43 protein-coding genes (2 of these 43 cut by a window edge) are annotated in these 57,671 nt (G+C 59.8%); 26 read left to right on the plus strand and 17 right to left on the minus strand.

Translation table 11 applies throughout. The features are described 5' to 3' along the window. The 4 genes from ABOK31_RS32420 to ABOK31_RS32435 all read right to left on the minus strand — a co-directional run. Positions 1-1,234, minus strand: the start of a protein-coding gene (locus ABOK31_RS32420; RefSeq protein ID WP_349961798.1) for a putative Ig domain-containing protein. 4,100 nt of this gene lie to the left of the window's left edge; 1,234 of the gene's 5,334 nt are visible here — the first part of the coding sequence; the start codon lies at positions 1,232-1,234; its stop codon lies off the left edge, out of view. A 466-nt stretch (positions 1,235-1,700) separates the two neighbouring features. Further along, complete coding sequence (locus ABOK31_RS32425) at positions 1,701-3,599, minus strand: TIM barrel protein (RefSeq protein WP_349961799.1); 1,899 nt, start codon at positions 3,597-3,599, stop codon at positions 1,701-1,703. Between the two features lie 24 nt (positions 3,600-3,623). Then, entirely contained in the window at positions 3,624-4,502 is an 879-nt protein-coding gene (locus ABOK31_RS32430) for an isocitrate lyase/PEP mutase family protein (protein ID WP_349961800.1), read from the minus strand. Between the two features lie 13 nt (positions 4,503-4,515). After that, positions 4,516-5,283: an SDR family NAD(P)-dependent oxidoreductase gene (locus ABOK31_RS32435; RefSeq protein ID WP_349961801.1), complete on the minus strand. Its 768-nt coding sequence runs from the start codon at positions 5,281-5,283 to the stop codon at positions 4,516-4,518. A gap of 175 nt (positions 5,284-5,458) precedes the next feature. Between ABOK31_RS32435 and ABOK31_RS32440 the strand changes: the two genes are divergently transcribed. Both ABOK31_RS32440 and ABOK31_RS32445 read left to right on the plus strand, forming a co-directional pair. Beyond that, a complete protein-coding gene (locus ABOK31_RS32440) occupies positions 5,459-6,766 on the plus strand; it encodes an MFS transporter (RefSeq protein ID WP_349961803.1) in 1,308 nt (435 codons plus the stop codon). A gap of 65 nt (positions 6,767-6,831) precedes the next feature. Then, positions 6,832-7,557: a GntR family transcriptional regulator gene (locus ABOK31_RS32445; RefSeq protein ID WP_349961805.1), complete on the plus strand. Its 726-nt coding sequence runs from the start codon at positions 6,832-6,834 to the stop codon at positions 7,555-7,557. A 52-nt stretch (positions 7,558-7,609) separates the two neighbouring features. On the opposite strand, the gene ABOK31_RS32450 is transcribed toward ABOK31_RS32445, so the two are convergent. Continuing rightward, a complete protein-coding gene (locus ABOK31_RS32450) occupies positions 7,610-8,509 on the minus strand; it encodes a LysR family transcriptional regulator (protein ID WP_349961806.1) in 900 nt (299 codons plus the stop codon). Positions 8,510-8,622: 113 nt separating this feature from the next. Here ABOK31_RS32450 and ABOK31_RS32455 point away from each other — a divergent pair, with 113 nt between their 5' ends. Then, entirely contained in the window at positions 8,623-9,933 is a 1,311-nt protein-coding gene (locus ABOK31_RS32455) for an MFS transporter (protein ID WP_349961808.1), read from the plus strand. A 2-nt stretch (positions 9,934-9,935) separates the two neighbouring features. Beyond that, positions 9,936-11,066, plus strand: a complete 1,131-nt coding sequence (locus ABOK31_RS32460; RefSeq protein ID WP_349961810.1) for a mandelate racemase/muconate lactonizing enzyme family protein — start codon at positions 9,936-9,938, stop codon at positions 11,064-11,066. A gap of 67 nt (positions 11,067-11,133) precedes the next feature. Here ABOK31_RS32460 and ABOK31_RS32465 read toward each other — a convergent pair whose 3' ends face one another. The 4 genes from ABOK31_RS32465 to ABOK31_RS32480 form a co-directional block, all read right to left on the minus strand. Further along, complete coding sequence (locus ABOK31_RS32465; protein WP_349961812.1) at positions 11,134-12,717, minus strand: carboxylesterase family protein; 1,584 nt, start codon at positions 12,715-12,717, stop codon at positions 11,134-11,136. Positions 12,718-12,768: 51 nt separating this feature from the next. Beyond that, positions 12,769-14,472 carry a carboxylesterase family protein gene (locus ABOK31_RS32470; protein WP_349961813.1) on the minus strand — a complete coding sequence of 568 codons (1,704 nt, stop codon included), beginning with the start codon at positions 14,470-14,472 and terminating at the stop codon, positions 12,769-12,771. 167 nt (positions 14,473-14,639) lie between these two features. Next, a complete protein-coding gene (locus ABOK31_RS32475; RefSeq protein WP_349961815.1) occupies positions 14,640-16,271 on the minus strand; it encodes a carboxylesterase family protein in 1,632 nt (543 codons plus the stop codon). 842 nt (positions 16,272-17,113) lie between these two features. Continuing rightward, positions 17,114-18,013, minus strand: a complete 900-nt coding sequence (locus ABOK31_RS32480; RefSeq protein ID WP_349961816.1) for a LysR family transcriptional regulator — start codon at positions 18,011-18,013, stop codon at positions 17,114-17,116. Between the two features lie 94 nt (positions 18,014-18,107). On the opposite strand from ABOK31_RS32480, the gene ABOK31_RS32485 reads away from it, so the two are divergent. Genes ABOK31_RS32485 through ABOK31_RS32510 form a run of 6 tightly spaced genes read left to right on the plus strand, consistent with a single transcriptional unit; the run spans position 18,108 to position 23,882 of the window. Next, positions 18,108-19,406, plus strand: coding sequence for an extracellular solute-binding protein (locus ABOK31_RS32485; protein ID WP_349961817.1), 1,299 nt, complete (start codon positions 18,108-18,110; stop codon positions 19,404-19,406). Then, the gene (locus ABOK31_RS32490) at positions 19,406-20,299 is read left to right on the plus strand and encodes a sugar ABC transporter permease (RefSeq protein ID WP_349961819.1); all 894 of its coding nucleotides are present in this window, start codon (positions 19,406-19,408) and stop codon (positions 20,297-20,299) included. The genes ABOK31_RS32485 and ABOK31_RS32490 overlap by 1 nt, the downstream gene beginning before the upstream one ends. Continuing rightward, on the plus strand, positions 20,296-21,078 hold the full coding sequence (locus tag ABOK31_RS32495; RefSeq protein ID WP_174173602.1) for a carbohydrate ABC transporter permease: 783 nt from the start codon (positions 20,296-20,298) through the stop codon (positions 21,076-21,078). Before ABOK31_RS32490 ends, ABOK31_RS32495 begins: the two co-directional genes overlap by 4 nt. Before the next feature lie 30 nt (positions 21,079-21,108). Further along, positions 21,109-21,876 carry an SDR family oxidoreductase gene (locus tag ABOK31_RS32500; protein ID WP_349961821.1) on the plus strand — a complete coding sequence of 256 codons (768 nt, stop codon included), beginning with the start codon at positions 21,109-21,111 and terminating at the stop codon, positions 21,874-21,876. Between the two features lie 42 nt (positions 21,877-21,918). Next, a complete protein-coding gene (locus ABOK31_RS32505; RefSeq protein WP_349961823.1) occupies positions 21,919-23,226 on the plus strand; it encodes an MFS transporter in 1,308 nt (435 codons plus the stop codon). Further along, positions 23,223-23,882 carry an HD domain-containing protein gene (locus ABOK31_RS32510; RefSeq protein WP_349961826.1) on the plus strand — a complete coding sequence of 220 codons (660 nt, stop codon included), beginning with the start codon at positions 23,223-23,225 and terminating at the stop codon, positions 23,880-23,882. The genes ABOK31_RS32505 and ABOK31_RS32510 overlap by 4 nt, the downstream gene beginning before the upstream one ends. Before the next feature lie 58 nt (positions 23,883-23,940). Here ABOK31_RS32510 and ABOK31_RS32515 read toward each other — a convergent pair whose 3' ends face one another. Next, positions 23,941-24,516, minus strand: a complete 576-nt coding sequence (locus ABOK31_RS32515) for a peroxidase-related enzyme (RefSeq protein WP_349961829.1) — start codon at positions 24,514-24,516, stop codon at positions 23,941-23,943. Beyond that, on the minus strand, positions 24,513-24,995 hold the full coding sequence (locus tag ABOK31_RS32520) for a hypothetical protein (RefSeq protein ID WP_349961831.1): 483 nt from the start codon (positions 24,993-24,995) through the stop codon (positions 24,513-24,515). Before ABOK31_RS32520 ends, ABOK31_RS32515 begins: the two co-directional genes overlap by 4 nt. Before the next feature lie 160 nt (positions 24,996-25,155). Between ABOK31_RS32520 and ABOK31_RS32525 the strand changes: the two genes are divergently transcribed. From ABOK31_RS32525 to ABOK31_RS32570, 10 genes are all read left to right on the plus strand, one after another. Further along, on the plus strand, positions 25,156-26,154 hold the full coding sequence (locus ABOK31_RS32525) for a LysR family transcriptional regulator (RefSeq protein WP_174173596.1): 999 nt from the start codon (positions 25,156-25,158) through the stop codon (positions 26,152-26,154). Beyond that, positions 26,151-27,626 (plus strand): NAD(P)/FAD-dependent oxidoreductase, encoded by a 1,476-nt coding sequence (locus ABOK31_RS32530; RefSeq protein WP_349961835.1) that lies wholly within the window; start codon positions 26,151-26,153, stop codon positions 27,624-27,626. The genes ABOK31_RS32525 and ABOK31_RS32530 overlap by 4 nt, the downstream gene beginning before the upstream one ends. Positions 27,627-27,634: 8 nt before the next feature. Beyond that, positions 27,635-28,375, plus strand: a complete 741-nt coding sequence (locus tag ABOK31_RS32535) for an amino acid ABC transporter ATP-binding protein (protein WP_174173594.1) — start codon at positions 27,635-27,637, stop codon at positions 28,373-28,375. Between the two features lie 14 nt (positions 28,376-28,389). Next, entirely contained in the window at positions 28,390-29,208 is an 819-nt protein-coding gene (locus ABOK31_RS32540; RefSeq protein ID WP_075854903.1) for an amino acid ABC transporter substrate-binding protein, read from the plus strand. 56 nt (positions 29,209-29,264) lie between these two features. After that, positions 29,265-29,972, plus strand: a complete 708-nt coding sequence (locus tag ABOK31_RS32545; RefSeq protein ID WP_349961838.1) for an amino acid ABC transporter permease — start codon at positions 29,265-29,267, stop codon at positions 29,970-29,972. A 16-nt stretch (positions 29,973-29,988) separates the two neighbouring features. Then, on the plus strand, positions 29,989-30,681 hold the full coding sequence (locus ABOK31_RS32550; protein ID WP_349961841.1) for an amino acid ABC transporter permease: 693 nt from the start codon (positions 29,989-29,991) through the stop codon (positions 30,679-30,681). A gap of 194 nt (positions 30,682-30,875) precedes the next feature. Beyond that, complete coding sequence (locus ABOK31_RS32555) at positions 30,876-31,889, plus strand: sugar ABC transporter substrate-binding protein (protein ID WP_349961843.1); 1,014 nt, start codon at positions 30,876-30,878, stop codon at positions 31,887-31,889. A gap of 77 nt (positions 31,890-31,966) precedes the next feature. Continuing rightward, the gene (locus tag ABOK31_RS32560) at positions 31,967-33,517 is read left to right on the plus strand and encodes a sugar ABC transporter ATP-binding protein (protein ID WP_349961846.1); all 1,551 of its coding nucleotides are present in this window, start codon (positions 31,967-31,969) and stop codon (positions 33,515-33,517) included. Beyond that, on the plus strand, positions 33,507-34,526 hold the full coding sequence (locus ABOK31_RS32565) for an ABC transporter permease (RefSeq protein ID WP_349961849.1): 1,020 nt from the start codon (positions 33,507-33,509) through the stop codon (positions 34,524-34,526). The genes ABOK31_RS32560 and ABOK31_RS32565 overlap by 11 nt, the downstream gene beginning before the upstream one ends. A gap of 2 nt (positions 34,527-34,528) precedes the next feature. Then, positions 34,529-35,530 (plus strand): ABC transporter permease, encoded by a 1,002-nt coding sequence (locus tag ABOK31_RS32570; RefSeq protein ID WP_349961851.1) that lies wholly within the window; start codon positions 34,529-34,531, stop codon positions 35,528-35,530. A gap of 207 nt (positions 35,531-35,737) precedes the next feature. Here the strand turns inward: ABOK31_RS32570 and ABOK31_RS32575 are convergent, their stop codons facing one another. The 4 genes from ABOK31_RS32575 to ABOK31_RS32590 form a co-directional block, all read right to left on the minus strand. Then, positions 35,738-37,786 (minus strand): glycosyl transferase, encoded by a 2,049-nt coding sequence (locus ABOK31_RS32575; RefSeq protein ID WP_349961853.1) that lies wholly within the window; start codon positions 37,784-37,786, stop codon positions 35,738-35,740. Positions 37,787-38,164: 378 nt separating this feature from the next. Then, on the minus strand, positions 38,165-46,057 hold the full coding sequence (locus ABOK31_RS32580) for a hypothetical protein (RefSeq protein ID WP_349961855.1): 7,893 nt from the start codon (positions 46,055-46,057) through the stop codon (positions 38,165-38,167). Between the two features lie 290 nt (positions 46,058-46,347). Next, on the minus strand, positions 46,348-47,640 hold the full coding sequence (locus ABOK31_RS32585) for a flagellar hook protein FlgE (protein ID WP_174173584.1): 1,293 nt from the start codon (positions 47,638-47,640) through the stop codon (positions 46,348-46,350). A gap of 326 nt (positions 47,641-47,966) precedes the next feature. Beyond that, a complete protein-coding gene (locus tag ABOK31_RS32590) occupies positions 47,967-48,662 on the minus strand; it encodes a GntR family transcriptional regulator (RefSeq protein ID WP_174173583.1) in 696 nt (231 codons plus the stop codon). Positions 48,663-48,786: 124 nt separating this feature from the next. Between ABOK31_RS32590 and ABOK31_RS32595 the strand changes: the two genes are divergently transcribed. The 6 genes from ABOK31_RS32595 (at position 48,787) to ABOK31_RS32620 (ending at position 56,700) form a co-directional block, all read left to right on the plus strand. Further along, a complete protein-coding gene (locus ABOK31_RS32595; RefSeq protein ID WP_349961858.1) occupies positions 48,787-49,839 on the plus strand; it encodes an amidohydrolase family protein in 1,053 nt (350 codons plus the stop codon). Between the two features lie 4 nt (positions 49,840-49,843). After that, positions 49,844-50,737 carry a VOC family protein gene (locus ABOK31_RS32600; protein ID WP_349961860.1) on the plus strand — a complete coding sequence of 298 codons (894 nt, stop codon included), beginning with the start codon at positions 49,844-49,846 and terminating at the stop codon, positions 50,735-50,737. A gap of 26 nt (positions 50,738-50,763) precedes the next feature. After that, positions 50,764-52,347, plus strand: a complete 1,584-nt coding sequence (locus ABOK31_RS32605) for a bifunctional 3-(3-hydroxy-phenyl)propionate/3-hydroxycinnamic acid hydroxylase (protein ID WP_349961862.1) — start codon at positions 50,764-50,766, stop codon at positions 52,345-52,347. A 47-nt stretch (positions 52,348-52,394) separates the two neighbouring features. Then, positions 52,395-53,705, plus strand: a complete 1,311-nt coding sequence (locus ABOK31_RS32610) for an MFS transporter (protein WP_349961863.1) — start codon at positions 52,395-52,397, stop codon at positions 53,703-53,705. Between the two features lie 43 nt (positions 53,706-53,748). Then, positions 53,749-54,597 carry a fumarylacetoacetate hydrolase family protein gene (locus ABOK31_RS32615; protein WP_349961865.1) on the plus strand — a complete coding sequence of 283 codons (849 nt, stop codon included), beginning with the start codon at positions 53,749-53,751 and terminating at the stop codon, positions 54,595-54,597. A 135-nt stretch (positions 54,598-54,732) separates the two neighbouring features. After that, the gene (locus ABOK31_RS32620; protein WP_349961867.1) at positions 54,733-56,700 is read left to right on the plus strand and encodes a glycoside hydrolase family 3 N-terminal domain-containing protein; all 1,968 of its coding nucleotides are present in this window, start codon (positions 54,733-54,735) and stop codon (positions 56,698-56,700) included. A 17-nt stretch (positions 56,701-56,717) separates the two neighbouring features. On the opposite strand, the gene ABOK31_RS32625 is transcribed toward ABOK31_RS32620, so the two are convergent. Then, positions 56,718-57,266, minus strand: coding sequence for a phosphatase PAP2 family protein (locus ABOK31_RS32625; RefSeq protein ID WP_349961869.1), 549 nt, complete (start codon positions 57,264-57,266; stop codon positions 56,718-56,720). Positions 57,267-57,353: 87 nt separating this feature from the next. Beyond that, positions 57,354-57,671, minus strand: the final stretch of a protein-coding gene (locus tag ABOK31_RS32630; protein ID WP_349961871.1) for an MFS transporter. 891 nt of this gene lie beyond the right edge of the window; the window shows 318 of its 1,209 coding nt (coding positions 892-1,209); its start codon lies beyond the right edge, outside the window — the gene reads right to left on this strand; its stop codon occupies positions 57,354-57,356.

The raw sequence follows: 57,671 nt of genomic DNA on the forward strand, positions 1-57,671 counted from the left end.
CTCCCGATGATAGCGTCAAACCGGCAGGAAGGGAGCCGCCGGTGACCGCAAAGCTATAGGAGCTGGTGCCACCCGATGCTGTGATGGTCTCGCTGTAGGCGGTTCCGACCACGCCCGCCGATAAGGAAGATGGGCTCACCGAGATCGTCGGCGCGGCAATCGTTATGCTGTAGGCATTTGAACTGGTGAATGGCCCTGTACCCGTCGAGCTGTCGGTTACGGTGATGCTAAAGTTGTATGTGCCCGCCCCTGTGGGCGTGCCGGTAATCGCGCCGGTCGACGACGACAGGCTCAAACCGCTCGGAAGAGAACCTGCGGTGATTGCGTAGGTGTAGGGGCTACTGCCGCCGGTGGCGCTGACGGCCTGGCTATAGGCGGTCGCAATAGCGCCAAATGCCAGCGTCGACGGGCTGAGCGTGATCGTGGGCGTGCCGACGGTTATCGTCACCGTGGCCGGCGTGGAAGTCCCGCCAGCATTCGTCGCGGTATAGGTGAAACTATCCGGACCGGCATAGCTTGCATTGGGCGTATAGGTGATGGAGGTGCCGCTGGCCGTCGCAGTTCCGTGGGACGCCTGGGTCCCGATGGCCACCGATGATGCCGTTCCCCCGGAGAGGTTCAGGGCAATCGAATTTGAACTGCTGCCATAGCTCACCGTTGCGCTGACCGGACCGGCAACGGGTGCCGGTACGGTAGACGCAATTGCGATATTGACGGTGAAGGAACTCGCGCCCGCATCCACCAAGGTGAAGGTGTCGCTGGTGGCTCCATCGCCGTTGTTCGTGTAGATGAACGTCCCGGCGGCGGCGTTGTAGCGGCTTATCGAGCCATGCTGCGGAGAGACTACGCCTGGATCGTTAATGGGATTAAGACCAGCGCCGTTGCACTCAGTGCCGATGGTGACGTTAAGCGACCCGCCAGATGCCATCGGACTTGTCGACGGTGTCGTATGTGAGTCGGGGAAGTTGAAGACGGTGCAAGCGGCGTAGGCCACGCTGGGAACTGCCAGCGATAAACCAACGCAAAAGAGAGCAACGAGCAGTACCACCCTGAGCAGCAGCATATAGGCGCTCGCGCCGGCAGCCACTGCCCTTGCGGTTATTTCAAAGACCTGCTCCGCCTTCGGCATGGCACCGCGCTGGCGGATTTCAATCTGGCCACTTTGCGAAATGCAGCTATCATCCCTAGACCGGGATTTTCCTCTGGAAAGTCCGAGCTGTTCGTCGCCTGTCATTTGCCCAACCCAAAGACCGAACACACTCTGCTATGAAAAGCAGGAAGTTGCTCCCATGCTTGCCCGTCTGCATTGTAACTGCAGTCCATCTACTCAATCACAGTAGTATCGGAAGCAATATGAAAGGCAATTTTCAATTGCCGAAAAACGCGATGGTTGGTTCATTTGGAATCAATTATTCAATCAAATGTTGTAGATCGGCAACATTGCTCATTCCGTCTGTTTGCTTGGCATCCAAGGCCCGCGGCAAGGGAAGCCGGTGACAAGCCATGTTCCATGGCTGTCGGTCGGAAGCGAAGACACAGTTGATCGAACGGCAGGTCGTAAAATGGTTGGCAACCGCCTTGAAGTCATCAATTGAGACAACAGCGGCGTAAGCGGGCTGACGGCGCTTTCGTGACAAACACCCGATGTTCGCGGAGACATTTCGTTTCGTCGATCCGAGAACCTCAAGACGTGTCGAAATTTACTCCTTCGGAACGCCTTCAGGTCTCAGAGTCTTCTTAAGCGCCGCAATGCGGAATATGGCGTTAGGGGCGCCATAGCCAGTATAGCCGCGCCGCTGGACGATCTCGAAGAAGAAACCTTCACCGAAAGTGTCGCTGTAGAGTTGGAAATAGTCGCCCTGATCGTCACGGTCGTAGAGGATATTGTTGGCTTTCAGCCGCTCGGTGAGTTCCGGATCAAGCCCGAAGCGGGCCTCGACGTCGCCGTAATAGTTCGGCGAGATGGAAAGCGGCCTGAAGCCATTCCTGAAAAGGCCCTCGGCCGTGGCAAAGATGTCATCGGTCTGGAAGGCCAGGTGCTGCACGCCCGACCCGAATTTTTCCGCGATGAAGTGACCGGCTAGCGTGCGGCGATTTTCGGCGCCGTTGAGCGTAATCCGCAACGCACCGTCAGCGCTCTCCACCACTTGGCTGCGCACGACACCGGCCGGATCGATGATGTCGACCATCGGTGTCTTCCGCATCTCGAAAATCGATGTGTAGAACAGGAGCCAGGTCAGCATCTCGTCATATGCCACCGTTTGGGCGACATGGTCGACACGCTTGAGGTGCACGGGTGCGGCCGGGCGGTCCCCGGCATCCTCGTCAACGGGCACAAAGTCGATTTCTGAGAAGCGGCCGAGATCGCTTTCGTTATCTATCAGATAGATCAGGCCGCCACCAACGCCACGGATTGCTGGTATTTTCACTTCGCCATCCGCGACCGGTTGCTCGAACGGCTCGGCATCAAGCGCGATCGCTCGGGCGAGTGCAGCGGCGGCGTCATCCACTGCAAGTGCCACTGCGTAAGCCGTCGTACCGTGTACTGCGAACGAGGCATTGGCGAAGCCCTTGTCCTCGGTGTTGACGATAAGCCTGATGCCGCCTTGGCTAAAAAGGCTGACTTTTTTGGTCTTGTGCCGGGCGGTCTTGCGGAAGCCTAGGGTTTTGAGGATATTCCTGAGATCGGCGGCATCCTTCTCGTCGGCGGAAAATTCCACGAAGCCGACACTCTTGACTTTCGCCCTGTCCGGCATGGCCGGAACCGACAAGGTCCTGACATTCGAGGATCGATATACCTGGTCTCCGAGGTAAATTAACGAGCGATGGCCGTCCGTGGCGATCGAGCGCGCGGAGCCGCCACGGAACTGGTCGTTGAAGATCTCCAGCGAAAAATAACCGTCATAGCCGGTCTCGGCGATCGCGGAGGTGAACGCCGTCACGGGGAGGTCGCCTTCACCCGGCATATTGCGGAAGTGGCGCGACCAATAGAGCAGGTCCATGTCGATCGACGGCGCGTCGGCGAGCTGGACGATGAAGATCTTCTCCTTCGGAATGGAGCGGATCGAGTTGATGTCGATCCTGCGCGACAGGGTGTGAAAGCTGTCGAGGATCAGGCCGATATTGGGATGGTCAGCGCGCCGCACGACTTCCCAGGCATCGCGGTGGTCATTGATGTGGCGCCCCCAGGCAAGTGCCTCATAACCAACACGCAGGCCGCGCTTCGCTGCGCGCTCGCCAAGCTCGCGAAAGTCGTCCGCCGCCCGATCGATCCCGCCCAACGACACCGGCGAGACGTTGGAACAGACGAGGACAAGATCGGTGCCGAGTTCCTGCATGACGTCGAACTTGCGTTCGGCGCGATCGAAGGTGCGACTGCGATGCGTGGCCGGCATCCCCTCGAAATCGCGAAACGGCTGGAACAGCGTGATTTCCAGCCCGACGTCCCTGACCATCCGGCCGACATCTGCCGGAGATCCATCGAATGCCAGAAAATCATTTTCGAAGATCTCCACGCCATCAAATCCGGCGCGTGCAATCGCCTCGAGCTTCTCCGGCAACTCCCCGCTGATGGATACCGTGGCGATGGACGTTTTCATGGCGTTACCCTCTAAGGATAGGTCCTATTTTTGTTCCGGCCAGCCGAAGCGATCGTCGAGCGCGTCATAAGCGGCAAGTCCAGTTACCGCGCTGAATTCCGCATAGCTGACCATCGCATCAGCACGGCTCCTTGGGGTTCCCTCGGATTTGATGATCCCGAGCGTGTCGCGCACGGCTTTAACGGCGGAAAACAGGGCTGAAAGGGCATAAAAGGCGATATTGAAGCCCATGTCCTCAAGGTCTCCTGCCGTCAGCGCCGTGGTTTCGTTGCCGTCGACGATACTGACCACTTTGGGGCCGACGACCCCTTTCGAGACTGCCTCGACCTCGGCGATCTTCTTGATGCCGTCAACGAAAACCAGATCGGCCCCGGCATCCTGGTAGAGCCTTGCCCGCCGGATCGCTTCGCCAATACCCTCGCTCTGGATCGCATCGGTTCTGGCAATCAGCATCATCGGATTGTTGCCACGCGCTTCGACAGTACAGCGCAGGCGGCGGACATTCTCGTCGGCCGGAATCACGCGTACTCCGGCGCGTTGGCCGCAGCGCTTGGGCAACTGCTGATCTTCGAGATGGATCGCAGCAACGCCAGACTGAATATATTCCTCGACGGTGCGAACAATATTGGCTGGCCCGCCATAGCCAGTATCCGCATCGGCGATGACCGGAATGTTGACGGCACGAACCATATCGCGTGCATGGGTCGTCATTTCCGTTTGGGTCAAAAGACCAATGTCGGGAAGGCCGAGGCGAGATGCCGTCGCACCGAACCCGGTCATGTAGATCGCCGGAAAGCCCGCCATCTCGACGAGCCGGGCGGTCAGCGCGTCCGGGGCTCCGGGCGCCTGGAGCAGGCGGCCGGACGAAATATCGGCACGAAGTCTTTCAGCTGCGTTCTTCATCGCTATCTCCTGATCAACGGCCGCCCGATACGTCGACGACGATTCCGGTGATATAGGAAGCCTCATGAGACATGAGCCAGACGGCGGCGTCCGCCACCTCTGACGCGGTTCCCAGGCGCTTCAATGGAATGATGCTTGCCATCGCCTCGATATTGGCGGGGTCGGCAAAGACGTCCTTCTGGATTTCCGTGTTGATGACGCCTGGTGCGAGTGCGTTGACGCGGATCTTTGGCGCAAGTTCTTTGGCGAGGGCGACGGTGAAGGATGCGATCGCCCCCTTTGTCGTCGCATAGGCTATATTGCCGACCATGCCCCCGGTGCGGGCTGCAATGGACGAGAGATTGACCACGGAACGGTCTTCGCGACCGGATGAGGCTCGGATGAAGGCGCTCGATACGTAGAATGCGCTCTTGAGATTGACCGCAAGAACCCGGTCGAGTTCCAGCTCGTTCATGTCTTCGGCGGTCATGCGCTGACCGATTATGCCGGCATTGTTCAGGAGATGGTCTACTCCGCTGAAGGATGCGACGAGTTCATCCATCGCGCCGTCGACGCTCTGTCGATCGGCAACATCGACGACCTTGGTCAGGACCCGATCGCCGTGCTGGGCGCGGCATTCGGCCAGGCGTTCGGCATTGATGTCCCACACTGCGATCCGCGCTCCGAGCCCGACAAGCTTGTCGGTGACGGCTCGGCCGATACCCGATGCTCCGCCGGTTACCAAGACAACGCGATCTTCGAAGTAGCCGGAGCTCGATCTGCCCGAATGAGACTGCTGCACGTAATCCTCCCGCCGCTGATGGCGTCATGTTGCGTTCGACGCGAAGAAAGACCGGTACGAAAGGAATGTCAACTAGGGTTCTAGTTTTTGTATCCCACTTGTGCATTCCAACCGGCTGGTCTATTGAACCGGAAAGATGTCGCGGAGGGTGGCATTGATTTTCAGGAGGAACACAATGGCGGATGCCATCCGCGCCGACGGCGCTCATCTCGACAGCAGTCTTCGTGACCGAACGATCCGCAAGCTCAATCTGCGCATCGTGTTGTTCTGCTTCGTCTGTTTCATCGTAAACTATCTCGACCGCGTGAATATCGGTTTTGCGGCGCTTCACATGAACAGCGATATCGGTCTCACGCCCTATATGTTCGGTCTCGGCGCCGGCATCTTCTTCATCGGCTACCTCGCCTTCGAAATCCCCAGCAATATGATCCTTCACAAGGTCGGGCCGCGCATCTGGATCGCGCGCATCATGGTGAGCTGGGGCTTGGTCTCCTGTGCCATGGCCTTCGTGCAGGGACCGACGTCATTCTACATTCTGCGCTTTTTGCTCGGTGTGGCCGAAGCCGGTTTTGCGCCAGGCGTGCTGCTCTATCTGACCTACTGGTTTCCCGCCAAGGAACGCGGTCGGGCAACCGCGCTCTTCATGACCGCGACTGTTCTGTCGATTGTCGTCGGCGCGCCGATCTCCGGCTGGCTGATCGATGCCGGCGAAGGCCTGTTCGGTTTGCATGGCTGGCAGGCCATGTTCATTCTCGAGGGTCTGCCGGCAATGCTCCTCGGCATCGTCACCTTTTTCTATCTGATCGATTCGCCATCCAAGGATACGAAGTGGTTGTTGCCCGACGAGCGTGCTTGGCTGCTGGCTCAGCTCGCAGACGATCAGAAGAACGTCAAGGCGGATACCCGCCACAGCCTGCGCGAGATCTTCAGCGACTTCCGCGTCTGGCTGTTGACACTGGTCTATATGTTCAACGGCATTGCGGTTTACGGCGTCATCATGTGGTTGCCGCAGATCGTCAAGACGTTCGGGTTGACCACGGTCCAGGCCGGCTTCGTCTCGGCAATCCCGTTCATCTTTGCGGCCGCCGGCCTCGTCGTGATATCGCGCAGCTCCGACCGCACCGGCGAGCGTAAAGTTCATACGGCAATCTCCGGACTCTTCGGAGGGCTGTTTCTGGCGGCAAGCGCCCTCGTTCCGAACCCCTATGCCGGTCTTGCGCTTCTCTGCCTCTGCGCTTTCTTCCTGTGGTCCTACCTCGGCGTGTTCTGGACCCTGCCGACCCAATTCCTGACGGGCGCGGCTGCGGCTGGTGGTCTTGCGGCGATCAACGGCTTTGCCCAGATCGGTGGCTTTGCTGGCCCCTATATCGTCGGCTGGGTCAAGACCTCGACCGATAGCTTCTCGCTCTCTCTACTGACGCTTGCGGTCTTTCCAATCCTCGCCTTCTTTCTCTGCATGAGCTTGAAAGCAAAGCGCGACTAGACCAAACTTCCGGCAGCGTCCGGATGGACGCTGCCGGATTCGTTTCAAGGAGTGCGTGAGCGGGTATGTCCAAGCCAACGGTGAAACCTCGCAAGAGCCTCGTCCCGACGATTGCCGACAAGATACGCGCGGCGATCGTCGATGCGGAGTTCGAGTTTGGCGAAAATCTTTCCGAGGATACGCTTGCCTCGGCTTTCGAGGTGAGCCGAACGCCGGTGCGCGAGGCGCTCAACCTGCTGCAGATGGAGGGTTTGGTCAGCATCGTTCCCAAGTCCGGCACCTATGTCTTCACACCGACACTCGAGGATATTGCCGAGCTCTGTGACTATCGCATCGGCCTGGAGCAGCAGGCCGTGGCTCTCACGCCGGCAAGCTCCATTCCCGAGACGGTTTTGGAATTGAAACGTCAGCTTTCGGTGATGGACGCCGCGGTCGCAACAGGGGACATGCAGGCTTATGGCCGCGCCGATACCGCTTTTCATCTGGCCTTCTTCCAGCATTGCGGCAATCGCTATCTGAGGACCGCATACGACCTTATTCTCGGCCGCGTCGCATCGTTACGCACACATCTTGCGATGAAGGCCGAAGGCGAACCGGATCGCTCCTATGGCGATCATCGTTATATGATTGCTCTTCTTTCGGAGGGACGTCGCGATGAGCTTACCACGGTGCTGACGGCCCATATTCTCCGCACCAAGGATAATTATCTCGACGCCTTTCAGCGGCTACCCGCCAATAACGGCGGCAGTCGCACGGCGCGACTGAGGCGTCGTCTGGCTTTGGCGGGATAGCGCCGAAAACTGGAATCTGCTTTTGACGAAACCGGCAGAAGATTGCGGATGATCAATCTGTAGAAAGATATCCGATCTCTCGCAGGACGCGTTCGGTCGTCCGTTCGAAAGCGAATATCTTGGCATCGACGATGTCTGCTCGAAACCCGATGAAGAGCCTTCCGTTCTCGATATCCGGTGTGCAGGAGAGGGATTGGACCGTTCCGGCCGCCACATAGCGCCGGGCCATGGACGCCGGCAGAATGCCGGCACCGAGGGCTGCGGCAACGAGCTCGCCAATGACCGCGACGCTGTTGCAAATGATGATGCGCTCCGGTTTCAAGCCCTCGAGTGCAAACCAATGCGTCACCTGCCGGTACATTGCGGATGGGGGCGGGTTCGAAATGATCGGCCTGTCGGCCAGAACCTTCGGTGTGATCTCGCCCGGCAGGTGCCATGCTCTCGGAGCGACCCATTGTGTCGGCTGCGGTCCGAGCGGCCGCAGATCGAGCTTCTCGTCACCCAGCGGATTCAACAGCACCGCCACATCCAGCCGGTTGTCGATCAGCATCCCCTCCAGGAGGGTGCTGGTCGTGACCGTCCACTCGGGCTCCAATGCGGGATGATCTTCGGACAATCCGGCAAGCAACGGCGCAAGGCAGGTGACGGCGAAACCTTCTGCAAGCCCCACGCGCAGCTGGCCGACAACCTTCGGATCGAACTCTCGCTCCTTGATGCCACGCATCTCGGCCATGATGGTTGCCGCGCGTGGCAACAGATCGCGCCCCTGCGCCGTGATTTCCAGTCCGCGGCTTCCCCTGTGAAACAAGTCGCTCGCGAGCGTCGTGCTCAACTCCTTGAGTCTCAGGGAAACCGTCGGTTGGGCAACGTGAAGCTGGTCCGCCGCCTTCTGGACTGAACCCAGCTGGGCTGTCCAATAGAAGGCCTCGATCTGGGCAAAGGTGATCCGCATTATTTAAAAAACCTATATTGGAAGCTCAGAAGAACAAATTTGATCAGTAAAATCAATGATCCTATAGAAATATCTCAACGGCATGTGAATGGCCGATGGGGAGGAACAAGATCATGACTGAGCGTTCGGACATCATACTCAAAGTAAGGAAGAGGATCATTCCGATCCTGTTGCTATGCTATTTTGCAGCCTTTCTCGACCGCGTGAATATCGGCTTTGCGGCGCTGACCATGAACGCCGATCTCGGCTTCAGCGCATCCGCTTTCGGTTTTGGCGCGGGAATATTCTTCCTCGGTTATGTCTTATGCGAGCTGCCGAGCAACCTCATGCTTGCAAAGGTCGGAGCGCGGCTTTGGATTGCGCGCATATTGATCACATGGGGCGTTTTTTCGGCGCTCACCGCATTCGTCTGGTCGCCCGCCAGCTTCTATGTGGTCCGGGTGCTTCTCGGTGCCGCGGAAGCAGGTTTCTTTCCGGGCATCATCTTCTACATTACGCTTTGGTTTCCAAGAGCATATCGCGGCTCGACCTTCGCCCTCTTCAATGTCGCCGTTCCCTTGGCCTCGGTGATCGGCGCGCCCCTGTCAGGATTGATTTTGCAAGAGTTCGACGGCGTGGCAGGCCTGCACGGCTGGCAGTGGATGTTCCTCATCGAGGGATTGCCCGCATTCATCATGGGCTTCGTGGTCCTTTTTGCCCTGCCGGAATCACCTGAAACGGCGCAGTTCCTCACCCGCGATGAACGGGGCTGGCTTGTCGACACCTTGCGAAGCGATCGGCAGATGCAGGAAGCGTCCGGACGTTTTTCCGCCTTGCAGGCACTCGTCGATCCCAAGGTATTGTTGATGTGTCTGATTGCCGTCGGGCTGGTCATGGGCACAACAGGCATTGCCATCTGGATGCCGCAGTTCATCAAGCAATTTGGCCTTTCCAATCTGCAGACCAGCTTTGTCGCTGCTATTCCATCTGCCTTCATGGCAGTTGCAATGATCGTGGTGGGCCGGAGTTCGGACCGCAGGCGTGAGCGCGTCTGGCATACTGCCGGCCCGTTTATCGCAAGCGCTCTCGGATTTCTGATCGCTGCCTTCTCGAGCAATCCGATTGTTTCGGTGGCGGGCTTGACTCTGGGCGCGGCTGGAATTGGCGGCGCGTCGCCGACCATCTGGACATTCCCGTCGACGCTGCTGACGGGCACGGCGGCAGCCGCCGGGATCGCCCTCATCAATTCGGTCGGCAGTACCGGCGGCTTCTTCGGGCCTTCGATTATCGGCTGGGTTCGTGACGCGACGGGTGGCTTCCAGGGAGCACTCATATTTCTGGCAATCGTCATGGCAGTGACCGCCAGTCTGATCCTCATTCTCGGTAGAAGCATGCGAGAGCTCCTTTCCCCGCTCGGTCGGGACGAGGCTCCGACAAAGGCATAATCATGAAGATCGACGAAATACGCCTTTATCATTTGGCTGCCATGTTGCCGGAGCCAATCGGCAACGCGCTGGTCTCCTTTCCGAAGCGGGAAACCTTGCTGGTGGAGGTCGTGGCCGGTGACCTGGCGGGCTGGGGGGAGGCGTGGCTCTCACCCAGAACCGCGGCTGCCGCCATCGAATTCCAGCTGGCGGCACGGATACTCGGGCAGGATCCCTCCCACATATTGTCCGTGTGGCGGAATTTACGCCAGGCTGTCGAAGGAGAAACCGCCGCACCTGCCATCGCCGCTCTGGATATGGCGTTGCACGATTTGACCGCACGCGCCTACAAGATACCGGTGTCCACGCTTATCGGCGGTGCCAGGCGTCAACAGGTGACAGCCTATGCAAGCGGGCCTTTTTTCAAGCCTGGCGGACATCCTTACCGCGACTTTGAGCGGGAGATCGATGGATATCTGGAGGCGGGCTTTCGGGCCGTCAAGCTGAGAAGCGGATACAGGGTTGAAGACGATGCCAAGACGGTCCTTGCCGTTCGACGGCAAATCGGCGCTGATCGCGATCTGATGGTCGACTTCAATCAATCCTGCTCGGTCCGGCGCGCCATGCGAACCGCCGATCTCATGAAAGATGCCGATCTGCTGTGGATCGAAGAGCCGACTAAGCCGACGGATGCCGCCGGTTATCGCGCTTTCGCTGCTCATGCCGCAACCGCACTTGCCGGCGGAGAGACATTCACCAATGCGTCGGCATTCCTCCCGTTCCTGACGGGCGGATGCCTGGATATCCTGCAACCCGATATCGCGATCTGCGGTGGGCTGACCGGGGTCTCGCAGGTAGGCGTACTCGCCGACCTTTACGATCGACCGCTCATACCGCATGTCTGGGGAAGCATCGTCAATTTTCATGCCGCCCTGCACTTCGCCTCGACACTGCCGGAACATAGAGGCGGTGGGCAAGCGCATTTTCCCTATCTGGAATTCGATGTCGGTCCCAATCCCTTACTCGAGCTGGTGCAAAGACCTGTCCTGAATGCCGATGGAACGATCAGCGTGCCGGACCTGCCAGGCCTCGGCGTGAACCTGAAGGCTGAAGACTTGCAACGCTATACCGCCGAATTCAGGAGGATCGCCTGATCGGACACTGCATGTCCGGTTTACTCTTGCGCCTGGCACTTGGACGGCCTGACCAAACTTCTTCCATCTAGTTCGTTTTGCCGCCGAATAGATCGCAATGTCGCGATGCTCTATAGTCGCGCTCGGCAACGACTTCGGTAACTCCGCCAGCCTTGAAGATGATCCGTCTGGGTTCCTGTCCCTCAAAGGCTGGCCAATCACCGGCATTGGCGAAACCGGTTGGTGCGGTCAAGCTGCTCCAATAGCCCCGCATCAGCGAAGCGAGTTTCTCCTGTGACGCAGTCAGTCCGCCCGCGACGGTATCTTCGCCCCAGACATAGGGCAGCTCTGCGCTATGCGGCACGCCTAGATCGAAGGAAGAGGGAACGCTTGCATAGGGTCTGATCGGTGCGCTCACATCGGCAAATTCATAAACATGCAGGGGTGTCCATTTCGCCAGAGCGGCGACGGCGATGCCCGTCGGGCAGATATATTTCTGTTCTGCATCCAGTTGTCCCAGGGCCAGTCCCGGATTGGTATCGGCGCCATCGCCATAGATCTTGAACGCGGCATCGGCCTTGTCGCCCATTCGCGCTCGCACCTCGGACTCATACTGCGCCTTATCGACGGGCTGATCGAGCAGATCATTCGCTTCGTAGATAAACACGCGGGTCTCGTCGCGCGTATTGCCGACGATCATCGGCACACGATTGAATTCGCCTGTTTCAAACGCCTTCAACGTTTCCAGCGGTTGTGCGTAACCGCCATAAACCGTGCTGATGGTCATTTTGGACTTCGTCTGCGCATCCAGAATCTCGGCAGGGGATTTGGCGCGCAGGCAAGCCAGCCTGTCCGCGGAGGCCGAGCAGCCGATAGCTTCGACGAATTTCTCGCCCGACTTGACGGCCTCCTCGTTGGAAATGCTCGGGCAGTCCCGACCGCTTTCGATGATGGCGCCCTGAAACAGCCCTTTGGCTTCCGGAGAGGCGACGGTGAAGCAGACGCCTCTGGCGCCGGCGGATTGTCCTGCGATCGTCACACGCCCCGGATCCCCGCCGAAGGCTGCGATATTTTCATGCACCCAGCGCAGCGCCTGGATCTTGTCGAGATCGCCGTAGTTTCCACTGCTCTTGCCGTCCTTCGACTCCTTGTTGAGTTCCGGCAATGCAAGGAATCCCGCCGCGCCCAGGCGATAGTTGATCGTGACGACGATATTGCCCTCTTTGGCAAGTTCCTTGGGGTCCCAGTCCGTCTTGGCGCCGTTCACCGACCCGCCACCGTGAAAGCCGACCATGACGGGCAGGCTCTTCCCGCCGGAGGACGGCACCGAGATATTGAGGCTGAGGCAATCCTCGTTCCAGCTCGCTGCCTTGCCCGGCCTCCAGTAAATGGCCTTCTGAACGCACTCATTGCCAGGCCGGTCTGCAGTGAAGGGCTGTTTGAATGGTTCGGCGGGACGAGGTGCAGCCCATCGCAAATCGCCAACAGGCGGCGCAGCATAGGGTATGCCTTGGAAGTGGGCGAGGCCATCGGATTGTGTGCCGATGATCTGCCCGACCGGAGCATAGACCGTCTGTGCCATCGCCGGGCTCGACAGAAAAATCAGGCTGGCGGCGCTCATGCAGGCGGCAACACGCAAATGACGGCGGCCGCAAGGCTTTCCGTTGGTCATGTTTCACTCCTCAACGTTCAGGATCTGGATAGTTTGCCGAAGATGCCGCGTTTACCGAGGCAGGTCGGAACCGGAGAGATGCTGGGCTTCCATGACGGCCCGACGGTTGAGACCGTCCCGCTCCGGATAGGGGGTCTGGTTTGCGGCATGGGCATAGCCGTCGCGGAACCACATGAAGGTTCCACCGGTATCGGCGGAGGTCTGTTGCCATTCGGGGAGACCGCTTCCGTTCGGATTGCCGGTTTTGACGAAATTCGCCAGGTAGGACGACATGATCTCTGCCATTCGATAGTCGGCTCCGGTCCATGCCCGCTGACCCGGCACGTCCCGCATCGAATTCATGAAATACCAGAGGTCCGACGAATGGAACGAGCCATAGAATTCGGAATCGCGGCCGGGCGGCGCGTGGTTGAAATAGAAATCATAGACGTGAAGGTTCCGGTTTCTCGATTTCACCAGTTCCGAGGAGACCAGATAGTTCTGCAGATTGTAGTCGGCCCGGGCGCGCAGCCACATGCGATAGGCTTCACGCGGATCGGAGGGTCGATAGACTTTTTGCCAGTCATCGTCATAGCCGATCTTCTTCATGGCATCGTCGAATTCGGACTGGGACATGGTCTTGTCGGGGCCGCCGTTCAGCGAGCTATATTCGTTCGAGGTGCCGCCGATCATGATATCGAGGCCGTCAAGCGCGCCGGGACGCAGGAGATCGATGGACTCATTGGTAAAGACGTAGCCGTCGATGGCATGCTGGGCAGGAATGTTGGTTGCCTTATGTAGCGCTTCATAAAGCTGCGTCTTGCCGTCGGCCGCCGTTTTGGAGATGAAGTCGTCCGTTGGAATTCGACGCAGATCGGCAAGCGTCATCGGCTTGCCGAACACCTGCTCGATGGCTTTCGCATTTGCTGTTTCCCGCTCGGCGAGCGGCATCATCGGCGAGGCGAAGAACCCCGTGAAGCCACTTTCGATGACTGCGCGGTGAAAGAGGCCCTTGGCCAGCGGCGAGCGCAGCAGCATGGTGGAATTGCGCGCTCCCGCGGATTGACCGCCGATAGTGACGTTGTCTGGATCGCCGCCGAAGCCGGCAATATTGTCGTGCACCCACTGCAGCGCCTTGATCTGATCCAGCATGGCATAGTTGCCGGAGACCTTCTGCGGGCTTTCCTGCGATAGTTCGGGAAGTGCCAGAAAGCCGAGTGCGCCGACACGGTATTGGATCGCAACGACGATGATTCCTTTCGCCGCGAGTTTGGATGCGTAAAACTCCATCTCGGAAGCGTAGCCATGGTGGTTTGCACCGCCATGAATCCAGACATAGACCGGCAGCTTGTCGGTGGTGCTGGCGGCCGGTGTCCAGACGTTGAGGTTGAGACCCTCTTCACTGGCCTTGGGCATGAAGGCGGGATCGAAATAGAATTCATCCCCCCAGAACTGGCCGACGGGATTTCCACGGATATCCTGAAGCGCTTGATCGCCCCAGTGGTCCGCTACTTTCACTCCATCCCACTTTTGCACCGGCTGCGGCGGCTTGAAGCGGTTTTCGCCTCCGGTCGGGCCGGCAAAGGGGACGCCTTTGAAAACCTGAACTCCCGGCACATCCGTCGCCACGCCTCGCAGGAGACCACCTTCAACCTTGACGACGTCGACGGGCGATCCTGCATTGGCCGCGCCGACAAGCGGCGTGATCGATAGAGCGATAGTTGTGGCCAAAAGCCGAACATAGTTCCCTATCGTCAACGTCAACACTGGCTGCATTGGCTGGATCCTCCTCTTGGGTCGTGGCCGAACCAACTTCAGACAGCGCCTGGCCGTGCTGCCTATTGGTTGGATGGTTTGCATTGCGGTCTTGAAAATGGCGTCCCGCCAGCTAGGCGTTTCCTTAGGGAGCGGAGCAGCCATCCTGCGACTGTTGTCGCCGGTCGTCATTCGCTCAAAAGAGCGCCTGCCGCCTGCAGCAGCTTTCGATCCGGGTCCTCGGCGACCCGCGTTTGCTTGTCAAAGATCATGGTCGCGCCGTGTCCGATCGTATAGGCAGGCCAATCCGGCAGGCCTTGTGCGCTCGGCTTGCCGTTACGGGCAAAATTGACCCACGCCTGGCTCATCTTGTCCGACAGGGCAATCGCATCCGGTCCGCCGCCGGTCGAGGTCTTGACCAGCGCGGCGTTGGCAAAGACGTAAGGAAGCTCGGAGCAATGCCAGGCCATGGCTATGCCATCCATGACGGGCGACTCATAGGCGAACATATAGGAATAGACTGGCGCTCCGCCCTGCTTGGCCTTGAGATCGAGATCACGGATGGTGCCGGGCCGAAACCGAAGATCGACGAAGAAGGCATCGCCGAGCTTCTTTTCCGGATAGGCTTCGAGGAATGCCTTTCCGACGGTATCGGCCTTGTCGCCGAAGCGCTGTGCGAGCTTTGACCGGGCCTGCTCCTCGCTCCAATCGTTCTTGTTGTCGGCGAGAAGATCGGCAGGTTTGTTGCTGATCACGGTTTCGAACTCATTGAGCGTGTTGCCGACCATCAAGGGGATGTCCCTGGCCTGATCGACCCATTTTGTTCCGACCGGATTTTCCGGAATGAAATTGCCGTCGAGGACCGGTGCCCAACGGGCGTCTTTCGCGCCTTGGGCCGCGGCATCCTTGATCGCCTTGTCCGATGCCGCCTGGAGCTGGTAGTAGTCGACATCGGCAAGCTTATCGACGTCTTGGGGCTTCAGGCCCAGATTCGCCAGGGTAAGTTCGGCAATTTTGCGCGAGGATGCCTGATCGGTGACCGAGTCAACTCGCGACCCGCTTTCCACGATTGCCTTCTGAAATAGGCCTTTTGCCGAAGGGGTGCCCATCAGCGCGCGGACCTTGTAACCGCCGCCCGACTGGCCGAAGATCGTCACGTTTGACGGGTCACCACCAAAGGTCTGGATGTTTTCGTGCACCCATTTCAACGCGGCCACCAGATCCGTCATGCTGGCATTGCCGGAAAGCTTGTATTTGTCTCCATAAGCCGAAAGATCGAGAAAGCCGAGAACATTCAGCCGGTGGTTAAGGGTTACGACGACTACGCCCCCCTTTTTACTGAGATTCTGGCCGTCATAGGCGGCAAGCTCGATTCCGGAGCCATTGGTGAAGCCGCCACCATGGATCCACACCATGACCGGCCGCTTGTTTCCGTCATTGACGCCTGGCGTCCAGATATTCAGGAATTGGCAGTTCTCGCTCATCGGCAGATAGCGATGGGGATTGAACAGTTCATCCCCGGCGACGGCTTTCATCGGCGGGATGAAGCAATTTTCGCCGTAGGTGACCGCAGGCCTTACCCCGCTCCAAGGCTTGACGTCGGCGGCGGGCATGAAACGCTCGGCTTGGGCATAGGGAACTCCGAGATAGCTATAGATCCCGTCGCTGAGAGCCCCGAGAAGGGCGCCCTGCTTGGTTCGCACCACGGTCTTGTCTTGCGAGGCGACAAACTCGTCTGCGGAAGAAGATGCCAATGTCAGGCCAAGAAAGGCTGCGCAAAGCGCTATCGCCTTGAGATTTATTCCAAATTTCCGCTGCATCGAACGTAATCCTCCCATTTTTATGCCCAGATCGGCAGTTGTTTTTCGAGCCATTGGCAAAGGAGTTGTGACCGGAAACGCAATTGTTGGCTTGTCAGCCCCGGCACCGGCCCGCTTACCTTCGCTTATCGGTCGAGTTTCCGCGCCTCACATGAAAGCCGGCTTCAGGCGAGACGAGGGGAAGCCTGGACTGCGATGGCGTCGGCTCCCCGCGGAGCGCGCCGACAATGAGCTCGTAAAGGTGCCCTAGATCCGTATGTCCGGCCGAGAGCCCATATGAATGACAGAAACGATGTAGATTCAGGAAAAGCTGGAAAGTCAGTAGCTCGTCTCAATGGAGAGGATGCTAAACTTATGCGCAATGGAGCACGGGCCATTGGAAAGCAGTCTTCGGCCGACACAGCAGCCAATGATCTCGGAAAAGTCAGAAATCCGACACGGTTATGCGTCATCATGGGTTCCTCCCGCCATGGTGCCTGAAGACGCATATTTAGGGCATCAGCCCATATGTCTAATTGGAATTATCACACAAAAACGCATAGGATTTTTCAATGAATGCCGTTCATTGGCGGGGCCGGGCATTGGGTGCACCCCAGGGGGGTGACCGAGGTGCCTCCCGGGGTGCCACTTCTGTCCGATTTGTGAGAATTTCGGAAATTCTCGCGTAGAACAAAATTCCAGACTTCGAACTCGCCGAATTTAAACATGTGAGCGAGGGGAAACGCACCGTTAGTTTTACCGAATGGAATGTGGTCGAGGTGCATCATCGACTGGAAGTTGACTTTGGGAGAATTGTCTTCGCAACCTGATCGTCTGCGCTCGGATAGAAAACCGCAAGATCGTCATTCTTCGAAGTATTTCAATGACCTTGCAGTATCCTCGATCACCGTGATCAAGGCGTTTGTCTGCATTTGATCCGAGGTAACCCTGTCGGCGACGAACACGCGTCCGTCCCGTAGGTCGGGATCGGCTTCTAGTTTGCGGAGGGCGCCCGGCAGGGGATAGGCATCGATCACCTTGGTTGGAAAGATGCCGATGCCAAGGCCAGCCGCGACGAGTTGAAGGGCAGCATTTAAGCTCGAGCAAAGGCAGACATTCTCGGGCATGACCTTTTCTTCGGAGAACCAGCCCAGCGTTCCTCGATACATTGCCGTTGGCGGCGGTGTTGTAATGACGGGCAGTTTTGCAAGATCGCGAGGGCAGGCGCCGATCTCCGGAAAGGCTGCAGCCGACGCAGCCCAACTGTTGGCTTGGCGGCCGAGTGCGAACAGGCGCACTTCGCGCAGCCCGATCGGGTCGACGAGGATAGCAAGATCAATCTCGCCATCAGCCAGCTGCTGTTCGAGGCCGGCGCTTGTCGCAATCGTCCATTCGGGTCTTAGCAGCGGGAAGTTCTTCTGGAGGGCTGCAATAAGCGTTGCCATGCAGGCAACGGCAAATCCCTCGGCCATGCCAATCCGAAGCGTGCCCGAGATTTCCGGCACCCGGGATGCCCTCTTCAGATCCTCATAGGCGTCGAGCACGATCCGGGTGCGCGACAGGAATGCGTGTCCCTGGCGCGTGAGGCGTAGCCTGCGGCCGTATTTCTCGAACAGCGGAGCCGGAACTTCCGCTTCCAGTTGTTTCAGACGAAGGGACAAGGAGGGTTGCGTCACGTTCAACCGGTCTGCAGCCTTTTGAACGCTGCCGAGCTCGGCCGTCCAACGGAATGCTTCGAGTTGGCCAATGGAGAAGTTATTCATAGCATTCACCTATGCATTAAGGTCAGTTTTTCCAATTGGACATGTCAAACATATATGTGGCTATTTCCTCTCCGGGAGCAATAGGGAGGATCACATGAAGACAATCACGCAAGGTAATAGGCCTTCGCTATCGCGGCGAACGCTTCTGAAGAGCGTTGCTGTGCTCTCTGGTGCCGCCGTCGCCGGCGAGCTTTTTCCCACTCCGGCCATTTCCGCGACCACGACGATCAATGTGCTTTCGCTCGGCGAAGGCATGTTCGGTCAGCCATTCGTCGATCTATCGCCGGAATTCACCAAGGCGACCGGGATCAAGATCAACAACATCACCATGGGCTATAACGAGGCGATCCAGAAACAGGTCGCCGCCTTTGCCGCAGGCAGCTCGTCCTACGACGTCGTCCAGGTGGATTCGATTTACCTCAAGGGCTATGCGAAGGCCGGCCATCTTCTGGCGCTGGATGATCTGATCCCGGCCGACGAGCTGAAGGACTTCTTCTCTGATATCCCGCAGACGTTCAGGGACATGTACGGCGCCGATGGCAAGACCTATGGCATGGCGACGATCGGCAACTGCCAGCGCCTGATCTACAACAAGGCGCATCTCGACGCCGTCGGCCTCGACCTGCCGCAGACCTGGGACGACCTTCTCAAGGCATCGCAGAAGGTCGTGGATCCGAAGACTTCCCGCTTCGGCTTCATTGCCGGGACCGAGCGTCTCGCCAAGGCCTTCGGTGTCTGGTTGCCGATTTATTGGGCGAATGGCGGCGTCCTGTTCGACGACAAGATGAAGCCGATCTTTGCCGATCAGAACGGCGTCGACTCCCTGGCTTTCCTGCTGGAACTCGTCAAGACCATGCCGCCGGGAGGTGCTGCCTACACGGAAGGTGACGAAGTCAAGGCAATGGCAAGCGGTCTTGGCACGCTCGATCCGGTCGCGTGGATTCCAGATGCGCAAGTCACCGCGGATGCCAAGACGAAGCCGCAGCTGCAGAGTGCGGTGCCGCCGAAGGGCAAGGTCTGCAGTGCGCCCGTCATGGGTGGTCTTGGCCTTACCGTATCGAAATACTGCCAGGATCCGAAGCCGGCTGCCCAATATGTCGCCTGGTTCAACAGCCGCGACGTCCAGTCGAACATGATCGTCCAGCATGGCGGTCAGCCGTGCCGCAATTCCGCCTGGGCCGCGAATGCGACCGCCAAGCCTTGGTTTTCGGCGGTTGCGGAGAGCCTCAAGCTGGCGAAGGTGCGACCGCAGATTCCGGAATGGAGCCAGGTCGACGGCGAGGTCGGCATCCAGCTTAGCCGCGCTTTTGCAGGAGAAATATCGCCGAAAGAGGCATTGGAGACCGCGCAGAAATCCGTCGACCAGATCATGCGCGATGCGGGTTATTATTGATGCAGATGACGTCACGACGCGTCGCCTACGCTTTCATCGCGCCCAGCCTTTTGTGCCTGCTTGGCATCATCGGCTGGCCGCTGGTGCAGGCCGTGTCGATCAGCCTCTATCGCTGGAACCTGATTTCCGGCGTCAAGCGCTGGAATGGACTTCAGAACTTCATCGATATTCTGACCTCCGCCGACACCTTGCGCGTTGTCGGTGTCACTGTCGTCTATACCGGTCTCTCCGTCCTTCTGGAACTTGTGCTGGGACTGGCGCTTGCATTGCTCGTCAGGCATGGCCTGCAGAAGAACTGGTCGGGTTTTGCGGTTTTCCGCGTCGTGCTCTGCATCCCGATCATGATAGCGCCGCTGATCTGGGCCTTCTATTTCAAGAGCATGTACAGTCCGCAGTTCGGAATGTTCAACATCGTTCTTTCGTGGCTCGGCATCTCTCCGGTTGCCTGGGTCAACAACCCGAGCATTGCCATTTACAGCCTGATCGTCGCCGATGCCTGGCAGTGGACGCCTTTCATGTTCGCAGTCCTGCTTGCCGGCCTGCTGACGCTGCCGGAAGAGGTGATAGAGGCAGCGGTCATCGACGGGGCGAGCCGCTGGCAGATCCTTCGTCTTGTCGAACTGCCGCTGCTGAAGCCGATCCTGATGGTCGCGCTGCTGCTTCGCCTGATCGACTCGCTGAAGAACATAGATCTGATCATCGTCATCACGCAGGGCGGCCCCGGCACGAGTACCGAGATCCTGAACTACTACGCCTACAGCACCAGCTTCCAGGGCTTTCAAATGGGTTCGGGCGCGGCACTTGCTCTCATCGTCTTCGTCGTCATCATGGCGCTCGTGCTTGTCTTGATGGCAGCGCTCAATCGCACTGGCACCAAGGAAGCTCGGGCATGAAGACCAAGTTTCTCTATGCTCTCGCCTTGGTCGCCTGCGCCCTTACAATCCTTCCTCCGCTCTGGGCGCTGTTTGTCTCCTTCTCCGTGCAGACGGATGCCGGCCCGGGGCTCGGTCTGGAAAACTATCGCGACGTCCTGTCCCAGGAGCAGTTCTGGGCCGCACTTTGGCATTCTTTTCTGACGGCGACCGCAAGCACGCTGGTTTCGATCGTGCTCGGGTCGATGGCAGCCTTCGGCATGACCCGTCTGGGAAGCCGGTTCGACCGCCTGGCGCTTGCCATTCTTGCAATGCGCATGATCCCGAGCATCGTGCTGGTCATTCCGTTCTACCTGTTCTTCCGCAGTACGGGGTTCCTGGACTCGCTCGTCGGTCTGACCACAACCTATCTGACCTTTTCGCTGCCTTTTGCCATTTGGATGATCCAGGGTTTCTTTGCGGCGATCCCCGAGACGATCGACGAAGCGGCGCGGCTGGACGGCGCAAATTCCTGGACGATCCTCTGGCGGATCATCCTGCCGATTGCCGCGGGGCCGATCCTGACCACCGCCGTCCTGATCTTCTGCTTTTGCTGGAACGAGTTCCTGTTCGCTTTGGTGCTGACAGATCGCAATGCGCTGACCTTTCTGCCGCTCCTGATGCGCTACGTACCGCCTCAAGGTCCGCTCTACGGTCAGATCTTTGCCGGGTCGACGATCTATTTCATCGTGCCGATCGTGGCACTGGCGCTGATCCGCAAGCAACTCGGCCGTGGCTTTGTCGCCGGCAGCGTGAAGTAGATGAGGATTGACCAGATGGGAGAGGAGTCCATGAAGCTACTTGATAACAAGGCCTGCATCATCACAGGCGGCAGCGGTAGCGTCGGCCTGGCATCGGCGCGCCTGTTTCTGCAGCACGGCGCCAAAATCCTTCTCGTTGATCTCGACACCGATGCGCTGCGGGCCGCGCGCTCGCAGCTGGGATCATCCGACGTCGAGATCTTCGCCGGCGACGTCTCGGACGCGGAAACGGTGCGGGCCTATGTCGATGCTGCAGCCGCCAAATGGGGAGCAATCGACGTCCTCTTCAGCAATGCCGGCAACCAGGGAGCAATCGGTGAGCTCGAAGATTACGACGAAGAAGCGTTCGATCGCACTTACCACATCCACGTGAAAGGCGCTTTCCTCGCATGCAAGTATGGTCCCCGCAGGATGCGCGATGGTGGCAGCATTGTCATAACCTCAAGCATGGCCGGCACGAGAGGCGGGGAGGGGGCAGGCCAGAACATCGCCTATGTCACGGCCAAGCATGCGCAAACTGGGGTCGTGCGGGCCGCTGCGCGTGCTCTTGCCCCGCGGGGCATCCGGGTCAACTCGCTCAATCCCGGACCGATCGCCAATGGTTTCCAGCAGAACATCGAAGATCGTATCGGGGCACTCAATGGCGTGAATGTCACCCAGCAGATTGACCGGGAGATTCCCCTGGGGCGTCACGCCGATCCGGTCGAGGTCGCCAGTGTGGCGCTCTATCTGGCCTCAGGGATGAGCAGCTTCGTTACGGGCCATATCCATGCGGTTGATGGCGGGCTGGCGTCGTGAACGAAGACGAATTTCGTGTGCGGGAGCAGGGAAGAGGAAGACATGCATCATAAACGGATCTGGATCGCTGCTTTGATTTTTTCAGCCGTCATCATCAACTACATCGACCGTATCGCGCTTTCGATTGCCTCGAAGCCGATAGCGGCCGAATACGGCTTCTCGCCCGTGCAGATGGGCTATCTCTTTTCCGGCTTTCTCTGGACCTATGTGATCTGCCTTATCCCGCTGGGCCTGGCTCTGGAGAAGATTGGTGTCAAGAAGATGATAGGCGGCGGCATCGCAATATGGTCGACCGCGACCGCCTTGACCTCCGCCGCCAGCGGATTCACCTCGATCCTGGTGGCACGCCTGGTCATGGGGGCGAGCGAGGCCACCTCTTATCCGGCATCGGGACGTGTGATCCGCGACTGGTTTCCCGAGCGCGAACGCGGTGTGGTAACCACGCTGTTCAACGGCGGCTCCACGGCCGGGCCTGCGCTCGGAGCGATCATCACCGCAGGTCTGGTCGAATTCGTCGGCTGGCGGGCCTGTTTCGTGCTGCTCGGCATCCTTGGGTTCGTCTGGCTCGGCGTCTGGCTGTATTGGTACAAGGCGCCCGAGGACGCGCGGTGGCTGTCAGATGTCGAGCGCGACACCATCTTGGGCGAACGCAACGGAGACGTGAGATCCAGCGCATCCGCGTCGCCGTCAACGATCCGGCACCTCTTCGCCCAGCGCAGCATCTGGGGGCTCGTCATCACGCAGGCCTGCCTGGTCTATACCGCCTATCTGTTTCTGACATGGCTGCCTACCTTCCTGCAGTCGACCCGCGAGCTGTCGACCATGAGCACAGGATACCTTACCGCCATCCCCTATTTGATTACGCTCGTCCTCAGCCTCATTATTGCTCGCACGAGCGATCGGCTTCTGTCATCCGAAGCTCTCCGCAACGGCAAGCGGCGAAATTTCATCGCCGTCATGGCGGTCCTATCCCTTCTGATCGTCCTGGCGCCTTCGGTTGGAAATCTTACCGAACTGCTTGTCGTCCTGACGCTTGTGCTGACCGGTTCGACCACGGGTGCAGGGCTGAATTTCACGCTTGCCAGCGACCTCTTGAGCGATCCCCGCGATGTCTCACGGGTCATTGCCATCACGGCGCTCGGCGGCAATCTTTTCGGACTGATCGCGCCCATCATCACCGGCTATGTGGTTGCCGCAACGGGCGGCTATGACTGGGCGTTCGGTATCGCGGCGGTGTTGCTTCTCGTTGGTGCCGCGGCGACGCTCACCATGACCAGGAAGCCTATCCTGCCGGAATTTCCCCTACCGGCGCCGATTGCGCCGCAAGCAAGCGAAACGGCCACAGCATGACCTACCATTATCCGACATTACGGCGACCCATTACCGAGGCGACGAGAGCAAGCGTAATCGAAGACTTCCCCGAAATCGCCGAGATCGGCGATGCCGAAATCCGTGCGAAGGTGGTCGAGGCATGGAGCTACTCGCTCTGCTGTTCGGATTTCAGGCGCATCACGGATATCCCGCCCGACGGCAATCCGGGGGCGCCGGTCCTGACACAGGGCACGCAGGCCGATCACGTCCGCGGTGTATTCCGCTACACGAGCGCCATCGCGCGCGAGTTCGAGGAGGTCTATCCCGAGGTCGTCATTGACTGGACCATATTGCTTGCCGGCGCGGCGTGCCACGATGTCGGCAAGCCTTACGAATTCGATCCGTCCAATAGAATGCGCTGGGCCACCCTTCCGGCGGATGCGGGGCAGCCGACGTTTCGCCACTCCGTCTTCGGAATGTACGTCTGCCTTGTAACGGGGCTTCCCGAAGAGGTCGCCCATATTGCCGTCGGCCATTCATTTGAGGGTAATCACATGGGGGTGAGTGCCGAATGCACGATCGTCCGGCAAGCAGATCATGGCTGGTGGCACGTAGCCGCCGCACTCGGTCTCGTCAGGCAAGAGACGATGGGAGGCCTTGCCAGCAACCTCCGCAGTCGCATGGGCAGAAAGTAATGACACGCGGATCATCGGGGCCGCGGATGCCGTCCGGAGCCCCCTTGATCTATCCGAGCTAATCAATCACCGGCTCGCCGAGCGTATGCATCAAGCGGTTCGCCCAGCCGAAGATGGCTGACGACAGGACGAGGTCGAGGGATTCCAATTCAGAGAAGCCGACATCGGCCAATGCCTGTGCATCGGCCTTAGTGGCTTCGGGCGGTGTTGGCGAGAGGCGTGCGGAAAAGTCGAAGATCGCCTGCAGGTGCTCGTCGAGTTCCGCATCGAGGCCGTCCGCGAAGACTGCCTCGATCACGTCGGTTCTTTTGGTCTGGCTGATGAACCGGGAGGCGTGAACCGCGGCGCAGTAGACGCAGTGGTTGACGACGGATGCGGCCGTCGCGCCCAGTTCCCGTTCGCTCGAGGCAAGCCCGTCTTTTCCGTACATGATCAGATTGAACAGGGGAGAGCGAACCGTAAGCGATTCCGGATCGTGCGCAAGTGTCAGAACATAGGGTGAGATGCCCTTGTTGGACGGCGTCACCTGCATCGCCGCGCGCTGCTCTTCGGTCGCAGTCTCCAGGTCGACCGGAACGACATAGGGCTGCCAACGGGGAACCTTGGTGGTGAAAGCGTGGACGACTTCGCTCATTGTCTTGCTCCGATCAGTGCCAATCCCGCGATGACGCGCACCTGGTAGTTCACGAAGGCGGCCAGTTCGGAGAGCCGGACGATGTCGGCGTCGGTCACGCCCGTGCTGCGCAATGCTTCTATGTGCGCTCGGGTCGCCTCCCGCGGTGCGACGGTCAGCCGGTCGGCGTGACGAGCGATCTCTGCGGTGCGTTCGTCCGCTGCGGTCATGTCGGGATCGGCGAGCGGAGCAGTCGATGGTTCTTTGGCTCGCGCGACCAAGGTGTCGTAGTGGCGCGCGAGCGCCTCGTTTTGATTTTGCCGGGCCATGCGGGCGGCAAGCGCTGCCCGAAGTCCATAGGAGAGACCGCCGGGATCACGCGGCAGCAGCACGGCATCATGGGCTGCCTCGCTCAGGCGCAGGATCTCCGCGCGCTTTTCCATGGCTTCGGCGAGCGCGGAGCCGGGCTTCACGGAGACTAGGGTTTCGATGAGTGTCAAAACAGGCTCCTCGGTGCGTCTGTGGGGTAGCATCTAGGTAGGCGCGACATGTCATTATGTCAAATAATAATGAATGAGCGATCTTGATGCGAAATAATTATCTAATTCCGATCGTCAAGTGAGAATTCCTATGCTTTACTCACATTAAGAGGAGTGTTTCATGTCATTTATGCATTCTAACTCTTTCGATATTCGGCAACTTGAAGCCTTCGCAGCCGTGATTTCCGCAGGCAGCGTGACCGGGGCAGCGCGCCTGCTGGGCCGATCTCAACCGGCGGTCACCAGGCTCATCCAGGATCTGGAAGCCGATATCGGCTATGCGCTCCTGCATCGAAGCGGTCCGCGGATCACGCCGACCTCGCGGGGGGTGCTGTTTCATTCCGAGGTCGAGCGTCATCTCGCCAGCCTCACACATATCCGCGAGCGTGCCGAGGCGATCGGTCGTGATGAGCCCCCCACGCTGACGATCGCGGCCACACCGTCGCTTGCGGCGGGCGTTCTTCCGCAGGCGCTAGCAGCCGTTGCCCCGGATCTGATCCCACGTCATCTGCATGTGCAGGCGCTTGCAGCCGAAAACGTCATTCAGGCAGTGCTCGCCCGTTCGGCGGATTTCGGGATTGCAAGCCTGCCGCTCGAACATCCCGGCCTCGAAATACACTGGATCGCGGAGGCGCCATGCGTTGTCGCGATTAGCGCGAGCGATCCGCTTGCCGACCGTGACGTGGTGCGCCTTGCCGATCTTGTCGACCGCCGCATCATCACTCTGGCAAACCCATATCGCTTGCGTCACCGGGTCGATGAGGCGCTGGAACGGGCAGGGATTTCGCCGGACCGGATCATCGACGTCAATGCTTCGCTGACAGCGCTTTCGTTGGTTCGGGCCGGGCTTGGGGTTGGCATCGTCGAGCCGGCGACCGTCGTCGGCGTGCCGCTTGACGGCGTCGTAATGCGCGTGCTCGATCACACCATCCCCTTCCTGTTCGGTGCCATATCGCCCGCCGCGCTGCCGCTCACTTCGACGATCACCGCCGTGATCGAGGCGGCGCGCGCGGTGGCTTTGGCGATGCCAGGCTGCCGTCTGTTCGATTCGAGCGGCGTAGAAGCACTGGCCGACACAGTTTACGGGCAGGCACCGCGACCTGAGGGAGTGTCGATATGAGCGACCTTTCCCTCTTGCCGAACGGTCTCGATGCTCTTGAGGTGCGGCTGCGACAGGATCTCGCCTGGCTGGAACTGCCGGCCAAATCGTGGATTCCGCAACGCGTGATCGACGGTCAGCCTGTCGTCGATGTCGTCATCATTGGTGCAGGCATGGCCGGCCTTGTTGCGTCCGGTATGCTGAAGCGTCTCGGGGTCGCCAACCATCTCGTCCTCGACAAGGCGCCTGCTGGTCAGGAAGGGCCGTGGGTCACTTTTGCCAGGATGCGTACTCTTCGTTCTCCGAAGCAACTCACCGGTCCGGCGATGGGGCTTCCGGCGCTTACCTTCCGGGCCTATTACGAAGCTCGTTATGGGCGTGAGGCATGGATCGCGCTCGACCGGGCTCCGCGCGAAATCTGGATGGAATATCTGGTCTGGTATCGGAAAGTGCTCGAGCTTCCTGTCCGCAACGGTGTGGCCGTCGATGCGATCCTGCCGCGCGAGGACGGGATGCTTGGTGTCGTCTGCAGTCAGGACGGACAGGTGGAAACGATGGTCGCTCGCCATGTGGTGCTCGCGACCGGTCGTGACGGCCTTGGCGGGCCATTCGTGCCCGCAATCGCAGCTAGCATAGACCGCAAGTTCTGGGCGCATACCGCCGACGATATCGATTTCGCAGAGCTGCGCGGCAAGCGGATAGGCGTCGTTGGTGCAGGCGCATCGGCGATGGACAATGCAGCGACCGCTCTCGAAGCTGGTGCGTTACGCCTCGATATGTTCGTGCGCCGCAAAGAACTGCCGCGGATCAACAAGTTCACTGGCATAGGCAGCCAGGGCGTCGTGCATGGATTTGCAGGCCTTCCCGATGAGTGGAAGTGGCGCTTCCTCAACTATGCCATGGGCCAGCAGACACCACCCCCGCGGCCGAGCGTCTTGCGTGTCAGTTCCTTCCCGCAAGCCCACCTCCATATTCAGAGCCCGATCAGCGGACTGGAGCAGGAAGGCGATCATGTCGTCGTTACGACGCCCAAGGGTCGATACTTGGTCGACTTTCTGATCTTCGGAACGGGCTTCAAGATCGACCTCAGCAATCGACCGGAACTTGCTGCCTTCGACCCGCATATCCGCCTGTGGCGCGATCGATTCCCGGTGCCGGCGGGAATGCCGAACGCCGAACTCGAGGGGGCTCCCGATCTTGGAGAAGCGTTCGAGTTCCTCGAAAGGGAGCCGGGCTCGTGCCCGATGCTGGCAAAGATTCACTGCTTCAATTTTCCGGCGACACTCAGTCACGGCAAGCTTACCGGCGACATCCCGGCAATCAGCGAAGGTGCCGATCGCCTGGCGCGTGGCATCGTCCGCGCCCTCTTCGTCGCCGACCGCGAAAAACATTTCGAAAACCTCCAGGCCTTCGACACGCCGGAACTCCTCGGAGACGAGTGGGCAGACGACGACACCGAAGAGCCTTCCGACCTCTCCTCCGAAAGGACCTGAGACCCGAAATGCTGGAGATCAAGAACCTAAAGCTGTCCTACGGAAGCACGCAGATCCTGAACGGCGTCGACCTGTCGGTGAAACGCGGCGACGTGGTGTCGATCATCGGCCCGAGCGGCACAGGCAAGACCACGCTTTTGAAGTGCATCAACCATCTGGCCAAGCCGTCCTCCGGCTCGATCGCGTTCGACGACATCCGCATGGATTACGGCCGCCCCGACAAGGCGGCGGTGCAGGCGATCCGTCTTCGCACGGCGATGGTCTTCCAGCAGTTCAACGTCTTCAAGAACATGACGGTCATCCAGAATGTGATGGACCCGCTTGTCGTCGTGCAGCGCAAGTCGAAGGAAGAAGCCCGCGCCATCGCCCTTAAGGAGCTTGAACGCGTCGGTCTTGCCGACAAGCTCGACAATTATCCCTCTCAGCTCTCTGGCGGTCAGCTCCAGCGGACCGGCATCGCCCGCGCCCTGGCGGTCAAGCCGGACGTGATGCTGTTCGACGAGCCGACCTCGTCGCTCGATCCTGAACTCGTGAACGAGGTTCTGAAGGTGATCAAGGATGTGACATCCTCGGGCATCACCTCGCTCCTCGTTACCCACGAGATGCAGTTCGCCAAGAACATCTCGAACCGCATCGTCTTCATGGACCGGGGCGTCGTCGCGGCCGACGGAAGCCCTGCCGAAATCTTTGACACACCCTCCAACCCGCGCCTCGCTCAGTTTCTCAATTCCGAACGCGCGATCCAGTAGAAAGGATGCCTGAAATGACTTCCATGAGTTCAATCTCGCGCCGTGGCCTCGGTCTCGCCGTAGCAGGCGTCGCAATCGCCTTCGCAACTGCCTCGTTCGCCGAGGACGTTCGCACGATCAAGATCGCCACCGCGGCGGAATCGAAGCCGCTCTCCTGGGGTGCGATCGGCGTCGAGCCGCAGGGCTACGAACCCGACGTGCTGAAGGCGATCAACGCCAAGCTGCCCCAATACAAGTTCGTCATGGAAGGTGCGGCCGACATCGCGCAGGAAACGGGCCTTGCTACCGGGAAGTACGACATCGCGACGGGCGGCTACTACCGCGCGCCTGCCCGCGAAAAGCAGTTCCTCATTCCTGACGCACCGATCGGCGCGAGCCTGATCAAGATCTACAGCCGCAAGGACAGCGGCATCAACGAGATGAAGGACCTCGTCGGCAAGAAGATCGTACCCGTCACCGCCGGCGGTGGCATCTACAAGTTCGCCACGGCATGGCAGGAGCAGAACCCGACCTACAAGATCGAAATCACTGCCTCGAGCGCCGGCGTTCCCTATCCCGACCGCCTGAAGGAAGTGCAGAACGGCAAGTACGATGCGCTCGTGCTGCCGTCCAACCTTGGCGAGCAGACCGTGATCGACCAGCAGAAGCTCGAAATCAAGACGAGCGAGCCGGTCGCAATCAATCAGACCTTCGTCCTGATCCATCGTTCCGAGGAGAACAAGGCTCTTGCCGAAGGCATCGACAAGGCTCTGAAGGAGCTCAAGGCCGACGGCACGCTCGCCAAACTCTCGCAGAAGTGGTTCGGCGAGGACATCACCACGTACATGAAGTAACGCCGCCCTCCGATCCCGGCGATCAGGCTAACGACTGAAAGAAGGAGTGTTCCGAAGTGGACCTTTCCGTAATGATCCCAGAGCTGCTCTCGGCCCTGCCGCTGACGCTTGCGATCACGTTCACGGCCATGATCGCCGGCTTCGTGCTGGCCTTGATTGCAACGACATTCCGGGTTCGCAGGATCCCGGTGGTCAGCCAACTGGCGGATCTCTACGTCTCCTATGCCCGGAGCGTTCCCGTCGTCCTTCAGTTGTTCGTCGCCTTTTATGGGCTTCCGGTGCTCGTGGGTGTGTTCGGCGTCGCGGACTTCGTGTCTCCGACGATCGCCGCGATGCTGGGCTTAAGCCTCTATCACGGAGGTTATCTGTCCGAAGTCATGCGGCCGGCCTATCTCGCCGTCGAACGTGGCCAGCACGATGCTGCGGACAGTCTTGGTTACACATTCCGCCAGAAGCTCACGCGCGTTCTAGGCCCGCAGGCGGTTCACATCGCACTTCCCGGCTACGGGAACTCGATCATCTACCTGATCCATAATGTTGCGCTCGTCATGTATATCGGGGCGGCTGATGTCATGGCGACGGCACACCTCGTCATGGAGCGCGACTATAATCAGTATCAGTTCGAAACCTACCTCGTACTGGCGGTGCTCTATTCGCTGCTTTGCCTGGTCGCCTGGTCCATCGTTCGTTTCTTCGAGCTTCGTTCTGCAAGGTTCTCTCCCGGCGCGAAACGCGGCGGAACCATGCTGATGGCAAGCGTCTGATCGAGGAAGTTGCTACATGTTCGATATCGACGTTCTTCTTCCCGATCTTTGGGACATCCTCGGCGCAGTACCCCTCACGCTTGCGATGGCACTTGCGATCTTCGTCCTCTCGACGATCATAGGCAGCCTGTTCGCCATGGTCGAATATCGGCGGATCCCTGTCCTCCGCCAGCTTGTCGTCGCTTACAAGGTCGCCTTCAAGGGCGTGCCGATGGTCGTGGTGATCTTCCTCGCCTACTATGGCCTTCCTTCGACCCTGCAATTCCTCGCGTCGCTGTTGGGCGTGGACTACAACGGCCATTCGACACCGAACTGGGTCACGCTCATCGTCGCCCTGACCGCCTGCGTCGCCGCTTTCCAGGCGGAAGTCGTCAAAGGCGCACTGAACTCCTTCGACACTGGCCAGGCCGATGCGGCCTATTCACTCGGCTACAAGAAGAGCCAGCTCTTTCGTCGGGTCATGCTTCCGCAGGTCATCGTCGCAGCGATACCGGATCTTGCCAATTCCTTCATGGTTATCATGAAGGCGCTGTCTCTGGGGTTCGCCATCGAGGTGGTCGACATCTTCGCGCAATCGCAGCTGACTGCCGCGCTGAACTTCTACTATCTCGAGGCCTTCCTGGTCGCGGTCGTGATCTACATGGTGATCGCCTATGCCGTAACCCAGATCGCAGACAGGACGGAGCGGGCACTCAGGGTGCGGACTTAAGCTCGACCCAACGCTTCCGACCCCGAAGCCAAGACGACCTCCATTGGCTGGTTGCTTTTGAAAATCGCAGCCAGGGATGAGCTGCTGTCCTGTCCACTCTTTTCCCTCGAGATCATCTTTTTGGAAATTCATTTCTCCTCATTCTCATTAGTCCACTTAATTTATAGACAAAAGTCAATTTGGAGAGAGTGGCAATGAGCATTGAAAAGTCCGAAAGCGGTCTGGGAAGACGGGATCTGCTGAAACTGTCCGCAGCAGCCGGGGTTGCCGTCGCCGGCGCCTCGCTGGTCGGGCAGAAGCCCGTCTTCGCGGCCGATGAAGAACTTTCCCTGAAAGGCAAGCGTATCGCCATCAGCGCGACCGGAACCGACCACTTCTTCGATCTGCAGGCCTACAATGCCCAGATCGAAGAGGTGAAGCGCCTCGGCGGCGAGCCGATCGCCGTCGATGCAGGGCGCAATGACGGCAAACTGGTCTCGCAATTGCAAACGCTGATTGCCCAGAAGCCGGATGCGATCGTTCAGATCCTCGGCACGCTGAGCGTCATCGACCCCTGGCTGAAGAAGGCGCGCGATGCCGGCATTCCGGTTCTGACCGTCGATGTCGGCTCGACGAATTCGATCAACAATACCACCTCCGACAACTGGGGCATCGGCAAGGACCTGGCGCTGCAGCTCGTCTCCGACATCGGCGGTGAAGGCAATATCGTCGTCTTCAACGGTTTCTACGGCGTGACGCCTTGCGCGATCCGCTACGATCAGCTGGTCAATGTCGTCAAATATTTCCCGAAGGTGAAGATCCTCCAGCCGGAATTGCGCGATGTCATCCCGAACACCGTGCAGGACGCTTTCACCCAGATCACCGCAATTCTGAACAAATATCCGGAAAAGGGGTCGATCAAGGCGATCTGGTCGGCGTGGGATATTCCACAGCTCGGTGCGACGCAGGCGCTTGCTGCCGCAGGTCGTAGCGAAATCCGCACCTACGGCGTCGATGGCAGCCCCGAAGTGCTGCAGCTCATCGCCGATCCGAAGTCGCCGGCCGGCGCCGATGTCGCTCAACAGCCGGCAGAAATCGGCCGCACCGCCATCCGCAACGTTGCCAAGCTCCTTGCCGGCCAGACGCTGCCGCGCGAAACCTACGTTCCCGCACTTCTGGCCAACAAGGCCAATGTCGGCGAGGTCACCAAGAAGCTCGGCATCGGCTGAGAATCCGCGGCTGACTACCCGCTCTGGGCGATCCTGTCACAGCCGGATCGCCCGAATCATTTTCGCCGGAGACCGACATGACGGCCATTTCCTTCAAACAGCCGGTCACGGCGAAAGACGACATCATCCGCTTCGAAGGCATCGTCAAGCGCTTCGGTGGCGCGCAGGCGCTGGCCGGTGCGTCGCTGATTGTCAGGCGAGGGACCATCCACGGTCTCGTTGGCCAGAACGGCGCCGGTAAATCGACGCTGATCAAACTGCTCGCCGGTCTTCACCAACCCGATGACGGGCGGATCGAGATCGAAGGGCAAACATTCGGCAGGCTGACACCGCATCTCGCCGAAGAGCTCGGCATTCACTTCATTCATCAGGATCGGCTGCTGGTGCCGACTTTCACCATCGGCGAAACGCTGTTCCTCGGCCGTGAGCCACGCATTCCGGTCACACCATTCCTCGACCGCCGGCTGATGCAGCGCCGTGCATCCGATATCCTCAACGACTATTTCGGTGTCAGGTTGCCAAACACCGCTCTGATTAGCGAATTGTCGACGGCCGAAAAGCAGATCGTCCAGATCACCCGCGCGCTTCTCAACCAGCCGAAGGTCCTTGTCTTCGACGAGCCGACGGCCGCGTTGGTGCGTCGGGAGGCCGATATCCTCTTCCGGTTGATCCGCCGCCTGCGCGACGAAGGCGTGACGATCATCTACATCTCGCATTACCTGAGCGAAATCGAGGAACTCTGCGACCACGTCACCGTGCTACGCAATGGGCTGGACGTTGCTTCCGTGCCGATCGGGGATACTTCGGCCGCGGCAATTGCGCGGCTGATGGTCGAGCGCGACATCAAGGAAATGTTTCCGAAGCCGGAGGTTGCTCTCGGTGAAGAAATCCTCAAGGTCGAGCAGCTTTCGGCTCCAGGAAAATATGGGGATGTCAGTTTCACGCTTCGCCGCGGCGAGGTGCTGGGCCTCACTGGCTTGCTCGGCTCCGGCGCAAAGGAGCTCATTCGTGCCCTCTTTGGCCTGGATACGCCAGCTTCCGGACGTATCGAAATCAGCGGCGAGGCTGTCCGTTTCGCCAATCCCACGCAGGCGGCAGGCCACAAGATCGCCCTGGTGCCCGAAGACAGGCGCCGCCACGGCGTCGCGCTCGACCTCAGCGTCACGGAAAATACGAGCCTTTCCAGCCTCGATCGCTTCGCGCGTTTCGGCTTTCTCGACCGCAAAGGCGAACGGCGTGAAGTCGATGCTCTGATTGCGCGGCTGCAGGTGAAGACCAGCGGGCGCGATGCCTTGCTGCGCACGCTCTCCGGTGGCAATCAGCAAAAGGTAGCGATTGCCAAATGGCTCAGTCGCCATTCCGAGGTCTACCTCCTCGACGAGCCGACTGTCGGCGTCGATATCGGCTCCAAGGTCGAGATCTATACGCTGATCGGCGAACTCACGGCGCGGGGCGCCGGCGTCATAGTCCTGTCTTCTGACCTGCCGGAGCTGATCGGCATCACCGATCGCATTCTTGTGCTCTTCCGCGGCCGCGTGGTGCGGGAATTCATATCGTCGGAGGTGACGGCGGATGCCGTGCTTGCCGAATCGACCGGATCGTCGGAAGGACAGCGCCATGTCGGCTGAAGCGGAATTTGCACCGTCGGGATTTTCGACCGCGGAGCGGCCTGACCGATCGACCGGCAATATCGCGGCCGCGGCACTGCGCTTCGGATCGCTCATCGCCTTTGCGGCCATTCTGATCGTCTTTTCACTGACCGCACCTTACTTCCTGAGCGTCGGCAACATCGGCAATGTGCTCGGCCAATCCGCCATCTCCGGCGTGCTCGCGGTCGGACTGACAATCGTCCTGATCGCCGGCGGCTCCAACGTCGTTACCGGCGGCATCGACCTGTCGCTCGCCGCCAATATGGGCCTTAGCGCCGCCGTATATGCCAGCGTGACACAACTCGGCTATGGCGACGTCACGGCGATCGCCGCATCGATCCTGACAGGGACCCTCATCGGTGCGGTCAATGCCATTGCCATCGTCTATGCCGGCATCGTGCCGCTGCTCGCCACGCTTGCCGTCATGAACATCGTCGCCGGTCTGGAACTGGTGCTGACGGGAAATACCGTCCTCCCGGCTTCCACGCCCTTTCTCTCGATGCTTTCGGCTGCGGATCCATTCGGCATGCCTGTCCTTGCCTATGTGCTTATCGGCTTCACCGCGATCGCAACGGCGATCGTGCAATATACGCCGCTTGGCCTGCGCCTCTACGCAGTTGGCGAGTTTCCGGATGCTGCACGCGCCGCCGGCCTGCCGCTTCGCCGCCTGCTCGCCGGTGCATTCGTTGCCAGCGGCTTCTCCGGTGGCATCGCCGGCATCCTCTCGGTTTCCTACCTGAGTGGCAGCACGACGGGTTCCGGCGAGATGCTGCTGCCTGTTGTGGTCACCGCTTTGCTCGGCTCGGTCTTTTCACGCCGGCTGGTTCCGACCGTCACCGGAACGCTACTTTCAGCCCTACTGGTCGGCTTCCTCACCAATGGTTTCCAGCTGCTCAACATTTCGAGCACATTGGTGAGTGGCGTTCAGGGCCTGCTCATTCTCATCGTCGTCTCCGCAACCACCTTATTGCGCCGGCAGGAGGCCTGAACATGTCGCTCCATACATCTGCACCCACCACGGCTGGCTTGCCACGCCTGATCGCCGGTGGCTTGATGCGCTACGGGCTGATCCTCGCCCTTGTTGCGGTATTTGCCGCCTTTTCCCTGATCACACCGACATTCCTGACCCTTGCCAACCTGCAGAGCATCCTGGTCAATAATTTCACGCTGCTTGCCATTGTCTCCATCGCCATGACTTTCGCCGTCGCCTCGGGCGGCATCGATCTTTCGGTGGGAACGGCGATGGATTTCGCAAGCTTTGCCTTCGTCTCGCTCGTGCTTGCCGGGCAGCCTGTTGTGATTGCAGCATTGGCCGGGCTGGCGGCCGGGGCGCTCGTCGGCGCATTCAATGCACTGTTGATATCAGGGATCGGCGTCTCCCCATTTCTTGCGACGCTCGGCACGCTGTTCATCGGCCGTAGCATCCAGCAGCTTCTGACCAATGGCGGCAATCCCGTCTATCTGCCGCCGAACGGTGTACCGGAGGCTTTCCGTTTCCTTGGCCACGGCGCGATCGCGGGTTTCCCGGTACCGCTTGCAACCGCCATCGTCATCATCGCGGCCGCTACGGTCATTTTTGCCCGTACGCGGTTCGGCCGCATCATCCTGTCAATCGGCATCCAGCCGGGCGTCGTACGCTATTCCGGCATCGCGGCTCCCACCTATATAGCGGCTACCTTCGTACTGGTCGGGTTGATCGCCGCCGTCGCCGGCCTGATTCTGACTGCTACCGTCACCGTCTATATCCCGTCTTCCGGCAATGCATTTCTGCTGAATGCCATCGGCGCAACCTTCATCGGTACGACGCTCAGTCCGCTCGGGCGGCCGAACGTCGCTGGCACCGTCCTGGGCGTGCTCCTGCTCAGTATCGTGGCCAATGGGCTGCTGCTGACCGATCTGAATTTCTATTGGCAGCAAGTCGGTACGGGAACACTGATCTTCGCCGTGCTCGCCCTGAGTTTTATCAACCGGAAAGCGGCTGGCCGCGCATAAGGCAAGGCGCTGAGAATTATGGAAGTCTGTTCTATCCGACCGCTGTATCCGCCAAATTCTTCTCGCTCGGTCCGATCCTGAAATTTACGCGCGAGCCAAGCGCCAACTACGCTCGCCGATGCACATGAGTGTGTGGTAACAACCATGTACGACCTTGGCGCTAGGCGCGTTTGGACGCTTGGCGTAAAAGAAATCCATCAGGAATGCCTAGATTGCCGTGCCATTGGGCCAGAGGCGACCGTCTCGCTGCAATGGAGAATAATCATGCCATTCGGCAAGCCGCTTTCCGTATTCGCGCCTGTAAGTGCTATCGTCACAAAAGGCGATGTTGTCTTGCACCAATCCAACGCCAATCTCGTAATAGACATCGAGGTTGCGCAAGTCTGGCTGAGGAGTGTTTCCCTGCTCCGCTTCTCGTTGCATTTGCCAGAACAGCGTCTCCAGGCGCTGAACGAGGGCCGGAATATCACGCAACACGCTTGTGTCCCGTTGTTCCTGCATGGACGTTCTTATTCTCTTCAGGCTTGTTGAATCCTTTGCAAATCCGATTGCCTTTTGAACGTAGTCTTGCGGGTCTGAGCAAATCAGCTGTGCTGCGCCGGCGGCTGCAACGATGCTATGGCAGAAGCGTGCTGCAAAGCTCTTGCCCGGAATGGTGAGAACAGGCAGGCCCATGGTCAGGGCATCGGCTGCGGTCGAGTGTGCTCCATAGGGAAATGTGTCGAGGAAAAGATCGGCAAGGCCAATCCTGGCAAGGTGTTTGGCGTTTGGTGCCTTGGGCGCAAAGATGAGACGCTCCGGCGCGACGTCGGCATTTGCTGCAAGCTGGCGCAGACGCGCGTCGACATCGTCGCTGCCGCTCAACAGCCACAACACGCTGTCGGATGTTGCCGCGAGAATTTCCATCCACTGTGCAAACGTCTCCTTGGTGATCTTCTGCATCCCGTTGAAGCACGCGAAGACGAAGGCGCCTTCCGGCAGCCCCGCTTCGAGGCGAGTCGGCTTCTCGGCGATCGCTCTCTTGCGATCAATAGGCTGGGTGCAAGGGATCCTCCGGACCTTCTCGGAGTAGAAGATCTCATTTTCCGGGGGAATGACGTGTTCGTCCGCGATGATATAGTGATGAAATGGGCTGCCCATCGTGCCCGGATAGCCGCAGAAATTGACGATGACGGGGGCCGGTCGATATGCAAAGATTTTTGTTCGGGCGTGCTTGGTATAGCCATTGACGTCGACGAGGATATCGATGTCATCATTGGCGATCTGCCGTGCCGCATCCTGATCACTGAGCGCAGCGATATCGCGCCAGCAGTCGACGACGGCTTTCATGCGCATTTGCGTGGCATCTTGTTCCACTGGTTCGCTGCAGTAATAGGCGTAGATTTCGACGCTTTGCTTGTCGTGCAGCTCCAGCACTTCCCTCAATGCGAAGCCGACCGCGTGATCTCGCAGATCCGATGATACGTAGCCGATGCGAAGCCGCTGAGCGGTTCCCGATTTTTTCCGCGGCGCCTTGCGAGGAAATCCGCTTATGTCGGGGCGGCCAACGAAGGATTTGTTGTACTGGTAGGCTCTTGCAAGTTGAAATAGAGGATCGTCGGAATAGCAGGCAAGCGTCAGCGGCGACATGGAATCGAGGAGCTGACGAGTGGACACGTGGTCGGATGTCGCAAGAATGGGCCATTTGCACTGACGCTGGCGCAGGGCGCTCCAATGTTGGCCTGCCTCGCTCTTGTCGGGTCGTAGTTCGATGGCTTGCCATAGCGCCGCTTCGGCATCATCCAAGAGCCCCGCATTTTCCATGACGCGGCCAATATGCTGAAGCGCCATGAGGCGATGCGCAAGCTTGTCTGGAGTGCTTTCCGCCGTCATCTCGACGAAGCTTCGCCATTGCACGATGGCATGCGCCGCAACGCCGCTATCTTCCAATGCTCGTCCGAGATTGATGTGGGCCGGGCCGAATTGTGGATCGAGTTTCAGACACGCGCGCAGCGCCTGGATGGAGCCGGCTATGTCGCCGAGTTGTCGCAGCGTGACCGAATAGTTGAAGTAAACGAGATGCAGGTAAGGGTGGCCGTCGTTGAATGCAATCCAGACCTTGTAGGCCTCCGCCGCCTCCAGCTTCTGCCCAGCCGCACTTTGCGTTTCGGCAAATTGGAACAGGTCGTTGAAGGAGAGGCGCTGCGAACGTGCCAGGTCCAGGATGCCGGCAAGCGGCAGGACCGGGCTGGTGACTGAAGCATCATTGGTGAGCATGGGCATTCCATAAGCTGGCGGCAGGCAACGCAACCATTTCCATAATGGCTGCCGATGCTTCGACTGTGCTTTGTTGCCGTCGGCATGTCATCAGCTCGCCGCGGGAATCGGCGATTGCGCGCCGGCAATCAACAGCTTTCAAACGCACGAAAGCGAATTGCAAACGACTGCGCGGGTCTCTGGGACCACCAGCGACTGTGATATGCCACGGGCGCTGCCCGCAATAGCGCGGATAACCTCTGAAATCGCCTGTCGCCGGGGGCTCCGTTGCGTGATTCGATCCAACAATGCTGCGGGCATATCGCGATCTCGAGGGTTCGCTTCCGGCGCCCTAGCCCTTGATCCCGCTTATCTCTGTCGCAAAACCGTTGTGCTGTTTCACGTCACATAGCTTGAGATGACCGCCGCGATTTGATCCGAATTCAGATATGCCATCTGCGAACGCATCAATGCGAGCAACTGCGTGCTGGAAAGGCTTGCAATATCCTGCGTGGATAGGCCCGCTATGCCGTTCGAGTTAAAAGCTGCGATATCCTTGGTCGAGAAGGTCGAGAGCTCCTGAGTCGTCAGGGCCGCAACCTGCGCCGAGGTCAGCCCGCTGACCTGGGATGGTGCGAGAGCCTCGGCCTGCGCCGTCGTCAGCGCCGCGATGACCCGTGTGGTCAATCCGGCGACTGCCCCCGAGCTCAAGGCGGCAATGTCATCGGTCGTGAAGACGGAAATATCGTCCGTATCCAGTGCCGCGACCTGAAGGGCGTTCAACGCGCCGATCTGTGACGTTGAAAGAGCGGCGATTTGAGTCGTGCTCATTGCCGCGATCTGGCCATAGCTCAATGAGGCGATCTGAGAGGTCGTCAGGACGGCGATCTGGTCGCTGGTAAGGGCTGCGACGACAGTGGTGGGCAGTCCCTGGATCGCGTCCGAATTGATCACGGATAGCTCGGCAGTGGAAAGGGTCGTCAGATCCGCCGTGGTCAGTCCCGCCAGGCCGGCTGAACTCAACGCTGCGATCTGGGTGGTCGTAAGTGCTTCGAACTGCTCAATGCTGAGCACCCCGATCTGTGTACTGCTCAGGCCGGCAATGCTGCCCGTCCCGAGTGCTGCGATCTGGGCGGTGGAGAGGGAGGCAATGAAGTCGGTCGACAGGCCCTGGACCGAGCTGGAACTGATCGCTGCGATATCGGAAGTGGAGAAAGTTGCCAGATCGGCCGAGCTGAGGCCCGCAATGCCGGCGGAACTCAAGGCCGCGATCTGGGCCGTCGAAAATGCTGCGATCTGATCGACGCTCATTGCGGCGACCTGGGTGCTGCTCAAACCTGCCACGCCCGCCGTGCTCAACGCCGCGACCTGGCTTGTCGACAAGGCGGCGATATCGCCGGTGCTAAGGACTGCAATCTGCTTTGAGCCAAGAGCTCCGACTTGCGCCGCCGTCAAAGCCTCGACTTGATCAATGCTGAGAACGGCGATCTGTGCCGTCGTCAATCCGGCAATGCCGCCCGTGCCCAGGGACGTAATCTGGGCCGTCGACAACGCCGCGACAATGGCAGTCGTCAGGCCCGACATGGCGCTCGAGCTGATCGCCGCGATATCCGCGCTTGAGAAGGTCTGAAGATCGTCGGTTCCGAGAGCGGCAATCTGCGCCGAGCTGAGCGCTCCGACCTGGGTAGGCGTTAGAGCCTCGGCCTGATCCGTGCTGAGCGCCGCCATCTGGCTGGTGGTGAGGCCTGTTATGCCGGCTATGCTCAACGCGGCAATCTGCGCCGTCGACAAGGCTGCGATTGCGGCGGTTGACAGGGCTGACATCGCAAGCGAGCCGATGGCCGCCATATCCGCAGTCGAGAAGGTCGCGAGATCGTCTGTCCCGAAAGTGGCGATCTGCTTCGAGGTCAAGGTCCCGATCTGGGTCGGCGTCAAGGCCTCGGCCTGGTCGGTGCTGAGTGCCGCAATCTGATCTGTCGTCAGTCCGGCAATCCCGCTTGTGCTCAGCGCTGCGATCTGGTTGGTGGAGAGGGCTTCGATGCCGCTCGTGCCGAGTACCGTGATCTGCTTGGAAGTGAGCGCTGCAACCTGAGCAGTGGTCAAGGCCTCCAATTGCCCGGTATTCAGGGTTGCTATCTGCGATGTTGTCAGGCCTGCAATGCCGGCTGCGCTGAGCGCTGCGATCTGATCGGTCGAGAATCCCGCGATCGTCGCCGTCGATAGGCCCGATATGGCACTCGAACTGATGGCGGCGATATCGGCGGTGGAAAAGGCGTCCAGATCATCAGTGCTGAGCGCTGCGATCTGGGTCGAGCTCAACACACCGATCTGCGCCGTTGTCAGAGCTTCGGCCTGGTCGACGTTGAGAGCCGCCAGCTGTGCCGTTGTCAGGCCGGCGATCCCGCCGGTGCTGAGCGCGGCGATTTGTGCGGTCGACAGGGCCGCAATATCGGCTGTCGTGAGTGCCGAAATCTGCTTGGAGCCAAGTGTGCTGATCTGGGCTGTCGTAAGTGCCGCGACCTGGTTGGTGCCGAGAGCCGAAATCTGCAGGGTGGTGAGACCCGCAATGCCGGCGGTGCCGATTGCCGCGATCTGGTCCCCAGAAAAGGCAGCGATGGTCGCCGTCGACAGGCCGGCGATGGCGCTCGAACTGATGGCTGCGATATCGGAAGTCGAGAATGTCTGCAGATTGGCAGGGTTCAGCGTCGCAATCTGGCTCGAACTGAGAGCAGCGACTTGAGCCGAGGTCAGGGCCTCGGCCTGGGCAGTATTCAAGACCGCGATCTGGGCACTCGTCAGACCCGCAATGCCAAGACCGCTCAAAGCAGCAATCTGCGCCGTCGACATTGCGTTTATGTCGGCGGTCGTCAGCGCGGTTACCTGCTTGGAGCCAAGGACGCTGATCTGTGTCGTCGTCAGGGCTTGCACCTGGCCCGTGCTCAAGGCTGCAATCTGCAGGCTCGTCAGTCCGACAGTGCCGGATGAGCTGAGGGCGGCGATCTGCGCCGTCGAAAGCGAGGCTATGTCCGTTGTGCTCAAGGCGGAAACCTGCGCCGAGCTTAGCGCAGCAACCTGCTTGCTGCTCAAGGCATGGACCTGAGCGGTATTCAAGACTGCGATCTGTTTGGTCGACAGACCGCTGATCCCAAGCGTGCTGAGGGCTGCGATCTGATTTGTCGTCAATGCCGCTATCGCGCCCGTGGACAGGCCCGATATGGCGCTCGAGCCGATGGCGGCTATGTCCTGCGTGGAAAATACGGCTATGTCGTCTGTCGTCAGCGCAGAAAGCTGGGTCGAGTTCAGGGCCGCGACCTGTGCTGTCGTCAACGCCTCGGCCTGGCTGGTGCTGAGCGCAGCGATCTGCTTCGTGGTAAGGCCAGCAATGCCCGAGGTACTGAGGGCCGCCACCTGGCTCGTCGACAAAGCGGCGATTGCTGTCGTGGGCACGCCCGATATGGCGGCGGAGGTGAGCGCCGCAATGCTCTTGGTCGACAGGGCAGCTACATCATTTGTCGTCAATACGGAGAGCTGCGCGGAACTCAGTGCCGCGACCTGTGCTGTCGTCAGTGCCTGGAGCTGACCGGTGCTCAAGGCGGCAATCTGCTGGGTGGTCAGCCCGGTAATGCCCGATGTGCTGAGGGCTGCGATCTGGGCCGTCGACAAGGCCGCAATGGCATCCGTCGACAAGCCGGAGATGGCGGCGGCGCCGATCGCGGAAATATCTTTGGTCGAGAAGGTAGCGATGTCGGCGGCACCCAGGCTGCCGATCTGCTTGGAACTCAGAGCCGCGACCTGAGCCGATGTCAGGGCTTCCGTCTGGTTAGTGTTGAGAGCCGAGATCTGCGCGGTCGTCAGGCCTGCAATGGCCGAGCTGCCGAGGGCCGCAATCTGCGCCGTCGAAAGGGTCGCGACGATGGTCGGGTCCAAAACCGCGATCTGCGCCGAGCTCAGGGTTGCGATCTGCTTGGTCGACAACACATCTATCTGGCCGCTGTTGAGGGCACTGATCTGATCGGTGGTTATGCCAAGGATGCCGGTCGGGCTAAGTGCGGCGATCTGCGCGGTCGAGAAGGCCGCCAAGGCTGCCGTGGACAGACCGGAAATGGCACTCGAACCGATGGCGGCAATATCCGCGGTCGAGAGGGCAGCGACGTCGCCCGAGCTAAGGACGCTAAGCTGAGCTGAACTCAATGCTGCGATCTGCGTCGTTGTCAAAGCGGCAAGTTGCGCACTGCTCAGAACGTTGACTTGATCGGTGCTCAGTCCGGAGATTCCGGCGGTGCTGAGCGCAGCCATCTGGGCGGTCGTAAGCGAAGCGATGCTTCCTGTGCCGAGCGCTGCCACTTGCGATGAGCTCAGCGCGGCAATTCGGGTCGTGGTCAAGACGGCCACCTGTGCCGTGCTCAAAGCAGCGACCTGATCGGTCGTCAGGCCCGCGACGGTGGTCGTGCCGAGCGCTGCGATCTGATCCGTGGACAATGAACTAATGACGGATGTGCTGAGACCCGATACCGCCTTGTTTGAAATCGCTGCGATGTCGGCGGTCGAGAAGGTTGCTATGTCATCGGCACTCAGCGCGCCGAGCTGGGCTGAGCTGAGGGCCTTGACCTGCGCGGTGGTCAGTGCTTCGGCCTGTGCCGTGCTCAGTGCGGCCATCTGCCCCGTTGTCAAGCCGGCCACTCCAGAGGTGCTGAACGCGGCGATTTGGGCTGTGGAGAGAGAGGCGAAGATATCCGCATCTATGGTCGCGATTTGCGATTGGCTGAGGGCCGCGATCTGATTGGTGAGCAACGCATCGACCTGGCTACCGCTTAATGCATCGATCTGCGCGGTGCTGAGGCCTGCAATGCCTGCCGTGCTCAAGGCAGCGATCTGGGCGGTCGTCAGTGCGGCAATCGCATCGGTCGACAGCCCCGACATCGCGGTCGAGGTGATCACGGCGATATCGGCGACGGAAAGGGCGGCGACATCATCGGTCCCGAGTGCGGAGAGCTGAGCGGTCTTCAGAGCCGCGACCTGATTTGTTGTCAGGGCTGAGACTTGCGTGGTGTTCAGCGCATTGACCTGGTCGGTCGTCAGGCCGGTAATCCCGGAGGTGCTTATCGCGGCGACCTGTGCGGTGGACAGAGCGGCGATGACATTGGTGTCGAGGGCTGCGATCTGAGTTGCGCTGAGAGCCGTCATCCACGATGCCGGCAGGGCGGCAATCTGCGCCGTATTGAGCGCGGTGATCTGGGTCGTCGTCAAGCCGGCGATCCCGACGACACTCAAGGAGGCGATTTGCTGCGTCGAGAGCGTCGAGATGACGCCGGTGCTCAACCCTGTTACCGCCTTGCTGGAAAGTGCGGCGATTTCGTCGGTCGTAAAGGTCGCAATGTCGTCCGTTCCGAGAGCGGAGACCTGTGTCGAGCTCAATTTGGCGATCTGGGCCGTCGTCAATGCCTGCGTTTGCGCCGTGCTCAGAGCGGCGATCTGATCTGTCGTGAGACCGGTGATGCCGGATGTGCTGAGGGCTGCAATCTGGCTGGCGGTAAGGGATGTAACGGTGCCCGTGCTGAGGGCTGCAACCTGGCTCGACGTCAGGCTCGCGACCTGTGTCGTGCTCAGCGCCGCGAGCTGCGCAGTGCTCAAGGTTGCGACCTGAGTGGTCGTCAGGCTCGCGAGCGTGCTCGTGGCCAGGGCCGCAATCTGCGCCGTCGAGAGACCGGCGACGGCACCGGTGCTCAAGCCTGCAATCGCCTTGGTGGCTATCGCGGCCAAGTCGGCCGTCGACAGGGCCGCCACGTCGTTTGCCGTCAGCGCCGTCATTTGTGTCGAGCTCAATGCCGCAATCTGGCCGGTCGTCAGGCTTGCGAGCTGAGCAGTACCCAGCGTCGATATCTGGGTGGTCGTCAGGCCGGTGATGGCACTCGTGGTCAGGGCCTCGAGCTGCGCGCTCGAAAGGGAGGCGATGACGCTGGTTGTGAGGCCACCTATCGACTTGCTGGACAGCGCGGCGATCTCGTCTGTCGTGAAAGTTGCCACATCATCGGAACCCAGCGCGGCAAGTTGAGCGGAACTCAAAATTTTGAGCTGGCTCGACGACAGCGCTTCGACCTGCGTTGTCGTGAGCGCGGTGATCTGGCCCGTCGTCAGCCCTGTGATCGCGGTCGTGGTCAGTGCGCCAATTTGCGCAGTTGAAAGGGCTGCAATGTCGTTCGTGCTGATGGCCGCAATCTGGGCTGTTTTCAGCACGCTGATCTGGGTGGTCGTCAAGGCTGCGACCTGTTGCGAACTCAGGCTTGACACTTGGCTCGTTGTCAAGCTCGCGACGGCACGCGTCGCAAGGCCCGAAATCTGGGTGCTCGAAAGTGCCGCGACCTGGGCCGTCGTCAGGCCCGCGACCGCGCTGGAGCTAAGGGCGGCAATCTGATCGGTCGAAAGGGAGGCGATGACCCCCGTACCTAATCCCGCCACGGCCTTGCTGGTAATGGCCGCAATTTCCGTCGTCGAGAATGTGGCAATTTCGTCCGCGCCGAGGGCCGAAAATTGCGTCGAACTCAGCGCCGCAATTTGAGCGCTGGTGAGCGCCTCCACTTGCTGCGTGCTTAGCGCCGCGATCTGATCTGTCGTCAAACCGGCAACGGTGGCTGCTTTCAAAGCTGCGATCTGTCCCGTCGAAAGCGCCGCAACAACATCCGTACCCAACACGGCAATTTGGCTTGAGCCCAGGGCCGCGATCTGTGACGTGGTCAGCACGCTCGTTTTTGCCGTGCCCAGAACTGCAATCTGGGCAGTGCTCAACCCGGCAACCCCTGCCGCGCTTAACGCGGCAACTTGCGCTGTCGACAAGGCAGCGATGGCGGTCGTGCCAAGACCCGATATGGCCTTGCTGGTGATTGCCGCGATGCTGGCGGTCGAGAATGCGGCGATATCGTCCGTACTCAATGAGGATATCTGGGTCGAAGTCAGCGCTGCGACCTGTGCCGTCGTCAGAGCGGCAATCTGCGCTGTGGTCATCACGCTGATCTGGCTCGTTGTCAGCCCGGCGATGCCGCTTACGCTGAAGGCAGCAATTTGTGCGGTTGAAAGCGCTGCGATATCGCTTGTGCTCAAGACCCCGGTCTGCGTCGTTTTGAGCGAATTAATTTGGCTTGTCGTCAATGCGCCGATCTGTACCGTGCTCAGTGCGGCGATCTGGATGGTGGTCAGGCCGGTAACGGCCGATTTGCTGAGGGCTGCGACCTGTGAGGCCGAGAGGGCCGTAACATCGCCCGCGCTCATGACCGCAATCTGCGTCGCGGTGAGCGCTGCGATTTGTGCCGTTGTCATCGCGGCGATCTGCGCCGTGCCCAAGGCAGCTATCTGGGCCGTTGTCAGGCCGGATATCGCGGCCGTGCTCAAGGCGGCAACTTGATTCGTCGCGAGAGAAGAAATGGTTGCTGTCGAGAGGCCTGCGACCGCAGCAGCGGTAATCGCCGCCATGTCATCCGTCGAAAATGTGGCGATACTACCCGCAGACAGCACGGATAGCTGCGCCGAACCCAGGGCCTTGACTTGGCTCGAGGTGAGAGCCTCGGCTTGCGCAGTGCTCAGGGCTGCGACTTGCGCCGTCTTCAGGCTGGCAATCGCGCTGGCCGTCAGGGCCGCAATCTGAGCAGTTGAAAACACAGCTACGTCGCTCGTGGGCATGGCCGCGACCTGCGTCGTCTTGAGAGCGGCGATTTGCGCCGTCGTCAGGGCAGCAATTTGCGCGGTACCCAGGGCCGCAATCTGGCTCGTCGTCAGATTGGAAATGCTGCTGGTGCTCAATGCCGCGACCTGATCAGTCGAAAGCGCGGTCATTGCAGCGGTCGACAGGCCTGATATCGCCTTGCTGCTGATCGCAGCCATATCGTCTGTCGAAAAGGTGGCCAGATCTGCGGCGCTAAGCGCAGAGAGTTGCGATGAGCTCAACACCCGGACCTGAGACGTCGTCAGGGCTTCCGCCTGTTCGGTGGTCAGAGCCTGGAGTTGCTGTGTCGTGATCGCGGTGATCTGCACGGAACTGAAGCTCTCGATCGCAGATGTCGTCAGGGCGGCCAATTGATCGAGCGTGAGCCCCGGAATGGCGCTTTGCGAAATCGCACTCAACTGCTGGGAGGTGAGAACCTCCACGTCCTCAGTATCCAGGGCGGCGATCTGCGCCGATGTGAGAACGCTGATCTGCTTGGTGGACAGCGATGCCACATCTTCCGTGGTCCAGGCTGCCACAGCCGATGTCGAAAGAGATCTGATCTGAGTGAGGCTCAGGGATGAAACGATCGAAGTCATAAACAGGACTCTTTCCGTAGCCGCGTTGCAATGCCGGCATATTCAAAGCCGACCAAGCTTGCCTTGCCGAAGCGTTGGCCGATTAACACTCTCTAAAATTCATGCCCCACGCACACAGCGTAGTTCGACTGGCTTGCCTGAAGCTGTGCCTGAACTTGTGATTGTCGTTGTGGGGTATCGAATTCTCTGATTGGTCGAAAGCCGTCATGCTGATCGGGCAACAGGCTTCGCCCGCGGAGTCTTACGACAAAAGGGCCCCGGAGGGCCCTTCTGATTAAGCAGGCTGAAGATCAGCGCTGAAGGTTGACCAGCACGTCCAGCAGGTCGGAGCCCGTCTGGAAGACCTTGGAGTTCGCCGTGTAGCTCTTCTGCGCCTGGATCATGTCGGTGAGCTGGCCGGCGAGGTCGACGTTCGATGCTTCCAGCGAGTTCGACTGGATATAGCCCAGGCCGTTGCTGTTGGCGAAGCTCGTGACCGTCACGCCGGAATCCGAATTGGCCTGATAGACGTTGCCGCTCAAGAGCGTGAGCTTGTCCGGGCTTGCAACGGTTGCCAACGGGATCTGATAGATCGCCTTCGGGTCTCCGGTCTTGTAGTTTGCATAGACGACGCCGCTCTTGTCGATCGTGACGCCGGTAACGGGGCTTGCCGCCTGGCCGTTGGTCGAGCCCGTCGAGCTGAAGTCGCTGGCCTTCTGGGTCATTCCGCTCAGATCCATCGCGATGGATCCGCCCGTCGTTGAATCGGTGATGGCGAATGTCCCACCGCTCGTCAGGTTTCCGCTTGAATCAAATGTCAATGTCGTCGAACCGACTTCTCCCGGCGGATCCGCATAAGGGAATGACGAGGTGCCGGAGGTGCTCGCATCGGCATTGCGATAGACGCTAACCTCCCACTGATCCGTCGCGCCCGTGGCGGAATCGGCAGACTGGGTCTTGGTGTAGTAAACGTCATACATGACGGAGTTGCCGAGCTTATCATAGGCAACAACCGAGCTCTTCTGGGTATCGGAGGTAACCGAGGTCGGATTGGCGCTTGGCAGCGTCGATGAATCGGTAACGGTCGTTGCATTCGAATTGAGGTTGCCCGTGAAGGTGCCCGTCGTTGAGGGCGTGCTGGCGAGGCCGCTCTGATTGACATTGATCGGCACCAGGCCGTCGAAGCCGTTGACGACGACGGCAGGCGCGCCCGACGCATAGGAGTAACCCATCAGGGTATAGCCAGCGGAGTTGACCAGGTTACCATTCGCATCCGGCGTAAAGTCGCCTGCGCGGGTCAGGACGGTCTTGCCGTCGGCGCCCTGCACGACGAAGAAGCCGGCGCCCTGGATCGAGAGATCGCTGCTCGACGAGGTGGAGACCGTATCGCCCTGCTGCGAGACCGAATAGCTGACATTGGTTTCGACGCTGCCGGAGTTATAGCTGCCACCGCCCGAGGGCAGGATCAACGACGAAAAGCTGGTGCTCGCCGACTTGTAGCCCGTTGTATTGACGTTCGCGATGTTGTCCGACACGGTGCTAAGCTTATTTGCCTGCGCGTTCATGCCGGAAACTGCCGTTTTCATGCTACCAAAGATGCTCATTGGTTCCTCGCACGTTGCTGATGCCGGGATGGTAGCGATAATGACTTGTGTGAAGCTGGCTTTTTGGTGCGCACCGCCAGTTTGAATCAGTTCAAATCATTCGACGATCCTTGAGCCGATAAGCGCCCCGCATCCTCAATTCGCGGAGGGCTCAGGGGATGGTCCGGATGTTCATATCCTGCGCGGCACACTTCGCTTTCTGTGGCAGGCTGCAACAAGCGCTGACAGCCAGGGCCTCGGCTGGCAAGGCATCATGAACGGCTTTCGCGTGCGGGAGATCAGTGCTTTGGCCCATGTTGGGTATTCGAGCCAGCCGCAGGGGCGTCTTACGTTGCCGTATCAAGATCGGCTCGGATGATATCGGCCGTTTTTTCATAATGAAGCTGCAGCAACCGCTCGGCTTCCAGGGTGTCCCGGTCGAGCACGGCTCTGAGGATGCGCGCATGCTCGTCACTGACCTTGCGCACACGAAAGGCCTTGCGGATCGAAAGTGCACGATAGCGGTAGAGCCTATCGGCAAGCTGCTCGCAAAAGCCTATCAACGGCTTCGATCCACAGCCCCCGATCAGCAGCGCGTGAAAGGCGCGGTGAAGCCTTTCCCATTCCGGATTGTCTTCGAAGTGCTCCAGATTGAGTGAGCGTGGGGTGCGCTCCAGCCGGTGATGGGCGACCAGAAGCGCCTCTTCCCAGTCGGGCGTTGCATTCGCCATTGATTCCCGTAGCGCCAGCGTCTCCACCCAGCAGCGCGTTTTCGTCAGTTCGTGCAGTTCATCCAGGCTGATGGGTTTGACGAAGAAGCCGCGCTGCTCCTTTCCGATGACGAGATCCTCCGTCGTCAATCGGTTCAGCGCCTCGCGCAACGGTGTCTGGCCGGCATCGTAGTGCTCGATCAGGAAGCGCAACTGCAGCTTCCGGCCAGGCTCCAGGCGCGTTGAGAGAATGTCGGCCTTCAGCCGCTCATAGATGCTGGTTGCCAATGTCGCGGGGCTTTCGGCCCCTTTCTTCAGCAAGTTGACGTTCATGGTGCTCTCTGGCTTGCAAATCGCTTTTTATATACACGAGGAAGTGTCGGCACAAAATTTATAAATTTTATCTTTACGGCAAAAAGTTTGTACATTATGAGATGTCTTAACGAGGGAGGGTCCGATGAGCGGAACGGAAAAGGGAGCGTCAGGCGCCTTTGCGAATCGCTGCGCTTGTTGCGGCATTGATATCCATTGCCACGTGGTGCCTGCACGTTTTCCGCTCTCCGCAGGGGACGCCCCGATCCGCGGCTGGCCTTCGATGGTTGCCGCAGATGCTTGTCACGCAACGGTCGTGATCGATGACAAGCCTTATCGCACGGTCAGCGATGCCTGCTGGGTGGCTGAGCGGCGGCTGGAGGAGATGGACAGGACCGGCATCCACATTCAGGCTCTATCTCCCATGCCCGAACTCTTCGGCTACTGGATCGAAAAGACTGCGGCCCGCGACCTTGTCCGATTCGTCAACGATGCGATCGCCGCGATCGTCGGAGAGGGTGAGGGGCGTTTCGTCGGGCTCGGCGGGCTTCCCCTTCAGGACATTGATCTTGCGATCCTCGAATTGCATCGCATCGTCGGCGAACTCGGTTTTCGCGGTGTTGAGATCGGCAGCAATATCAATGGCGTGCCGATCGGCGATCCTTGTTTCCATCCATTCTTTGCGGAAGCCGAGAAGCTTGGCGCTGCGGTCTTCGTGCATGCAGTGCGCCCGACCGGCATGGACAGACTGCTCGGGCCGGCCCCGCTTCAGCAGGTGCTCGGCTACCCGACCGATGTCGGATTGGCGGCCGCATCCGTGATTACCGGCGGGCTGCTTCAGAAATTCCCGAAGCTGCGGATCGCCTTCAGCCATGGCGGTGGAACGTTTGCCTCGCTGCTGCCGCGGCTGGAGCAGGGTTATTCGACCTTCCCGGCGCTCAACGAGATCATGCAGGAGAGCCCTGCTGTGCAGGCGCGACGCCTCTATGTGGATTCGCTGGTCTTCGATTTGAACATGCTGCGCCATCTGGTCGCCGTCTTCGGCGAAGATCGCGTGCTGCTTGGAACCGACTATCCCTTCAATTTTCGGGAGAAAGAGCCTGTCGCTCGCATCGAGGAAGCGTTTGCGGATGCAAGTTTGCGCGCGCGCCTGACATTTGCGAACGCACGAGCTTTCTTGGGCTTGGATGAGGTTTGATCCTATGACTGAATTTCCTGTCATCGCTTTGCGCAGCGTGGAACTGGCTACGCCAGATCTTGCAACGTCTGTCGATTTTTATACCCGCATCTGGGGCCTGGATGTCGTTGCCGAAGTGGGAGGCAAGGTTTTCCTGGCGGCAGCGGGCGATGATTTTCATGTGCTGGAATTAAAGCAAAGCGACCGCTCGGAATTGCGCAAGATCAGTTTTCGCGTCGGCACGGCTGAAGCGCTAGCGTCGCTTTTTGCAAAGACGGTTGCTGCGGGCTGCACTGTTCTGCGCGAAATCGGAGCCGCCGATGGACCGGCCGGCGGCGAGCGTTTCGTTATCCGAGAGCCGCAAGGCTCGGTACTGGAATTTGTCTATGGCGACCGCCGCAAGCAAGGGCGCGTCGTTCCCAACCGGCCGGGGCGCCTCGCTCATGTCAACATTAACAGCACTCAGATCGAGGCGCTTTCGGAATTCTATCGCGCTGTCCTGGGTTTCCGTCTGACAGACCGGTCGAAACTCATGGCCTTCCTGCGCTGCAACGACGATCATCACGCGGTCGTGCTGGCCGAAGCGCCGGTAAATGGACTGAACCATGTCGCCTTCCTCATGCCTGACCTTGAATCCGTCATGCGAGGTTCGGGCCGTGTCGTCGATCACGGCTATCCGATCGGCTGGGGTGTCGGCCGGCATGGGCCGGGCGACAACGTCTTTGCCTATTTTGTCGATCCGCAAGGTGTGGTGATCGAATACACCACTGAAGTCCTGCAAGTGGACGACAGCTACCGCGCCCGAGGCCCTGAGGAATGGGTCTGGCCGCCCGGCCGGACCGACCACTGGGGCATTGCGCCTCCAAAGAGCGACGCCTGTAAGAAGGCGCAGATTTCCATCGGATTTTCCGGCGTCTGATGCGCCCGTTAGATATTTGCAGAGGCATGCCTGTGAAGAACGACAGTGATATTTCGAACCGCTATGACGTGCTGGTGGTTGGGTTCGGCCCGGCTGGAGCTGTGGCCGCCGGCATGCTCGGTGCGCGCGGCCATTCCACGCTCGTCGTCGATCGGTTGACCGGCATCTACGACAAGCCGCGCGCCATCGCGCTCGACCACGAAATCCTGCGCCATTTCGACAATATGGGCATTGCCGACGAAGTGCTTCCCCATATCGCACCATTCACGGCCTCCCAGCACTTCGGCGCGGAAGGGCAGTTGATCCGCCGTATCGACATGGTGCCTGAGCCCTATCCGCTCGGCTATACCCCGAGCATGGTGTTTACCCAGCCTCCTGTCGAAGCTGTGTTGAGACGCCATGCCGAGAGCTTTGACTGCGTGGCGATAGAGCTTGGCACGGAAATGGTCGATCTCGATCCACGCGCGGATGAGGTGGTCGTAACGCTTGAGGATTCGTCCGGCAAAAGTCGGAGGATCGCGGCAAAATATGTGATCGGCTGCGACGGTGCCTCAAGCCGGGTGCGCGAACTGTCCGGAATGAAGCTCGAAGATCTCGTCTTTGACGAGCCGTGGCTTGTGGTCGATGTCCAGGTGCATGAGGCCGCACTTGGCAGGCTGCCGCAGACTTCGGCCCAGTTCTGCAACCCGGCGCGTCCGACCAGCTACATCATGGGGCCGAAGAACCATCGCCGGTGGGAAATCATGCTGCTGCCCGGCGAAGACCCGCGTGAGATGGAAAAGTCCGACAATGTCTGGCGGCTGCTGTCGCCCTGGCTGGCGCCGGAGGAGGGCGAGCTTTGGCGTGCCGCTGCCTATCGGTTTCATGCGCTCGTGGCCGACGACTGGCGGCGGGGCAGGGTACTGATTGCCGGCGATGCCGCCCATCAGCAGCCGCCTTTTATCGGGCAGGGCATGTGCCAGGGCCTTCGCGACGTTTCCAATCTCATCTGGCGGCTCGACCGCATCCTGAAGGGACAGTCTTCCGAAGCGCTGCTGGACACCTACACGGTGGAACGCAAGCGGCATGTGCAGGCGCTGACCGGCAAGATCAAGGCGATCGGTCAGACGATCTGCGAACGCGATCCGGAGGCTGCTGCGGCACGTGACGCCCGCATTCTTGCAGAGGGCGGCGGTCGGCCGCTGACCATTACCCGTCAGGAAATCGTCCCGCCCATCGAGGATGGTCTGATCACAGAAGAAGGCACGCCGGCACGGGGACTACTGTTTCCGCAGCCGGCGATCGTCGAGGGTTCGGATCAACGGCTGATGGACGCTTTCACCGGACCGGTTTGGCGACTTGTGCTCGACGGCCGCCAGATCGGGTCGGCGGAGGGACGGGCACTCGCGGAAGCGATCGACGGGATCGTGGTGAAGGCTGTTGTGCCCAAGGACACAGACGCAATCGATCCGTCGGTACTCCGGGAGAAGGACGGCGTGCTTTCTGCCTGGTTCGAACGACATGGTGCGATCGCCGCGCTCGTGCGTCCTGACCACTATGTCTTTGGCGCTGCCCGAAGCGTCGAGGTCCTTCGCCAACAGATCGCCGATCTACGGACGCGTCTCGCCTGAGGCAGCGTCGGCAATTGCAGTTTTCATTGAGGTTCTGGGAGGAACACATGTCCGAGTCGACCGCCGATACCACCAGTAAATGGCAACCTTTTGCCGTCCTTATCCTGCTTTTCCTGTTCCAGACGCTGAACTTCTTCGACAAGCTGGTCTTCGGCCTTTCCGCCGTGTCGATCATGAAAGATCTCGGCATTTCGCCGCAGCAGTTCGGGTTGATCGGCAGCAGCTTCTTTCTCTTGTTCTCCATTTCTGGCGTTCTCGTCGGCCTCTTCGTGATTGGCCGCGTCCCCGTCAAATGGATTCTCGTCATTCTTGCGGCAATCTGGTCGATCGCGCAGATCCCGATCTATTTCACCAGCTCGGTGACGGTTCTTGTCGCCTGCCGCATCCTGCTCGGCCTCGGGGAGGGACCCGGGCTGCCGACGGCATTGCATGCCTGCCATAACTGGTTCAGCCCACAAAGGCGCAGCGTGCCGAGTGCCGTCGTGCTGCAGGGCATCAGCGTCGGCTTGCTCGCCGGTGGGCCGATCCTCACCTATGTCATCGTCAACTACGGCTGGCGTTCGGGCTTCCTTTTCTGCGGACTGATCGGCGTCGCCTGGATCATCGCCTGGCTGCTCATCGGCGGCGAAGGGCCGCATGCGGTCGCGGAGAACGAAAAGGCTCGCGCTGTGGTGGGAGAGACCCCGATCCCAGCCCGCAAGCTCTGGCTCGACCCGACCGTTATCGGCGTCATCATTATGTCCACCATGTCCTACTGGATCGTCGGCATGTCGGCCACCTGGCTGCCGCCCTTCCTGCAGCAGGGTCTCGGCTATTCGCAGACTGAGACCGGCTCGATCATTTCGGCCGTCTATATCTTCCAGTCGCCGCTGTTGCTCATCGGTTCGTGGATTGCTCAGCGCATGCTTCAGAAGGGTGTCAGCAAGCGCGCCGCCCTCGGCAGCGCCTCGGGCTATGCGCTTCTCGTCAGTGGATTGGCGTTGATTGCCTCGGTTCATGTCAGCGGTCCGCTGCAACTGGCGCTGATCGCGATCGCTTTTGCCGCTCCGAGTCTGACGACGATCTACGGCCCGATCACGCTCGGTAGCGTCGCGCCCGCCGTCCAGCGCGGCCGGCTGATCGTCGTGATCTATTCGGCAAATGCGGTGTCGGCACTCGCATCCAACGCCGTTACCGGCATGATCGTGCAGGCGGCCGGACCCGACCATGTCGCGGCTGGCTATGCAAACGCCATGCTGTTCACGGCCGCAATCCTCATCATCGGCGCAATTTCCGCTTTCGCACTGATCTTTCCGGACCGCACCATCGAGCGCTTCGGCAAGATAACGCGCTTCACCGATCAAATGCAGCGGGTGTGATAGCGCCCGCCGCCCAGTCCGACCCCCTACAGGAGCAAGAACCATGAGACTGTCCACCGTCAAGATCGCCGGCCGTCCGACCTGGGGCGTTGTCGAGGACGATCGCTTCCTCGATGCCGGCGCGGCTCTCGCGGCGCGCTATGCCGATCTCAAAGCGGCTGTGGCCGTCGGTCTTGCCGGCGTTGCTGAGGCAGCTGCTTCCGCTGCAGCCACGCCGCTCGGTGAAATCGAATGGCTGCCGGTCATCCCCAATCCCGACAAGATCCTCTGCGTTGGCCTGAACTATGAAATGCATCGCAAGGAGACGGGACGTGCGGAGGTGGAAAATCCGACGATCTTTGCTCGCTATGCCAATAGCCAGACAGGCCATCTCGCCCCGATCGTGCGCCCGAAGGTCTCGACTGAGCTCGATTTCGAAGGCGAGCTGGCGGTCATCATCGGCAAGTCCGGCCGTTACATCACCCGCGACGAGGCCATGGGCTACGTTGCCGGCTATGCCTGCTACAACGACGGCAGCGTGCGTGATTTCCAGCGTCATACGCATCAGTTCACGCCGGGCAAGAACTTCCCCGACACCGGTGCCTTCGGGCCGTGGATGATGACGCCGGACGAGCTCGGTCCGCTACCCGATCTTCGTATTCAGACGCGTCTCAATGGGGCAGTGGTTCAGGACGCGACGTTCGGCCAGATGATCTTCGATATCGCCCGGCAGATCGAATATTGCTCCAGCTTCACGCGGTTGGAACCGGGTGACGTCATTGTCAGCGGCACACCGGGCGGGGTTGGCGCCAAGCGGCAGCCACCGCTGTGGATGAAGCCGGGAGACGTCGTGGAGGTGGAAATCGACAGGCTCGGCATTCTCAGCAATCCGATTGTCGATGAGTTGCGTTAGTTTATACTTACGTTATCGGCTGCAAACTGATGGGGGATCGGCGGGCCGACAGGTTCCGCCAAAGCACATGAGGCGGCGCAATCTGCGCCCCTTCAATTTGCCGGGATCGATTGAAATTCTTTCGGGAGGGATGCCATGAAACAGTTTATTGCCTTATGCGCGGCCGGATCGCTGCTCGCTTCAACAGCTTTGTCGCAGGAGCAGTCCGCGCTTTCGGCCCGTGTCGCCAAGACGCTGACCATTGATGGGCTTTCCTTTAAGGATCTCAATCGCAACGGCAAACTTGATCCTTACGAAGACTGGCGCCTGCCGGCTGCCGAGCGGGCTGCCGATCTCATCAGACAGATGACGCTGGAGGAGAAGGCCGGCCTCATGATGCATGGCACCGCTCCGTCTATCGGCCCCGGTTCCGGCATGGGGGTCGGGACCGAATATGATCTTGTGCGCGCCAAGGACATGATCGATGGGCGCAAGGTCGTGACCTTCATAACGCGATTGGCGGGTGATCCCGCTCTATTGGCCGAGCAAAACAACAAGCTTCAGGAGATCGCGGAGGCTGGACGGCTTGGCATTCCGGCGACGATCAGCACCGATCCTCGCAATCACTTCCAGTTCGTGCTTGGCGCAAGCGTTTCGGCGGGGGGATTCTCGAAATGGCCCGAGACCCTCGGGCTGGCGGCGATAGGAGATCCGTCGCTCGTTCGGCGCTTCGGCGATATTGTTCGCCAGGAATATCGCGCCGTCGGCATACAGGAAGCATTGTCTCCGCAAGTGGATCTTGCCAGCGAGCCGCGCTGGCCACGCACCAACGGGACGTTCGGTGAGGACGCGCAACTCGCCAAATCCATGGCGGAAGCCTATGTGGCCGGGTTCCAGAATGGCGAGAACGGCATCAACAAGGACAGTGTCGTTGCAGTGGCCAAACACTGGGTCGGCTATGGCGCGGCAAAAGACGGTTACGACAGCCACAACGTCTACGGACGCCACGCGACCTTTCCGGGCAATAATTTCGCCGAACATCTCATTCCGTTTGAGGGCGCCTTCAAGGCGAAGGTCGGCGGCGTGATGCCGACATATTCGATCCTGGATGGCGTGACCCTCGACGGCAAGCCACTGGAGCCGGTGGGCGCGGGATACAGCAAACAGCTTTTGACCGACCTGTTACGCGGCCATTATGGCTTCGACGGTGTCGTTCTCAGCGACTGGCTGATCACCAACGACTGCAAAGGCGCTTGCTTGGATGGCGAGAAGCCGGGTGTAAAGCCAACCTTGAACGAGGAAACCTTTGGCATGCCCTGGGGTGTCGAGGATTTGAGCCGCGTCGACCGCTTCGCCAAAGCCGTCAATGCCGGGGTCGATCAGTTCGGCGGTGTCACCTCTTCCGATCTTCTTGTTCAGGCGGTGAAGGAAGGAAAGATCAACGAGCAGCGCCTCGATCAATCTGCAGCCCGTATCCTTGTCCAGAAATTCGAGCAGGGCCTCTTTGAAAATCCGTATGTCGACCTGCAAAAGGCGCGGGCAATCGTTGGCAATGCGGCATTTGCTGAGGAGGCAACCGCTGCTCAAAGCCGAGCCATGGTCTTGCTCGACAACAAGGCTGGCCTGCTGCCGGTGAAGTCAGGAAAAAAGGTGTTCCTCTACGGTGTCGATGCCAAAGTTGCGTCGGCGCAGGGCTTTACTGTGGTGGCCGATGCCAAGGATGCCGACTTTGCGGTGGTGCGTCTTAACGCGCCCTATCAGCAGCCGCATATGAACTACTTCTTCGGTTCCCGTCAGCAGGAAGGCGATCTGGATTTCAAGGACGGTAACGCCGATTTCGAGGCGTTCAAGGAGACGGCAAAGCAGGTTCCGACGATCGTTACCGTCTATCTGGCGCGTCCGGCGATCCTTACCGGCATCCGCGAGCATGCCGCTGCGATCCTTGCCAATTTCGGCGCAAGCGACGCAGCCTTGTTCGACGTGATCGAGGGCAAGCAGAAGGCGGAAGGCAAGCTGCCCTTCGAGCTTCCTTCATCGATGGATGAGGTCCGGAGACAGAAATCCGATGTGCCGCACGATACATCCCATCCGCTCTATCCGATCGGCTATCACATGCAGTACTGACATAGGGCTCATGCGGTTCAAAGGATGCCGGTGATGAAGCGATCGACACGCGTCTCCGGTCTGTAGAGCGTTTTGACCAGGATTGCCGCGAAGATGCCTGTCAGTGCGCCGCCCATGACGTCGCTGATATAGTGCGTGCCGATGTAGACCCGCGAGAAGGACACCAGAACGGCGGCCAGAAGGAAGAAAAGGCCGCGCTTCGGCATCTTGTGCACAAGAAAAGCTGCCGCAATTGCGAAGCTCGCCGTCGCATGATCGGATGGGAACGAAGGATCGCTGCTGCGTTCAATCAAAAGCCGGGTGATCCCGACATCATATGGCCGGATGCGGTGATCGAAGAGCAAAATGATCTGGTTGATCCCAAGCCCGATGAGGAAAGTCAGACCGGCCGCGATCAGGACGTGGCGCGTTCTTGTCCGTTCGGAACCGACCCACCATTGGGCGGCGACGGTCAGGATAAGCAGTGGAACGCCAACGGTGGAGACGGCGATCATGAGTTGGTCCAGAAGGCCGTTCCCGGCCAGACTGTTGATCCATCCGGTAATGGCAGCGTCGAGTGCGTACATTTGGTCTCCTATCGTGTTGTGACGGGATGCACCAGTTCACTGACATCTGCCTGAAGCCATGGCGGGAGTTACAAGCGAGCGAGCGGTTCAAGCCCTCTTGAGGCGCTCTCTGAAAGCAAGCAGGATCAGACCGGCCATGGACGCAAAAGCCGCGCCGGCGACAAAGGTGCTGTCAGGTCCGATCCATTCCCAGAGCCCACCGGCAAGAATGCTGGCGCATAGCAAGGCGATACCGGAAACGAGATTGAAGACTCCAAAGGCTGTTCCCCGCAGATTGCTCGGAGAGGCGTCGGCGACCAGCGTTGCAAAGATCCCTTGCGTGAAGCCCATATGCAAGCCCCAGAGCAAGACTCCCAGAGCCAGGCCAGGTAGCCCGGGAACGAAAGCCAGTGTCAGATCGGCTGT

Source organism: Rhizobium sp. ZPR4 (genome assembly GCF_040215725.1).
Lineage (GTDB): Bacteria > Pseudomonadota > Alphaproteobacteria > Rhizobiales > Rhizobiaceae > Rhizobium > Rhizobium rhizogenes_D.

Coding starts and splice junctions, on each gene's coding strand:
- ABOK31_RS32585 (WP_174173584.1), bottom strand. CDS start 47,640: ATGAGCATCTTTGGTAGCATGAAAACGGCAGTTTCCGGCATGAACGCG.
- ABOK31_RS32570 (WP_349961851.1), top strand. CDS start 34,529: ATGTCGCTCCATACATCTGCACCCACCACGGCTGGCTTGCCACGCCTG.
- ABOK31_RS32555 (WP_349961843.1), top strand. CDS start 30,876: ATGAGCATTGAAAAGTCCGAAAGCGGTCTGGGAAGACGGGATCTGCTG.
- ABOK31_RS32580 (WP_349961855.1), bottom strand. CDS start 46,057: ATGACTTCGATCGTTTCATCCCTGAGCCTCACTCAGATCAGATCTCTT.
- ABOK31_RS32615 (WP_349961865.1), top strand. CDS start 53,749: ATGAGACTGTCCACCGTCAAGATCGCCGGCCGTCCGACCTGGGGCGTT.
- ABOK31_RS32440 (WP_349961803.1), top strand. CDS start 5,459: ATGGCGGATGCCATCCGCGCCGACGGCGCTCATCTCGACAGCAGTCTT.
- ABOK31_RS32495 (WP_174173602.1), top strand. CDS start 20,296: ATGAAGACCAAGTTTCTCTATGCTCTCGCCTTGGTCGCCTGCGCCCTT.
- ABOK31_RS32525 (WP_174173596.1), top strand. CDS start 25,156: ATGTCATTTATGCATTCTAACTCTTTCGATATTCGGCAACTTGAAGCC.
- ABOK31_RS32560 (WP_349961846.1), top strand. CDS start 31,967: ATGACGGCCATTTCCTTCAAACAGCCGGTCACGGCGAAAGACGACATC.
- ABOK31_RS32445 (WP_349961805.1), top strand. CDS start 6,832: ATGTCCAAGCCAACGGTGAAACCTCGCAAGAGCCTCGTCCCGACGATT.
- ABOK31_RS32600 (WP_349961860.1), top strand. CDS start 49,844: ATGACTGAATTTCCTGTCATCGCTTTGCGCAGCGTGGAACTGGCTACG.
- ABOK31_RS32425 (WP_349961799.1), bottom strand. CDS start 3,599: ATGAAAACGTCCATCGCCACGGTATCCATCAGCGGGGAGTTGCCGGAG.
- ABOK31_RS32470 (WP_349961813.1), bottom strand. CDS start 14,472: ATGCAGCCAGTGTTGACGTTGACGATAGGGAACTATGTTCGGCTTTTG.
- ABOK31_RS32565 (WP_349961849.1), top strand. CDS start 33,507: ATGTCGGCTGAAGCGGAATTTGCACCGTCGGGATTTTCGACCGCGGAG.
- ABOK31_RS32510 (WP_349961826.1), top strand. CDS start 23,223: ATGACCTACCATTATCCGACATTACGGCGACCCATTACCGAGGCGACG.
- ABOK31_RS32595 (WP_349961858.1), top strand. CDS start 48,787: ATGAGCGGAACGGAAAAGGGAGCGTCAGGCGCCTTTGCGAATCGCTGC.
- ABOK31_RS32535 (WP_174173594.1), top strand. CDS start 27,635: ATGCTGGAGATCAAGAACCTAAAGCTGTCCTACGGAAGCACGCAGATC.
- ABOK31_RS32610 (WP_349961863.1), top strand. CDS start 52,395: ATGTCCGAGTCGACCGCCGATACCACCAGTAAATGGCAACCTTTTGCC.
- ABOK31_RS32450 (WP_349961806.1), bottom strand. CDS start 8,509: ATGCGGATCACCTTTGCCCAGATCGAGGCCTTCTATTGGACAGCCCAG.
- ABOK31_RS32505 (WP_349961823.1), top strand. CDS start 21,919: ATGCATCATAAACGGATCTGGATCGCTGCTTTGATTTTTTCAGCCGTC.
- ABOK31_RS32625 (WP_349961869.1), bottom strand. CDS start 57,266: ATGTACGCACTCGACGCTGCCATTACCGGATGGATCAACAGTCTGGCC.
- ABOK31_RS32500 (WP_349961821.1), top strand. CDS start 21,109: ATGAAGCTACTTGATAACAAGGCCTGCATCATCACAGGCGGCAGCGGT.
- ABOK31_RS32460 (WP_349961810.1), top strand. CDS start 9,936: ATGAAGATCGACGAAATACGCCTTTATCATTTGGCTGCCATGTTGCCG.
- ABOK31_RS32590 (WP_174173583.1), bottom strand. CDS start 48,662: ATGAACGTCAACTTGCTGAAGAAAGGGGCCGAAAGCCCCGCGACATTG.
- ABOK31_RS32530 (WP_349961835.1), top strand. CDS start 26,151: ATGAGCGACCTTTCCCTCTTGCCGAACGGTCTCGATGCTCTTGAGGTG.
- ABOK31_RS32575 (WP_349961853.1), bottom strand. CDS start 37,786: ATGCTCACCAATGATGCTTCAGTCACCAGCCCGGTCCTGCCGCTTGCC.
- ABOK31_RS32475 (WP_349961815.1), bottom strand. CDS start 16,271: ATGCAGCGGAAATTTGGAATAAATCTCAAGGCGATAGCGCTTTGCGCA.
- ABOK31_RS32515 (WP_349961829.1), bottom strand. CDS start 24,516: ATGAGCGAAGTCGTCCACGCTTTCACCACCAAGGTTCCCCGTTGGCAG.
- ABOK31_RS32480 (WP_349961816.1), bottom strand. CDS start 18,013: ATGAATAACTTCTCCATTGGCCAACTCGAAGCATTCCGTTGGACGGCC.
- ABOK31_RS32485 (WP_349961817.1), top strand. CDS start 18,108: ATGAAGACAATCACGCAAGGTAATAGGCCTTCGCTATCGCGGCGAACG.
- ABOK31_RS32465 (WP_349961812.1), bottom strand. CDS start 12,717: ATGACCAACGGAAAGCCTTGCGGCCGCCGTCATTTGCGTGTTGCCGCC.
- ABOK31_RS32620 (WP_349961867.1), top strand. CDS start 54,733: ATGAAACAGTTTATTGCCTTATGCGCGGCCGGATCGCTGCTCGCTTCA.
- ABOK31_RS32540 (WP_075854903.1), top strand. CDS start 28,390: ATGACTTCCATGAGTTCAATCTCGCGCCGTGGCCTCGGTCTCGCCGTA.
- ABOK31_RS32455 (WP_349961808.1), top strand. CDS start 8,623: ATGACTGAGCGTTCGGACATCATACTCAAAGTAAGGAAGAGGATCATT.
- ABOK31_RS32490 (WP_349961819.1), top strand. CDS start 19,406: ATGCAGATGACGTCACGACGCGTCGCCTACGCTTTCATCGCGCCCAGC.
- ABOK31_RS32430 (WP_349961800.1), bottom strand. CDS start 4,502: ATGAAGAACGCAGCTGAAAGACTTCGTGCCGATATTTCGTCCGGCCGC.
- ABOK31_RS32605 (WP_349961862.1), top strand. CDS start 50,764: ATGCCTGTGAAGAACGACAGTGATATTTCGAACCGCTATGACGTGCTG.
- ABOK31_RS32550 (WP_349961841.1), top strand. CDS start 29,989: ATGTTCGATATCGACGTTCTTCTTCCCGATCTTTGGGACATCCTCGGC.